We start from the raw sequence: 43,021 nt of genomic DNA, 5'->3' as shown, positions 1-43,021 counted from the left end.
CCCGCACGGGTCGACTCTGGGTCTACGTTCGTGATGACCGCCGTTCGGCTTGCATAGAACCGGCCGCCGTCTGGTTCGCTTACTCACCGGATCGCAAAGGCATTCATCCACAAACTCATCTTGCTAAATTTGAGGGCATCCTTCAGGCGGACGCGTATGCGGGCTATGCTGATTTGTACCTCGATGGGAAAATCCGTCCGGCCGCTTGTTGGGATCATGCTCGGCGGTATGTCTTTGACGTCCATGAGAAAACGCCGTCGGAAACCACCACGCAATTGCTTGACAGGATCGGCGAGCTATACGGTATTGAGGCTGAGATCCGCGGCAAGCCTTCGGATGAACGATTGCGCGTGCGCCAGGAAAAGAGCAAGCCGCTGCTCGTGGCTCTCGAAAAATTGATGCGAGAAAAACTTGCCACGCTTTGGCCGAAAGCACCGCTGGTCGAAGCGATTAACTACTCTTTGAACCGCTGGGATGCGCTCACGTTGTTCTGCGACGATGGACAGGCAGAAATCAGCAATGTACTTGCGGAAAATGCATTGCGTTGCGTGGCGCTCGGCAGGCGCAACTATATGTTCGCCGGCTCCGACAGTGGAGGAGAACGGGCCGCGGCGATGTATTCATTGCTCGGCTCGTGCAAGCTTAATGGCATCAATCCACGTGCTTATCTTGACTACGTGCTGACCCGCATCGCGGACCACAAAATCAACGTCATCGACGAACTACTGCCTTGGAACGTCGCCAGACTTCTGCCTCCGTTCCCACCGGCATCAAACTGATCCGCTCGTCTACGAAAATCTGAAGGGCCCGCACGAGACGCTTACTGATCGACCAAGATTGTGGGTCGTAAAGCAGATGTGCTCAAGCGATTACCCGACATAATTTGGAGGGACTAGAGACTGTTCAGAAAGTCGAGGAGCTCGTCTGTCGGCTTGAAGCGTCCAGGCTTGCCGGGTCGCGGAGTAGCCTTCTCAAGTGCCTGTTCGGGAGGCGCGCGAACGCGCAGAGGATCTCACCAAAAAACGCAATGCAGCGAAAGCCGCGAAGAAAAAACCATGACGCGACTCAATTTACCGTCCGGGATCACGCAAGGGCTCAACTTCCTGATCCCCGAGAACTGGTCCGCTGATCAGGCGCTCGCCGTCGTAGAACTACTGGATGACCTGCGCGAGCGTATCTGCATGCACTATCAGCTTGAGCTTCTTGAACTGCAACATCAACAACGCGCCAATCCCAAAAACGCTCACCCCAACGACGTAGACGACCCATTTTAAAGTTGCGGAAATAGTCGGTGGCAGGGGGTCTCATCCTTGCCGCCATCTATCCGCGCTTTTACACCGCCGCTAACAGGGCCGGGGCGACAACCGCAACATCAACGCCGACGTATGAACGCAACTGCCCTAGCAACGTGACAATGCCGGGCGGACTGTCTAGCGTCGCGGTTTCAATGCATTCCGGATTGTGAATGTATTGAAGCAAACATGTCATTTTAATTTGCAATCGGAGCGGCAGACAATTGCGGCACCGACAGCAGAGGCAGATAGCAATCTCTTGGTGTCGTCAAGTCGAAGGCAAAACTTATTTCCGTCGGGTTTTCTTCATAATCGAAAGACTATTGATAAATATCTAACGCGTCATATTATTAATTTATTGGCTACCATTTGTAACTCCAGTTAATCCGCGATAAATAAATCCTAAAAACAAATGGGGTGGGTTTGTAAATTAAAATATGAATTTTTTGCAAACATATGATGGGAATTGATTTCAATTTGCTTTACTAGCGTAGCAGATCCAAGTTGCAACCAGATGAATCATAAAAATAAATTATTAGGAGACGAATCATCATTAGCAAAATAAAACTTGCATGCGTGGCGTGCGCGTTCTGCGTATGTGCACTGAGAATTGACGATGCCTATGCACAATCGAGCGTCACTCTCTATGGGATCATCGACAACGGTATCGAATATCTTTCGAACGTGAAGGGCCATGCCGTTACGGAGCTTTATTCGGGAGTCGGCTCACTAAATATTTTGGGCTTCCTCGGTAGTGAGGACCTTGGAGGCGGTAACAAGGCCATTTTCAGATTAGAATCAGGCTTTGATTCTGGTACCGGCCTCTCGGTGCCGTCCGGAAGTCTATTCGGAAGCCAAGCGTACGTTGGTTTGTCCAGCGATAAATACGGTACTTTTACGCTGGGGAATCAATATGATCTTTTATACCCATTGGGCTTTAGCCCGGTTAAATGGATCACGACACTAGCGGCAGGAGCCAGCGGCGGCCTTGGTACATCCATGCTTGGGAACCACGCTGCCGGCTTTGAATATGGTAACAGTGCGAAATGGCAGGGTGTGTACGGACCGTTAGCGCTTGGAGCGATGTATGCCTTCGGCCCACAAACGTCGCAGCATATGATGTCATTCCACGCCGGTTATGCTTCCGGAAATTTTTCGGTCGGGGCATCGTATACACGGGACAACTACGTTACCTCGTTTCTTACTACAGGATACAATGTAATTGGAACGCGGATTTACCTTATTGGATCCAGCTATGTGTGGGGTAACTGGCGGCTGATGGGGTATTATTCTAACGCACAAAGCCTTCTAACCTCAGATTCGAATCACGTGGTCACTGGGGCTTTGATATATCAGCTACGCCCTGATATATATCTCGCCCTCGGCGCCGACTACGCCAACGCTCGCAACATACACAATGTCGCAGGAACTCAGAGGCAGATCGAAGCCGCTGCCTATTATAGTTTGAGCAAACGGACTCAAATATACTCGGCCGTGGTCGCCGCCCATGGGAACGGATTCGTTCAGACGTCCATCGGTATTCCCGCTGGGCAGACTGCACCCTCGACCGCGGGCGGCGAAGTAGGGGCTCGCTTTGGTATAACCACACGCTTTTAATTTTTTCATAGCAGCTGATGCCTCAACTTACGATATCGAGGTTGGGCGCTCTTCGTCTCCTTGAAGTAAATTCAATAGCCTTGAAAGGTGAATTGCACGCGGCCATGGAAGGAGGATTAACGGCTGAATCTTAAACGGCAAGTCACTCAGTGAGTGAGCAACCCATATTGGTGCAGACAATGGAGCGAGAGTTAGGGCAACGCCAAAGACGCGTTGAAAGCGGAGAAAGCGACGACGCACGGCTAGCTGGAAGTACATAGAGGCGGGTTCAGAACGACTGATTAGATCTCTAGAGGGTGCTCCAGCAGATGAGGCAAGCGGCGAACTTCAGGAAGGCTTCGTGGATCTTGGCAAGTCGCTCGTAGCGCACTCGAAGACGATGGAAATTATGGAACCAAGCATGAGTACGTTCGACTACGCATCGATATTTTCTAAGGCCCCTGCCATGCTCGGTGCGGCGCTTCGCAAGAACGGGTTTGATACCCCGATCGCGCAACTGCTGTTGGTGTGCTTCGGAGTCGTATCCGCGATCGGCGTAGACGACTTGAGGCTTTTGCAAAGGGCGCCCGCGGATACCACGGATGGGTGGAATCGCATCAATGAGCGGCAACAATTGTGTGACGTCATGGCGATTTGCACCGGTCAAGATGATCGAGAGCGGCACCCCATTTGCGTCGGTAGCGATATGGTGCTTGGAGCCTGGTCGCGCACGATCTACGGGGTTCGGCTCAGTTTTTGGCCCGTCCCGATAGCACGGACGGAAGACAAATCGAGAATCACACGTGAGAAGTCGATTTGGCCGGCTGCACGTAACTCGGCAAGCAGCAGTTCGTGCAATCGATCCCACGCGCCTGCTTCTTGCCGGTCGCGCAGGCGTCGCCAACAGGTCACGTCAGAGCCGCAATCCATCTCGGCGAGTAGATCGCGCCAACGCGGCACCGTGCGTAACAAACACAATGCCGCTCAATGCTGCGCGATCGGCGATCGGCGACCGGCCTGCAACCTAGGTATTTCTCGCGTCGAGGCTTCGACTGTGGCGGTAAGGGTTCGATTTGTTTCCTTAATTCGTCGTCAATGACTGGCTTATCCATCCCCTTGACCTCGTTGTCACGACGATCAAGGTTAAGGCATGTCCATGAATTAACAGCCCCATCACGTCTTGTTAAAGCCGCCTCTATGTCTGTGCAAAAACCGAAGACTTGCGAAGTCTGGCCATCTTCTGATGGGTTCGCCGTCGAAAACGAAGAAAGCCAAAAAATGAAACGCCTACTGCGATACGCAAAGTTAACTATCACCTCCATTGTGTACCTATGTGCCACGATAGACGCGGGAGCACATGTTCTTCGCACCGGTAACGATAGTTTAAATTTCGCGCCGCCATTTCATGCTAGTCAAGGGATAATTTACGAGGGCGCTCGGTACGATAATCCAACGGATCCGACGGCGATGTCAGGCCAAATGTCTGTTTATTACGAAATTCCAAAAAATTACAAATGGGGCCAACGAGGTCGCGGAGCGAAATATCCTATTATTATGATCCATGGCAGTCAGCAGACGGGCGCCAATTTTATTGGTACTCCTGATGGAAGGCCAGGTTGGGCACAGTACTTTTTTGAACATGGATGGCCAGTTTTCGTAGTCGACCAACCCGGTCATGGCGGATCGGGATATTTCCCGAATATTTATGGGCCGCAGGCCGCGAACCCTTCCGTTGCGACAGTGATAAAAATGTTCACTGCGCCGGAATTAGCGAGTCCGTCACTTTGGCCGCAAGCCAAGCTTCATACCCAATGGCCGGGCGGCTTCGGCGCTGGAGTGCCGGGGCAATACGCGTTTGATCAATTTTTCGCGTCGCAAGTCTCGAACATGCCGAATAGCGACCAAGCGCTTGCGCTAACGACCTCCGCGGTGAGTGCACTGATCAAAGACGTCGGGCCATCTATCCTGATCACTCATTCGATGGCCGGTCCGCTCAGCTGGTCCATCCCTCAGGCCAATCCCGGGAAAATAAAAGCCATAATTGCAATCGAGCCAATGGGCAATTCCAGCCTTAAAGGTGATACTGAACCTGGTAGCCGGTGCGGGCTTAGCAATGTCTGTCTGAATTTTTCCCCAGCGGTCAGCAACCCAGGCGATCTTCGTCTCGTCAAGGTACGATCGCCTGCCGCCGATATGAAGAGCTGCTGGTTGCAAGGGGGGCCCATCATTCACAAGCTAAACGGACTTAACCATGTCCCTATACTCATCGCAACCGGGGAAGCCTCTTATCACGCATCTTATGATTATTGCACGTCGAAGTTTCTTAGGCAGTCAGGTGTCGGAAATCTGTATGTGCCGCTGGCTTCGGTTGGCATTCACGGTAACGGACATATGGAGATGCTTGAAATGAATAATCTCAAGATCGCCGCTTTCTATGAACGTTGGCTCACAATTAATCTGCACGAAAAGGTGAGCGTCCGGGCTGGGAGCAAACCCGGCGTGCTGGTGATACCTGGCGCTCACCTTGAGCGGTGACTCATTGTCGTTTATAGCTGTTAAATGGTCTTGCCTTTCGAATGCGTTACCCGTTCCGCATTCTCTTGCGGTCGAAAGCATTTTGAATTGGAATTTCTATTCCTGAAAGAACACTTCAAAAAACCTGAGGGCGAACCGCCCCGGTAAGTTGGACAGTTTCCGGGCAGGGCCGAGAGGGCCGGGTTCAAAGTATCGCTATGCCAGGTTTGGATCGGCGTCGTTTTAGAGCGGCGTATTTTCAGGCGAGTAGCGGTACCTAGACTAAGTTAGTGACTTGCCTCTCTCGTGGCGTTGGGCGTGGATTAATCAAAGAGATATGGAGACACCGTAATGACGAACACCAGCTGGGATCTGTTCAGTCGGACGTTGAAAATCATCAACGGCTCGCATCGAGAGCCGGGTGGGCGCCGATTTTGGATCGCGACAAGTTTGCTGACTGCAATATTCGCGACCGGTAGCGTTGTTGCCGCACCGGACATGGGAGCGATCCAAGCGAAAGCGCAGACGTGCATTGCGTGCCACGCGTCGGGCATCAAGCTCGGCAATCCGCCGATCAGCGTGCCGACGTTGGAAGATCAGCATGCCGAGTTTATCGTCGCAGCACTTGAAGCATTCAAAAATGGTAAGCGTAGCAGCAGCACAATGAGTCCAATTGCTGCATCGTTGAGCAACGACGATATCCATGCGCTGGGAGATTATTTCAATGGAGCGGGGTTGACGCCACAGCGCCCCCCCGATAACGTGAAAATGCCAAAGGTCGTGCTCGAAGTGTGCGAATCCTGTCATGGGAGAACCGGCATGGGTGTAGTCCCGGAGGTTCCGGTTATCGGTGGTCAACATTCGGATTATCTGAGCAACGCGCTTCACGCTTTTCGTAGTGAAAAGCGTAAAAGTGCCGTGATGGGATCCTTGGCGGCCAGCTTGTCCGATGAGGACATCACCGCCGCCGCGAATTTCTTCTCTCAACAGGCGTATCTATCAAATGAAAAGTTTGTTGCGGGGCCCATATCGGAGGAGAACCGTACCGACACGGTTGCATCCACGACGCGTCAACCCGCTCCAGCGGCGGTTCAGCAGAAAGTAGCTCGGCAATTGGTTGTTGCAATGAGCATGGTCGATATAAAGGGTGGAATCTTCGAAATGGGTTCCAATATGGTTGACGAAGATGCGCCAGGATATCCGAAGCATGCGGTGACGGTGCAGGCATTTCGCCTCGCTGCATATCCGGTGACCTTTGCGGAGTACGATGTTTTTGCTATCGCGACAGGCCGCGCAAAGCCAGATGACGAAGGCTGGGGCCGGGATAAGTATCCGGTGATTAATGTGGATTGGAATGATACGATGGCCTTTATCATGTGGCTCAACAAGGAAACTGGTCGACGTTTCCGCTTGCCGAGCGAAGCCGAGTGGGAATATGCAGCGCATGCGGGTACGTCAACTAACTATTGGTGGGGCGATCAGACGGATTTCTCGATGTTCAACTCGCACAAGAACGTGGGGCGGGATCGATGGCTCTATACCTCGCCAGTCGGTTCGTTCCCGGCCAGCCCCTGGGGCCTATACGATATGACGGGAAATGTCTTCCAGAGGGTAGCCGACTGCCGGCATGCGAGCTACGTGGGTGCGCCGACCGATGGCAGCGCCTGGATCACAAGTCCATGCTTGCTGCGGATCATGCGCGGTGGGTCATGGCACACGCTCGGTGCCGCGGCACGCGCTCGAGCAAGAACAGCGGTATCAGATGTAATGACTAGCGATACTATCGGTTTCCGTTTGGCAGAAAAACGATGAGCTTGCTTTGCGGGCCGCACGCCGGTTTTCCGACGTGCGGCTCCGGCGTTAGCCGCATGCCCTTGTACAGAAGTCAGGCATCGTCTTCGCGAAGGGCCCGAATGGTCGAGGCGGCATCGATGGTTCGCTGCACGCCGATCCAGAGAGTCTTAGGATCGGGTTCACCATCACTCTTACGGCCCAGAAATCCGCCCAGTGAAGCAATCAGGCGAATGATTTGATTGAGCGTGATGGGCGTTTTCGGTCGGGTGGGATGTACAGATCGCTGAGGTTCGCCGATTCCGCTAGCCGTGCGAATGGTTGCGTTAAGAACTTGCCGAGCAGTCAGCACACCATGCTGCCTCACGGACTTCCCATTGTTCCCTCCAGCCGACGCTCAGCAGCGCAATACTTTGTGCTAGAAAGGCTAATTGCCCCTGCCAAGGTACCGGTGATCTGCCTTGATCGACACCTTCGGAGTTCTAATTTACTCATCCTTCCATGAAGCCGTTAGTATCGACCAACGTCTCGCAATCCTGAAAGACTGTTGCAAACGATCAGTTTCAGCGGCAAGCGTTACTACGCCATTGGCTACCAACTAATTACGCGGGCTGACATCGAACTTAAAATACTGCTTGTTAAGCCGTGTGAACGTTCCGTCCGCTTTAATTTCCACGATCGCCTGATCTATGGTTGCCCTCAATTGATCGTCTCCTTTACGATATCCCAACCCCGTGCCTTTGCCGAACAGCGACTTATCGTAGATTTCAGAACCATTCAGCTCAAAATCGGCACCTTGCGGCTTACTCAGGAAAGACGCGGTAGATGACGTCGCATCATCAAGGACTGCATCCAGTCTGCCTAGCGCTAAATCGACGTAGATTTGATCGGACGACGCATAGGCAACAATGCCAACACCTTTGTCGCGCCAATATTTATTGGCAAATGTCTCAAATACCGTTCCTTGCTGCACACCGACCCGCTTCCCCTCCAACTTATCTGCACTTGCTACCAGCCCTGAATTTTTATGCGTTATCAAATAAACAGGTGTGGTGTATAAAGCAGAGGAAAAATCGATGGATTTCTTTCTTTCGTCGTTAATAGAGAGCGATGAAAGAATGGCATCGAACTTTCTTGCTTCAAGAGCTGGAATTAATCCATCAAATGAGTTTTCAACAAATACACATTTTCTTTTTATTCTTTCACAAATCGACCGCCCTAAATCCACATCAAATCCCGCAAGATTTCCACTCGGATCTTTATATTCAAATGGTGGAAAAGTAGGATCAATGCCCAGCTTTAGCTCCGTTGACACAGGGGCAGAAAACGCTAAAGAACTGACTGCCATTAGAAAAACCGCTAACGATATTTTTTTCATTGCTCTACCTCTGGGCTGCTGCTTGGATATTAAGATTTGAATCTACCGGGCCGAAACGACGCCAGCATAGGGTGAGATTTACCGGTGGTCATCTCCCAGCTAACTAGTTCGCCGACGATTAACGACAGTGTCGCACCAGAGTGAGTAAATGCCACATAACAACCGGGCATTTCCTGGAGCTCTCCCAGAACAGGGAAACCGTCGGCAGGAACCGGTTTCCAGCCGGCTTTATAGCCCGCCAGGGTGATAGGGACATCTGATTTGAGTAAGCGATCCGCCTCAGATAAGAGCTGTTCAACGATGTGCTCAGGAACGGAACAAACACCATTTTCATCTTCTTTTATCTCATTGACATACCAGCTATGATCAATGACTAATGAGTTTCCCGGGTTAGGCCTCATGGCTACTTTTGGCGTGTTCAATACAACTGAGGGACGGTTGTCAAACGGTTCCGTGATGGCCACCATTGATAAAACTGAACCGTCAGGCAGGTCAACCCCCAATTCAGCTACTAGCTTCGAGGTCGAGGCGCCACAAGCCAGCAGGACTTTGTCGCATAAATATTCACCCTGTTTTTGTGATACAACCCCTTTCGTGGCGCCTTCTGCGTCGAAAATGGGCACGGTTTTTCCGGCATTCTCAATAACGGTTCCATTGAGAGTTAAAAATTCAGAAACCAGACACTCAATAAGTTCGGGCAAACTGACCCAGCCTTCTCCAGCATTGTAGATACCATAAGGACCTATAGCGGCGGGATTAATCTTGGCATCTATTGAATTGACGTCTTCAGGCTGAAAAAGATGTGAATCATAACCCCGCTCTTTCTCAATCGAATACCATTTCCGTACTTCATCCTGATCAGATAGAAATACGCCACCATTGAATTTCAACCAATCAACATGAGTATTTTTGCAATAAAGGGAGCGAAATCGATCAATACCGGCCATCCTTAAATTATAATAATCGGCAGGCCATGGTCCGGATGCGTTCAACCACGACAGGGAGCGACCTGAGGCGCCAGAGCCTAATTCCTTTCCTGTAAATAATCTAACCTTCACGCCAGCGCGAGCCAAATACAGCGCGCATGAAACCCCGATAACCCCACCGCCAATCACTGAAATATTCATTTAAACAATTCCCTCTCTGCTGCTTTAACTGAAATCAAAATAATGGTTCGCGGCACATCAACGTCATCAGCGCGTATCTCGCGCCACTTTGCGCAGCAAAGGTCGTCCATCGCTCGGACGACTTTAGCGTCCACTGCACATGCGGCAGGCAGCGACGACCCTTCCTCTTAACTCAGGCCATACCGAACATGCCGCGTGAGGCGCGAAACGCGACCCTGTGTGATCGCATGCCGATGAGCACGTCACTAACCACGTCAACATTGAACATGCGTGGTGGCAAACCGACAGCGTGATCAACCCGATGTTATATCCGCCCCCGATGCACCGATCCGTTGAAAATGCTGATATGCCAAAGCTTCAGGCTGGCAAAATGACACGTCAAATGCAATTTTTTTGGTCTTCTATTCCTGAATGTTATGGCCTCGTCCGATCTTAAAATTCGTCAGGTTGAAGCGTTCCGCGCGCTCATGCAACGCCATACCGTCACGCGCGCTGCGCAGACGCTACATGTGTCGCAGCCCGCTGTGAGCCGCCTGCTCGCCGATTTCGAAACCGGCGTAGGTTTCAGGCTATTCGAGCGGCAGCAAGGACGCCTCGTGCCGACCGCCGAAGCACGAGTGCTGTATGAAGAAGTGGAGCGGACCTTCGTCGGGCTGGACCACATCACGCACGCGGCACAGCAGATTCGCGCGATGCGACTCGGGTCGTTGCGCGTTGCCGGTTCGCCGGCCGTTGCGCTGGAATTGCTGCCCGCCGTAGTCGCGGCGTTCATCCGCGCGCATCCGGGTGTAGACGTGACACTGCTCACGCCCGGTGGTGCCGGCACAGTCGTGGATCTGGTCGCAGCGGGGCATTGCGATATCGGCTTCACAACCGAGGCAGTACCGCATCCGGCCGTCCGTCTTGAACGTCTGACGGATGCACCCATGCCCTGCATCATGCCGCTGGGCCATCGGCTGGCGAAGAACCGCATAGTACGTCCGGAGGACCTCCGCGATGAGCCGTTCGTTTCGTTTCCACGTTCATTCGATGCACGCAACGCCATCGACCGGGTGTTTGTAGAACATGACGTGCACCGCCAGTTGATTGTGGAGGCACAACTGTCTCAGATCATGATTTCGCTCGTGGCCAACGGCGCGGGCGTCGCATTGATCGACCCTGTCACGGCGGCATTCGCCAGGAAGCGCGTCGCGGTACGGCCATTTCACCCTGACATCAAGGATCAGATTTATCTCGCGAGCGCCACTTCAGGTTCAGCATCCGGCGTGGCTACGATATTCGCAGACAGCACGCGTGTGGCGCTTAAGGACGCGCTCAAATTCCAGGTTGACCGTTCATCCAGGCGGCGTTGCTGAACCATGCGCCCACGGGTTTTGACGCAGCGATGCGTTCATGCCAATGTGACCTCATTAGACGTTCCGCAGTCACACACAGCACTATCCGTCCCCCTGGAAAAACGGGCGATCTGACGACTTCATTGGTTGTCCAAAAAGCTTTGTCGCGTCAACTGAGTAGCTATTCGGGCGGCAGGTTTAACCCAGGCGACGTGCGCTACTCGCTTCACTCTATCGTGATGCGGGAAATCGAAGAAAGTTCGTTGGTGCATTTCGTTGAATTCCGCGCCAAACCATCGGCATCGACCGCGGTTCGCCGACCAGGGAAATCCCTACCCTTAAACGCCGACCGGGTGGCTTTTTGAATGCGCCGAACGAAAAAGACTGCAACTCAAACGTCGCTTCTTGTAGAGCCACATCGCAACCGACTCTATCCGAAGTAACGATTTGCATCGCTTGGCATTGACCCCTGGCCGCCTGCTGTTGTGATACGATCTAAACGATAAATACCACATTCGAAGAGTGAGAGTTGAAATGGCAGCCCGGCCGCCCAAACATGATTTCTAGCGGCTGGTCCTGGTTGAAAAACTGCTTCGAGGGACGGTCCGGGATTGGGCGAGTTAGCTGCCGTTTCTCAACAATTCGGCGTTCGATCTGGCAACGAAACGAGCGGCCGCAAAGAGTAACGCCGAGCCGCCCGGCCCTTGTGGTCTGAAGACGGTCAATCCGAGATATACATGCTTGTTCGAACGCGCATCAAGTTTCGCCACCTACAGTGCTTCCTAGAAATTGTTCGTCAAAAAAGTTTAACGAAGGCGGGTGACGTTCTTGCTTTGACGCAACCAACAGTATCTAAGACCCTAAGCGAATTGGAAGACGAACTCGGTGTCGTGCTGCTCGAGAGAAGCCGGGAGGGCGTCCTGTTGACAGCGCAGGGCCACGAGTTTTACCGCTACGCAGGCATTTGCGTTGCATCCCTGCGAAATGGTTTCGAAGCTGTGGCCAGAAGTAAGAATCCCGCAACCATGATCTTGCATATTGGCTCGCTCATCAGCGTCGCGGCGCGCATTATGCCGGACATCATCATCCGTTTTCGGGAGAGTTACCCACAGGCGCATATCCGCGTGATGACTGAATCTAACGTTACTCTCTTGCATAAACTTAGGCACGGCGAAATCGACGTTATGATCGGCCGGATACCGGAGCGCGAGCAAGCCGTCGGCTTTACCTTTGAGCCGCTCTATCATGAGTCTCAGTTGTTTGTCGTCAAAAAAAATCATCCAATATTGAATGGCGAGACTTTTTCTCTACATAACATAACAGACTATCCATTTGTGATTACCGGCTTTCAAGAGTCTATTCGTCAGGATGTCGAACGGTTTTTGGCTGCGCAGGGAATTCCACTTTTCGAACCCACCGTCGCGATTAACAATCCCGATTTGGGGAGAAACCTATTGTCCAAATCGGATGCGATTTGGTGCACTCCTCTAGGCGTTGTTGAACAAGACATCGTTGCGGGAACGCTGGTTGAATTGCCTATAGATACAAGTTATCTTCGTGCGACGATCGGCATGACGACCCGCGCGGATCAACCCTTGGAAGGATTGAATCTGGCGTTCGCCGAAACCATACGAGTAATCACGCAAAATCTCGCGGATACCTTCTGACTGTAGACGGGCGTGCCGTCCGCACCTGAAACGCCTCTTGCATGCCATTTCTTCAATCCGAAGCCGCAGCAATTTCATTGTTCATAACCTTCGAGATGTTGGATATTTGGGCTTCGGAGTCTTTTTAGCACTTTACGCCCAGCAATCTCTCTACAGGTTAAACATGGAAAACTGCATTGGACCCGACAGGCTTCTGCGTAAGCCACGATACACTGCGCCTCCGGGCGCTATTGACTGTCATGCGCATGTGTTCGGACCGCAGGCGCGCTACCCTTTCTCGTCCACGAGAAATTACACCCCTGAGGATTGCACGATCGAGGATTACCGTTCGCTGCTAGCATCGCTGGGATTTAGTCGTGGCGTAATAGTACAAGGCGGCGCACACGGTATTGACAATCGGGTGACGCTCGATGCCATCGCGACCGACCCAAAACATCTGCGAGGTGTCGCTGTGATCAATGCCGGTTCATCAAGGACGGAGCTTGAGACTTTAGATCGCGGCGGAATACGTGGTGTGCGTCTTTCCAGCATCGTTGGAGACAGCTTCGAGCAACTCGAGCCTCTCGCGCGGGACGTCCATGACCTTGGATGGCATCTGCTGTTTCATTTTCAAACCTCTTCGGAAATGATCGAACTGGAGAGCGTTTTGACCAGGATCCCAAATGCGTTTGTCCTCGATCATCTTGGCAGAATCCGTGCAGAAGAGTCGTTGAATTCCAGTCCCTATCAATGCCTGCTACGCCTGCTTGACACTGACCGCTGCTGGATCAAACTCGCCAGCCTCTACCGACTGTCACGCGAAAGCTATCCATTTCTTGACATGCTGCCGATGATTCGCGATGTCGTTGCGCGACGCCCTGACCGAATCATTTGGGGCAGTAATTGGCCCCATCCCATATGCCCGACTCCAATGCCGAATGATGCCGATTTGGTGGATTTGATTCCGATATGGCTCCCCGACGGCGACCTGCAAAAGCAGGTACTCGTGAAAAACCCCGAAACCCTCTACGGGTTTCCAGAATGGCCAAAACTATAATTGAATGAGGTCGCGGTCGCGCTGACAAGGTTCAGTGCGACCGGCTAACCTGCTGACCGACTATAGGACGCGATAATCAAGTCGCCATCTATAAGTCATCTAGTTAGCAGCTCAACATCGATTGTGGCAGCGCCGGCTGCACTGACGTCGCGGGCGTGGTGCGGTCGAGCGTGGTCATCGAGAAAACCGTCATTGTGATTCGACCGCGACAGTTCTCAACGACTTGCTGGCGACCCGTGGCGTCGGGACATTGACGGGATAAGAAGGTGAATCCGCGCTAAGAGCGTCGAAATCGACAGCCTTGCAATACCTCGACGTTTGCAAGCACGCGTTTATCGCACATTGCGGTAAGCAGTGCGCCAATTACTTGCAGACACGTTGTCCACCACGTAATCACCACCCAGCACAACTTTTGGCCCCGACGCGCCTACTTCTAACGCTCATCTTGAGCATCTGTGCCGCAGACTGTTTTTAGGTTTGAAATATGCAAATCGCTTTTTTAGCACCGTGTGCTTTCCGAGCTATTCAAGTTGTTGTTATTGCTTGGGCGCGCGGAGATCAGAGGACCGTCACAGTCAGCGTAATTTGCGAGACACAAACATTCGATCATTCGGAATCTGCCTTTTGATGGTGGCCAAAAACACCATTGATACTAAGGCGCTCGCTGCAATGAACACAAAGAAAGCGGTGCTACCTATCGCTAGTACCGCGATTGCAGAATAGGAGCTTGCTATGGCGCCGATCCGGCCGATGGCGCCGGCACTGCCCAACCCGGCGCCTTTCACCAGCGGTGGATAGACAGAAGCGCACAATGAGTACGCAAGACAAGTCATCGAATTGAGCGACATCCCGAGGACGCCGATGGCTAGAAGCACGTGCAGTGAGTTGCGCGCAGGATCAAGTGGGATGATGACCAATGCCGACACACTCAATATGGCGGCCAAGGTGGGGAAGAACAACGCAATGCGAGACCCAAAGAGTTCGACCAACTTTGACATAACGATGGATGCCAGAATCCCACCGGCGCCGGAGGCTGAAAGCGCCAAGCTTGAGAAGCCTAAACCGTAACCGTGGCTCGAAAGCATCGCAGGCATCCAGTTCAGCGAGGTGTATGACGCCATGAAGCAGAAGAAAAAGCCGCCCCACAGTCCTAGAGTCATACGCAGGGAATTACGACCAAAAAGTGCGTGAAGCGAACCGCTATTGCGCGATATATCGGCTTCGACCCATCTGGCGTCGGCTGCAACCTCAACTTTCAGCCGTTTAAGACTGCGCCGCAATTCATCGCGCCGGTTCGGCTTCAGCGCCAGAAATCTTGGCGATTCGGGCATAAATACTTGCAGGACGATACAAACCAGGATCGCCAATGCCCCATTGATAGCAAACAGCGAGCGCCAACCAAAGTTTGGCAGGATGATCGAGCCGATAATGCCGCCGAGAAAAACTCCGAGCGGTATGCATATCATTCCGGCAATGACAGCCCGACTGCGCCTGCGTGCTGGAGTGAATTCTGCAAGTAGTGTTGTTGCAATTGGAATTGCCCCTCCAATTCCGACACCGTCAATGACTCTAAGGATCAGCAGCTGATGAATGTCGTTAATCAATGCGCCGAATGCCGTTGCAAGACTAAATGTCAGGATGCTAGCCACGAGGACCGGTTTTCGGCCAAATTTGTCTGCGAGCCAACCCGCGAGTATCGTACCCACTGCTACAGCCACCCAGCCTAACGCGACGACCTTAGAGAAGTCTGCTCGGCTGGCATGCCAGTCGCGAATCATTGCAGGAATGGCAACCGACAAGACGTTGTTTGCCAATGAGTCCACGATGAAAGCAAGAGAGACCAAAACCAAGAGTGCTTTCTGAAAAATGGTCCATTGCCCTTCGTCGATGATGAGACCGACATCAACCGGCAGTGCGCTATCGACTTTCATTGTCTGCGTCTCCATAATTTTTTGCATAAGTCGCGATGTGCTCCAGTCTCTTTCTTGCCTGACTGCGCGCGAATCTTCCAGCCGTTCACTGCGGCACGAGTTTTTCGTCGAGGAGCTTCACCATTTCTGCTTGTTAGCGATGCGATCATCAACAACATCCGCACGAGCCTCTGTGCCGCATACCATAAGAACCAGGCAATTCGCCCTTTGCACTGATGGAGTTGATCGATAGTGATGGTGCGCCGGTCACGACGCGACCGGCGGACATACCGCATCGCAGACAAGTTGCGTCGTCATCGCGTTCGGAAATCCTGCGCACCACTTCGAACGTGCCGCATTCGGTGCACTCGTAATCATAAACGGGCATGGCGTTTGATCGAGGTTAGTTAATCATTTGCGCCATCATTTGTCGCGGTGCAACCAACCCACATCACGACGACAGTGACGCACGGAGCTTCTTCGGATCGCCTGAATCTGAAATCTTCTACTGAAGAATTTCGCATGAACACCAAGCTGCAATCGCGATTGCCAAACTATAGCTACTACCACCGCACCTTTTAGATCAGGCCGGGGTCCGAAGCGTGGCCGGTTAAGAGCAGAAACATATAAGCATCGCTAAAGTCAACACATCCAAAATATCCAGGTTGGTTAGAAAACAACCTCCGCTCGTCCGGATAAGCGATTCAAGGCGCGAGAGTCGCGCCGCTCTCACCGCTTCGCGCAAGGTATTCGACGACACTACCATCCGCCTTTTTTGCTTCGATGAAATGGTTTAGGAACGCAGCAGAAGCCGTTCGCTCCTTGGGTACCGCGAGGGCCTGGCTGATGGACATAAAGCGACCACGCAGCACGCGCAATCCACTTTGACGCTTCGCAAACGTCTCGACAACTTGACGTACCCCCGCCACGGCGTCCAGTTCCTGCTCAAGGAAGCTTTGAAAGGCGGCGGCGGCTGTAGGCTGGCGGACGATTTGAGCCCGCTTTAGATTCCGAGTCAGAAAAAGCTCGTAGGCGGCGCCAGCTCCAACTGCTATACGAACACCGTCGGCATCAAGCTCATCAGTTTCCTGGAAACGAGAATCCGATTTCACGAGATAAGTTCCTTCGATCGTTAGATAGGGCGTAGTAAACGCCATATCCTCCCCTCGCCTTGGATCGATGGCGAGAAAGGCAATGTCCCACTGACCAGCCGACATCGCTTCGACAACTTTGCCCGCGGCATCAAATCCCACGAGTTCAACCGGCACTTGAAGCTGCTCTCCCAACGCGTAGGCCAGGTCCACAGAAATGCCCTTCGGCTTGCCCGAATCTGGAGCGAGCTGCGCGAGAACCGAGTTGCCGAAGTTGATCGCAGCGCGCAACTTACCTGAGGGAGCAAGCTCCCGCACGATGTCGGGCGTCGGAGCGGGCGGGAAGGTCCTTTCGTTGGTCATAACATTCGATCCTTGATTAATTTTGCCGCTTTTTATAGTCAATACTATTCGGGCTAAGACCTAGCAACGCCCGCCCGTAGCTGACGGCTGCGCTGTCCCAGTTGAATGCGAAATGTGAGGCGGCGGCATTGACATCGCGCCAGATGCGTTGCAGATCGGAAGTCTCATAGATCCCGCTGCCGCCACTGACTTCAAAAAGATTGGTAATCGCGTTACGACACTTCTGAGCAGCGAATGCGACATCACGCTGGAAGCGAACGCGTTGCAGAGTCGCGATGCTACCGGCATCGTCGGCATTGTCGATAACGGCGGCGTCCTCCATCACCAGTGCATAGGCAGTATCCACATCGACAGATGCTTGCGCGATTCTGGCGAACATCACCGACTGCTCTGCCAGTTGCAACTCACCCAACGACGCCATCCTCTTTTTGAGGTTCTCTGAAAGGCTGCGTATTGCGCCGCGCGCCATTCCCAAGGGAGCGCCAATTATCGAGAATGGCGGCAACCCCATCATCGGCATGCGATAGAGGGGCCCGCTGTGAAATCTGCCGCCTTCAGTTTCTCCATTTTGTAATTCAGCCACCGACACCGATCGATGCTCGGGAATAAACGCTTCGCTGATTTTTATCGAACGGCTCCCCGTGCCTCGCATACCTGCGGTGTACCAATCATCAACAATTTCGACCTCACTGCGGGGGACGACGAAAAAGCGTGGCTCGGGAGGTTCATTTTCGCTGAGCACCGCACTACCTACAATCACCCACTGAACATGGTCGATGCCGCTGCAAAATCGACCCTCACCGCTGACCAAGCGGTAGCCGCCCTCAACGCGGGTGACCGTTCCTGCTAGCCTATAGACCGTCGCCGAAAGAGCGCCGGGGACGCCGTTGACTTCCTTTTGAACTTCAACCGGAAAAAGATTGAGCATCCAACTGTGGCCGGTGAGCACGCCAAATACCCAACCCGTCGAACCACAGGCCGAGGAGATTTCGGCGGTCACTTCTACGAGAGAAGACATCCCCAATTCTGACCCACCGAATATCCGTGGCGTCACAATGCCGGTCAGTCCACTAGCGATCAGTTCGTCAATGGTGTCCGTCGGAACCATGCGATCCGCTTCTGTGCGCGCCCCTCTTGCGCAAATGCGAGACGTCAATTCCCTGGCTGCAGCCAACGCCTCCGCTCTATTGGCGAATTTCGGCAAGTTACTTTTGAGTGCTTCGCTGCCGTGAGTCGTTGGGTAAATCATCTATTCCACCTTAATGACGGGCTTTGGGCTCGACAGAGTTACTCAGAAGGCACATTAAGCATTTCTAGACATCGCCTCTTTCATCTTCAAGCGCCTTATGCGCGCCCCAGCTGCGCATCTGGTCTTCGATGTGTTCGCGCTGCTCGGGCGTGAGAAACCAGCGGTAGTGACCGGCCTTCGAAATCGGTGGCAAATCCTTGGCAAGCAAGGACCAGGAGGCGCCCGAATCTTCACTTATGTGCACTTCGCCAGTCGCGGTGCCGCCAAAAAATGCCACCTGGTCGTCCCAAAAGTGCATGGTCATGGCTTCGATGTTGCCGACGACGGGGTTAGGGAGCCCGTGCGTTAGTTCGGTCCAACTCTTGCCATTGTCGCTGCTTCGGATAAGGCCGGCGTTGGAATACGGTGGAGACATCTTCCGCCATTCGCGTGGCGCTTTGCCGGCTCCACCCAAATAAATCACTTCTTCATCGCGGGGGTCGAGGTAGAGAATGTCGGGATACCCGATTCGATCGGAGCGGAACGTCAGATGGTCCCAAGTGGTGCCGGCGTCCACGCTGCGATACAGGCCTTCTCCTGTCGCAATAAAGATGTCATCCGGATTGGAGGCGCGGATAACCACACGATGAGTGTCATTGCGAAAGAAGTCGTCGTCGGCCTCAAAGTTCGATGATTCGATCCACGTCGCGCCGTCATCTATTGTTTTGAGTAACGCACCCTGTTCGATGCAGACATAGTAGGTCGCCGGATCGGCCGGATGAAAGGCGATGTGCTTGACATGCGCGATGTGGGGCGGTGGCGGGAAATTCCATTTTTCCGTACCAGCGACATCCATGATGCTCGGGACATCATGCCAATTTTGGCCGAGGTCCTCGCTACGATATAGTCCGTGAGGCTCGACGCCTGCAAAAAGCACAGTCTTGTCACCACGATATTGCACTGCGATCGTATATACGTGCGGCCGATCAAGGCCGTTCATCCGAGGCGTCCAAGTCATGCCGCTGTCGCTACTCATCCACAGGCCGCCATTTCCATGCACACCAGCGAACAGTAAGCCCGAACGTTCCTCGTAGAGCAATGAACTGATTTGTTTGTCATTTATGGCCGAGTATTCGACCGTCCATGCATCACCGACCTGCTCCCGTCCGAGCATATAGACGCCACAAATTGTCCCAACAAGCAGCTTTAGCGCGGGGCCGACCGCGCGAGTCTGGTCGCCGCCGTTCGGAGATAAACAGGTCACCATAGTGGCACTCCTTGTTGTTGATAGCTGTTAGTTTGATGTACCGACAATTCGCATTTGCGCAATAGTCGATCTCGACATTTTGGAAAGATCGCAAACATGTCTGCTCATGTCTTAATTCATATTTCAATAGCGCAATTACACTTTTTGCGGCCAGTCACTCGCCGTTGGGAACAGGCCGAAAGAGGCTATCTCGGGTTAGCTCTTTAAAAAATTTGTTTATTTAAAGACCTGGATTGCGGTCTCTGCAAAGATAAAACTCGTGGATTGGTGAGGCAAATGGGCACACGCTTCCCGTGAAGCCAGCAACGCGTTGCCGTATCCTTCTCGGCTGGAGACGACCGGAAAATCACTTCCCCACATCAAGCGCTCTGCACCAAATGCGTCAATTGCGGCATCTATCAACACCCGTGCACCTGGTTTAACCGGTGAGCCGTCCTCAGATGGCGGGGTCGCGCGAGGCAGCAGTTCCCCCAAGCCAGGAAGTTTAAGAAAGACATTGGGAAATCGGCTCAACAAGAGGCCCTGACGTCGAGCCGCTCGCGCGTCCTCGGTGTCATCAGGACGGGCCTGCCCGGCGAAATGTTCCAACACCACGGGAAGTGCGGGCATCTCCGTTAGGACATCGGCGAATTCAGGGGAGTTGAACGTCTCGACACTTCCAACACAGCTGACCGCGAGCTGGCATTCTTGAGCTACCCGCCAGATCGCCAAAGGATCATCACCGGGTGAGCGTGAACCCGGGCGCAGCCGAACGCCGGTCGCCCCCAAGTCCGCCGCGCGACGTAATTGGTCGAGCGCCAGAGGATCTGCCCAGTCAACACCAACAACGCTGCGCAAACGGTCGGGATGCATCTTAGTACAAGCCATCTGATAGTGATTTTCATATTGCCCAAGCATCTGTATTAAAACAGCGCGCTCGACGCCGTACCGATCCATCTGGAAGAGCAACAATTCCACCGGCTCGAACCAGATTGGCGATACGTGACATTGACTGTCTACGATGGTCATGTCAGCAAACCCGGAACGCCGAAAACAGCGGTACTCAATTCAATTAACTTTATCGACGATGGCATGACGCAACCCTGTGGATATGCGCTTGATTCGACACTCGATTCAAGCTTTCATGGCACCTATTGGACTCCTCCTACGCGCTCGGAACAAATGAAGATGCGTACGGTTTGCATATCGTTTTTCGAATGCATACGTGTGAATCCTTATCTCACCAACAGTTGAGAGCCATCGCCCCTGTGGATTAGTGTTAACCCCTGCCTTGGCCTTCCGCGCGGGTCGGCGGGTAAAACACTATTTTTTTAGCGCCCGCGCAAACGCTCACGCGGTGGCGAGTCCTGTCCAGCCGATACCGCCAATCATAGGTGCCTTCCAAAGCTTCGGCCTTTCAGGCATATCGCTTTTTGCATGTATCGAAGCCAATTTTCAATTTCCATTTGCTTCGGATGCGGCAGACAATTTTGAACAGAGGGGACATGCCAAGTGTTTGCGGCTTGCTACGAAACAATCGCGTTGCACGATAGATCATTGAATTTCTTTTAGGAACACCCATGCCAGCGAGCGCCGTCTTGAAAGAGTCTAGTCCCGTCCTTGACCTCCCCGTCCTAGCAAGCCGCAGCGAGGCGGTCGCTTGCGCAAGGGAGCTTGTACCGAAGCTGCGTGAGCGGGCGGCTCATGCGGAAGACCTCAGACGCATTCCCGACGAGACGATTTCGGAGCTGCGGGCGTCTGGCCTGACAGGCCTGCTGACACCCAAGCGGTTCGGCGGTTCCGAACTCGGCATTGCGACACTGGTTGAGACGACTGCGGAGCTTGCTCAAGGTTGTGTTTCTTCCGGTTGGGTTTTTGGCAACCTCGTAGGCCATTTCTGGCTGCTATCTCAATTTGCGCTCGACGCACAGCAGTCGGTGTATGAGCGGCCGGGCGCTCTTGTCTCGACCATTTTTCGCTTCGGTGGAAATGCACCGGTGCGCGAAGATGGAGGCTATCGAATCAAGGCCGGCGAAGGTAAGTGGGCCAGCGGTATCGACCATGCCGACTGGGTCATCCTTGGCGCAACACCATCTGGAGAAGAGCCCAAGTTCATGTTAGTGCCGCGCAAGGACTTCACAATCGTTGATGACTGGCATACCAGCGGCATGCGTGGCACCGGTAGCAAGTCGATACATGTGGCGGATGCGTTTGTTCCCGATGCCTACGTCGTTCGTTTTGCAGATGTCGTTGCCGGCTCAACGCCGGGGGGTGCCGCACTGGATATTTCGCTTTACGGCCTCCCAATGAGCATAGCATTGCCGCTTTCGCTCGTCGGCGCGCCTGTCGGCGCCGCCCTTGGCGCAATTCACGTATTTAGCAAGAGCAATCATGCGCGCCTCTCGGCGCTCGTCGAACCGGAGTTGTCGGCTCAGTCCGCTACGTTCGCCCGGGTAGGCGAAGCCGCAGCCATGGTCGACGCCGCCTTTGCCCTGATTCTGCGTGATGCCGAGCGCGTCGATGCCATGCAAGGAGTCGGTGATGTGTCCGCCCGCTATCGCTTTCAAGCACCGCGGGACCTCGCCTATGTTGCTCAGACGTGTCGTCGCGCCGTCAATAGCCTCATCGAGGCAAGCGGCGGAAGCACGATCTACAACACGTCCGAGATCCAGCGCATCTGGCGCGATATCAACGGGGTGTGTGGGCATGTTGGTTTCAACTGGGACGCAACCATGACAGGTGCCGGGAGGTTTGAACTGGGCCTGCCTGCGACTACGTTCAACAGATTTTCAAAGTAGAGCCCGCGGGATTCGGGAGACAAGCCGCAAGACTGCCTACGTCGACCCATTCGCAAAGTAAAGAAGATCCATACCTTAACTAAGTACCGACGTAAGTATCTGAAACACGCAACCTAAAAAACAATTTCAAGGAGCATTATGATCATCGATTGTCACGCACATGTGAGCGCGCCTGCTGAGCTCTGGGCCTACAAGGCGCTGATTATGGCTCACCGAGGCGCTCATGGAAGAGGCGGTCCGGTCATCTCGGACGAAGAGCTGCGCTACGCTGTCGAGGAAGAAAAATTCCTCGGTCGTCACGACAGTCACATGCACTATATCGATCGGCTCGGTACCGACATGCAACTGATCTCGCCGCGTCCGTTCATGGCAATGCACAGCGAAAAGCCCGGATTCCTCGTGCAATGGTGGACCGAAGAGGTCAACAACATTATCTACCGCCAGACCAAGCTTTGGCCGAACCGATTTGTTGGAATCGCTGGTCTGCCGCAAGCCTCGGGCGAACCTTTGACCGCATCAATCAAAGAGTTGGAACGCTGCGTCAATGAACTCGGATTCAAGGGTTGTCTACTCAACCCAGATCCATTCGAAAACGGTCCGGAGGATCCGCCCCCACTCGGTGACCGCTACTGGTATCCGCTTTACGAAAAGCTTTGTGAGCTGGATGTTCCTGCGCACATTCATGGCACGGGATCCCGTTCCATCCGTGAGCCTTACACCCTGCGTTTCATCAACGAAGAAACCACGGCCATTGTCGGGCTGCTGAATTCGAATGTTTTTAAAGATTTTCCCAAGCTGAAGATCGTTATCTCTCACGGCGGCGGGGCAATCCCGTATCAGTTGGGACGATTCGAAGCTGGCAGCCTCCGCCGTGCAAAAGGTGGTGGAGAACTGTTCAGCGAACAGCTGAAAAAACTCTACTTCGACACAGTGCTTTACACCCCGAAGGCCGTTGAATTTTTACTCGATGTCGTGGGCCCGGACCGGTGCCTATTCGGCGCCGAATGTCCTGGCGTCGGCTCAGAAATTCATCCCCATACGCATCGCGAAATGGACGATGTAGCGCCATCCATTCAGAACATCAGCTGGCTAACGGAAACGCAAAAAGAAGACGTTCTGTTCCGAAACACCATGAACTTGTACAAGCTAGATCTGAATTTGTAATTTCGAATGCAATTTCCAGCCGCCGGCAATCGACAGGGTGAAGAACATTCACTTGCAATCTGAGCCGACGCGAATATCCAGCAGGAGCGATCATGATTTCCAAACAAGACAACGAGACCTTGACCCGTGTCGGCCCAGGTACAGAGATGGGCGACTTCATGCGTAGCTATTGGTTGCCCGTCGCGCTGTCCGCCGAACTCCCTGAGCCAGACGGTGCACCGATTCGCGTCAGGATCCTTGGCGAGGATCTGGTGGCCTTTCGGAATACAGATGGAAAAGTCGGTTTGCTTGATGAATTTTGCCCTCATCGAGCTGCGTCGCTGGTCTTAGCGGTCAATGAAGAAAATGGATTGCGCTGCATCTACCATGGCTGGAAATATGCTGTCGATGGATCATGTGTGGACATTCCGACCGAACCAAAGGGCTCCGCGTTTTGCTCACGCGTTAAGGCCAAGGCATATCCGACTCGCGAGGCTGGCGGAATGGTCTGGGCGTACCTTGGAAAGACCGAGCTTGAGCCACCATTTCCTGAATACGAGTGGTTCAAGTTGCCGACCGAACATTGTTTCGCAAGCAAAGTGCTCGGTGAATGCAATTACGCGCAGCTGGTCGAAGGTACGATTGATTCGGCCCATGCCGGCGTATTGCATCGTCGCAGTCCATGGACCAAGAAATTCGACGCAGTTGTTTTTGAAGAAATACTGAAGGTCGATCTCGAGCTCGAATACACGGCCTACGGCATTCGTTACGCTGGCTTACGCGAGACCGAGCCAGGAAAATTCAATGCCCGCGTCACGGCACTCGCGATGCCCGTAACAACGCTCATCCCGCCGTTCGAAACCGGCGCGACGCCCAATCGACGCCTTGTAAACGTATTCGTTCCGCGGGACGACGAGAATACGTGGGTGATGCAGTTTGTTTTCGACCCGGTTAAACCGGTGGACGCCGAACAGCGCATCCGCGAAGGTGGACTCTACGTCGATAAGGATTTTCGCAAGCTGTCAAATCGCGATAATTTGTACAATCAAGATCGCCAAATGATGAAGGAATCCAACTTCTCGGGAATCACCGGCATTTTGGTCCAGGATCATGCGGTAGGAGAATCACAGGGCCGAATCCTTGACCGAAGCAAAGAGTTCCTGGGGACTTCGGATCTGTGCGTCACCGCTTGGCGGCGGCAAATGATTAAAGGTGCGAAAGCACTACGCCAAAATGCCGTTCAGCCAGTAGGCACGGCGCCAGGCATTCCATATCAACTCGTTAGCGCGTGTACGGTGACCGTCGATAAGAATAACGGGGAGTCCTGGAAAACGAAAGCGTCACTCCCCCCTGAGTTGGTGAATGCTAGCTAAGGAGAGGCGGGCGAATTAACGAATCTAAAAAATATAGGACCGGAACCTGAGAGAAGCCAGCTTGGATCGTTACACCGAGCTCGCATAGGTCGCACCTATTTGCCTAGTCAAGCGCTGACATTAAAACGTGCAAGATACCCCCGTCAAAATGGAGAATACAAGGTGAGCGCCGAGGACTTCCCCGTACAAACGCACGAATTGATCGAGGTTCGTCTGGTGTCAGTTCGTTATGCGGCCCGTGACACGAATCTATACGAGTTCCAGCGTCCTGATGGAAAGCTATTGCCGCCTACTAGCGCCGGTGCTCATATCGATCTCTATTTAAATGAAACTCTGGTACGCCAATATTCATTGGTCAACGATGGCGACAGCCCATCAACCTACCTTATCGGTGTAAAGCGCGATCCCGCGAGTCGAGGTGGATCGACTTATATGCACGATCAGCTACGTGTTGGTGCTTTGATAAAAATCAGTCCTCCTAGAAATAATTTTCCTCTCGACGAAACTGTCGAGCATACCGTATTAATCGCCGGCGGCATTGGGATTACCCCGATCTTGTGTATGCTGCAAAGGCTGCAAACCCTGGGAAAATCTTGGACACTTCATTACTCGAGCCGCTCAAGAGTTGATGCTCCTTTCTTGGATAAGTTGTCAAATATGCCTGCTGTCAATCTTCATTTCGACCAGGAAAATCCTGGGAAATTTCTCAATTTGGCAAGTATTGTTGCGAACGCGCCCGTGGGGTCGCATTTTTACTGCTGCGGCCCTCTTCCCATGCTGAAAGCTTACGAAGGAGCCACGTCAGAGCTCCCCCGCGAGCAAGTTCATGTTGAATATTTCAGCTCCGTACATGGTTTAGCCACAGATGGTGGCTACACAGTGGAAATCGCCTCTAGCGGTAAGGCATTCGATATCCCACCGGGCAAAACAATACTTAGCGTCTTGCGCGATGCTGGGTTTGTTGTTCCTTCTTCGTGCGAACAAGGCGTATGTGGTGCATGCGAAACTCGACTCATATCGGGCGAGGCAGATCATCGAGACGTAATCCTTACGCAATCCGAAAGGAATGCCAACGAGTCAATCATGATTTGCTGCTCCGGCGCGAAGAGTCCTCGGCTGGTTCTCGACCTCTGAGAAAGCATTAAAAACTCTCATTGGGTGACCGGTTTGGGAGCCTCGAGTAGTAGACCAAGCTAAAGGGCGGAAAACAGTATATGGCGACGATTGTTTTGGGTATGGGAACCTCGCATGGTCCTATGCTGTCGACCCCTCCGGATAAATGGGACTTGCGCGTTCCAGACGATCGGAACAATCGACATCATTTTCGAAACCGGACGTGGACATTTGATGAATTGGTGCAGTTGCGCAGAGGCGAGAACCTCGACCAGCAAATCACGCTCGAGATCTGGAAAGCTCGTCATGCGGCCTGCCGTACTGCCATCTCCAAAATGGCAGACATGTTTGAAAAGGTAAAGCCGGATATTGCGGTCATAGTGGGCAATGACCAGATGGAAATTTTTAATGACACGCTGATCCCGGCGTTTAGCGTCTTGTGGGGTGAGCAGATAATCAACAGCGCTCGGTCGGAAGAACGTCTAGCGAGACTGCCACCTGGTGTCGCGATCGCAACCCCGGGTCATATTCCACCCGGAGGAGCTACTTACCCTGCGGTCAAGGACCTCGGCAAACATATTATCGAACGCGCTGTTTTAGATAACTTTGACGTTGCAGCAATGACTAAGTTACCCAAGGACGAAACTCCGCACGCCTTTGGGTTTGTCTATAGACAAATCATGAACGACCGAGTGGTGCCCAGCGTGCCGGTTGTGCTGAACACGTTTTATCCGCCCAATCAGCCGACGGCCGCGCGTTGCTATGATTTTGGCAAGTCGATAGCCAAAGCCATCGAGTCTTGGGACAGCGACGCGCGTGTGGCCCTGATAGCTTCCGGCGGCATGACTCATTTCGTCATTGATGAGGAGATCGATCACGCCATTCTCGCCGATATGCGCGAAGGCAGTATGGAAAAAACTGCCGGACTTGGCGAAAGTATCTTCCAGTCTGGAACATCCGAAATAAAAAACTGGATACCAGTGGCGGGCGCCATGGCAGAACTCAAATTCCAGATGCATTTGGTCGACTACGTTCCGTGTTACCGAAGTGAAGCCGGAACTGGGAATGCGATGGGATTTGTGTACTGGCTTCCCACTGCATAACTCAACGCCGACAAAAGATTCAAGCCCAACCGCTTTTCATTAAACAGGGATCGTAAGTGACTACCGACACGGAAGTTGAAAATAACCTGGCACGCTTGAAGAAGCTGGACTGTTGCGCCCTGTCGGACGCCTTGGACAAGCTCGGGTTGAAAGGCGTGGTATCGGGCTTCCCCCAGCAGTCGGGAGAGGGTCGCATTGCGGGACGAGCCATCACGGTCAAACTCGGTACAGGTGAACCGCCTCCTGGACCGCCAACTCATCTTTGCAGCACCGCCATCAATCAGGGGGGGCCGCACAGCGTCATTGTGGTCGAACAGCGCACTGGCATCGAGGCCGGAAGTTGGGGCGGCCTATTGACCTTGGGCGCGAAGCTGCGCGGCATTGCTGGTGTCATTGCAGACGGTCCAGTGCGCGATATCGACGAAGCCAAGCAGTACGGATTTCCTGTGTTCACCCATTCGTTGACCGCCTTGACCGCGCGCGGACGCATCGTCGAGAAAGCGACCAATGTGTCGGTGACGATCGGTAGCGTGACCGTTAGCCCGGGCGACTACGTCGCTGCGGATCGCAGCGGAGTCATCTTCATCGCGGAATCCAGCATTGATGCGGTTTTAAACGCAGCCGAATTGATCGTTGCAAGAGAGGCCGCCATCGCTAGAGCTCTGTTGAGTGGAGCGTCGATCTCCGTGGCGATGGGCGCTGACTACGAACATATGCTGAGCAAAGGCTGACTTAATCCTAATTATCGTTAATCGAGAGCCGAATGAACCCCGAAACCAACGATGTAAATGTCGAGCGCGCTTCAAAACTTGACACGGCCACACTCAGCGATGCCCTGGACCGATTGGGCATCGTGGGTCAATGTTACAAAATCAAACCTTGCGACAAAGGGTTCCGACTGACGGGCCGCGCTCATACCCTTTTATATGGGCCAGCCGCAAATCCGCCAGGAAATGTGGGCGATTTTATTGACGACGTCCCACCGGGCCACGTTGTCGCCATCGACGCGGGTGGGCGCGATGACACAACGATCTGGGGGGATATCCTCACAGAGATCGCCCATCGCCGTGGCATCGCAGGAACAGTAATCGACGGCATCAATCGCGATGTCGCGTTGTGCCTCGAACTGAAGTATCCGGTGTATAGCAGGGAGTCTTGGATGCGAACTGGCAAAGATCGTATCCAGATCGAGGCTCAAAACGTACCTATTACTCTCGGTGAAGTACGTGTACAGCCTGGCGACATTTTGCGCGGCGACGCCGATGGGGTGGTAGCCCTTCCCAGGCAGCACGAAGAGGCGATCCTCCGCGCAGCCGAGGAAATCGAAGAAGCCGAAAGCCACATCCGAAAGGCGATACGTGGCGGCATGCGACTCGACGAGGCGCGCAAGCAATATAAATATCACCAGCTGCAGACGCGCCAGAAATAAACTTGCCTCGACCACGATAATGCCCGCCATGACAATCGCCAAACTTGATCCCAGCACGACGACCTTCCCTGCCCCAGATCGGCTCGATCCCAAGTTGCTGGCAGCCGCACGTGAACTCGATGCGGCGACGCTGCATGAGGCTGCCGGCAAGATCGGAGTGCTTCCGCCAGCAATCAAGCCGGTCGGGCAGGGTTTCAAAATTTGCGGCACGGCAGTGCCGGTCCAGTGTCCGGGCGGCGATAACCTCTGGCTTCATCGGGCGCTCTCCGACGCGCAAGCGGGCGACGTACTAGTCGTCCACGTCTCGGGTCAATACGAGCACGGCTATTGGGGGGAAATCATGAGTACCGCGGCCAAGGCGCGCGGGCTTGCTGGACTGGTCATCGACGGTTGCGTACGCGATGTGACGCTGCTTGAGAACATCGGCTTCCCGGTATTTGCGCGAGGACTTTGCATACGCGGCACCAGCAAGGACTTCTCGGCGCGAGGATGGATTAACGCACCAACCTTATTTGATGATGTCACGGTGCACGCCGGCGATCTCATCGTCGGCGATGCCGATGGACTGGTCTGCATTCCGCGTGCACATATTCCAGCGGCGATCGATGCGGCGCGGCAGCGTGCTACTCGGGAAGCCGCTGAATGCTTGCAACTCGCGAACGGCGCGATGTCCACGCTCCAACTCTACGGATGGGAGTAAAACAATGGCCATTGATGTCAACGCCTTTCGCACCGGCATGCGCCGACTCGCCGGACACGTGTGTCTGGTGACGACCGTCCATCCCAATGGCGAGCGCGCCGGACTTACCGCCACAGCGGTCTGCTCGGTGTCGGCCGAACCTCCAACAATCCTGATCTGCGTTAATCGTCAGAACAGCTCCCATGCCGTCATTCGGGAGTCCAAGATTTTCGCGGTAAACGTCCTCGCTCTCGAAGATCAGGAACTGGCCAACCGATTCGCCAGCCGAATCGTTGGCGAAGAGCGTTTCAATGAGGGCTTGTGGACAACACTTGAGACCGGCGCGCCTGTATTAGAAAGTGCGCTAGTCAGTTTCGACTGCCGCATTGCCCAAGCGATTGAGGTCGGCACACACGGCATCGTCTTCGGTGCGATCGAAGCGATTCGGGTTCGACAGGCTGAGGCGAAACCATTGCTCTATGTCCATGGCTCGTACGGAGGTTTCGCCTCCGCAGGCGCATCCATGAGCCCGGAAGTACTGGGCATGCCGACTTGGGGACAAATTGAGAATTGAGTTCGGCAACGCGGTGCCACGAATTGCGCTCGCGGATTCAATTTTCAAACCGGAGGATCAATCAAAACATTTCGACACCAGCGCAACTGATTGGATGCGCAGACCACCTTTTGTCTCCGACTTGGATTATCAACGCCGCTTGGCACAGGGTCATGAATGATTAGTATCCAGACCGTCGAGGGGCAACTTAATGTACGCGCATTATCGAGGACCGATGAAAAATGCTGTTTAAGGAGCATGCGATGCGTAAAATGGTAAAAGCCTCCGTAAAAGTCGATGTCGAAAAAGTCGAGATTCGCGAGTTTGAGCGTCCATCAATTCCGTCCGCCGCGGCTTTGTTGCGGGTAGAGTCGGCCGGCGTCGGCGGCAGCGATCCCGAGCTGTATCGTAAGCCTAACCATGCACCCATCATCATGGGCCACGAGAACGTCGGCACTATCGACGAAATAGGTGCAGAGGCACAAGCACGATGGAAGGTGAAAGTAGGCGACCGTGTTGCACTACATGAATACTTACCATGCTGGAATTGCGAGTGGTGCTTGAAGGGAGATTTTCGTCTATGTATGGAGGTCGATTTCTTTAACGTCAAGGACCGTCTTAACACCTTGCGTTTCGGCATGAGCTCTTGCAATATTGCACCGCATCTGTGGGGAGGCTATGCGGAATACATGTACATGCCGATCAATACGGTTATGCACAAAATCCCCGCAGATATGCCGGCGAGTCACGCTACGCTCGCTGTACCGTTCGGCAACGGAGTTCAGTGGGCGGTAAGAGATGGTGGCGCGGGCCCGGGTAAAACTGTGCTCGTATTTGGTCCTGGCCAACAGGGGCTTGGGTGTGTGCTTGCGGCTAAAGAAGCCGGCTCAAAGACGGTTATTCTTGCCGGGCTGACGCGAGACCGCAGCAGACTCGATTTGGCATTGAGGTTAGGCGCCGACTTCGCGATAAACGTCGAAGAAGACGACCTCAAAAAACGCGTCATGGAAATTACCCTCGGTCGAGGGGTCGATGTTGTCGTCGATACCACCAGCGATCCATCCGGAGAGATCGCACAGTCCTCCATTGCGATGTCAGCCAAAGGCGCAACATTGAGTTTGAATGGATTGGGGCAAAGCGTCTCGATTGGAGAAATCAAAAGGCGGTACCTGACGATACGCGCACCACGTGGTCGCAGTTATCAGGCTGCTGAAACCGCCTTGGGGTACATCGGTTCGGGTAAGTATCCAATAGACGAAGTTTGCTCGCATAACTATGGCCTCCACCAGGTAGACACCGCGATAAAAGCTTCTGCGGGAAAACTAATTGCAGACGCCGTACACGTGACTGTCGATCCTTGGCTGCAAGAATAAATACCCTATGTTTCTCTATGTAGAATTGACTACTCGGCGATCGCTTCCGGCATTCGCAGCGGGAAGACTTATTGCGCCGCTGAGAGGATCGCATGGGTGGCATGGTCGATGCCTTACTGGAAAGCTCACGCACACGACCTCGGCGGGGAGAGTTCCCTCGCGATGACCGCGGACGCAGCGTTGTAGATGCTGACGCAACACCTATGAGTGTTTGACATCCGATCGTTAGCTTTACGCTCAATCACATCGTTGCGAAGCAGCGTTTTCGCTAACACTGACGCAGACTCTTGGTTCAATACTCCGATTGTTGCAACGGCGGTCTTAAGGTCGATGCAAAACCTCAAATGCCACGAGGACGAAACGATCTTCAACCCAGCCCGCTGTGGGCGTTGCAAACGCAGCGTTTCCCTGGGCGGCGCCGAAACCGCAGCGCGAACACCCGCCACGCACGTCGGGTTCGCCCGGCGTCTGCATCAGGCCTCAATCTATCAAGGTGAGCGCAGTCCAACCATTGGCGACGCATGCACGCGGTTGCCCCGCGTGCATGCGCAGTCTTGGAATGCAAGCACAGGGGGGAGAAGATTCGCCTGCATGACAACTCGTTCCAGCAATCAAAGCGCGACGGTTCCCGGCGTCTGTCAGTGAACAGGGGTCAGCGAAAGCTTGTTCGATACTGAGGTTACGCCGGACACCCCCTTCGCCACTTCTCCCGCCTTGGAGATCTGACCATCATTTGGAACTGTGCCCAGCAACGTGACAGTACCACCCCGTGTGCGCACAAAAATGTTAGTCGAGTCAACGCCTTTAGTCTTTCCTAACGCACGTCGAACATCACGATCCAGTTTGTGATCTGCGGCCTTGCTAGACGTTGCGGCGGCCTGCGGAGGGACGGAACTAGACGGAACCATGCTACTTGCCTGGCCATATGCGCTGAACGCGACGATGAGGCAAAGCCCAGCGCCTAGCGATTTCAAAAGAATGACTGCTTTCATGATGTTTTCCTTTGTCTTAAACGAACTTAAATGGCACGGTTAAATCACTTGCGATATGAGCCAAGTTGCCATCCGTTTCGCACGGTGCCCAATCCATATCGTTATCATGCATTCCGACCCGCATCTTTCGCTTTTGCCAGTGGGGAGCTGAGATAGGACCGAAACACGTCCAGCATATGAGTGCCCGTATTTTCCGCGCTTTGCCCCTCCTGAAACCGATGCCCGGATCCATGCGCCTCCAGTTGCCGCCTATGTCGGCCAGATCCCGTCGAGGCTCGTGCCATGGAGGCGCCCCCCTCGTTGAAAGCATCTTGCGATCAAAAGATGGATTTTGCGTTAGAAGCGATGCATTAACCCCACGGCTACCACCGACGCCACGTTCCCTGACGAAATGGTATTGGCAATGTCGGCCTGATACGCCCCGTTAGTTCGTTGCCAGACGCCCGTCAAATACACTGCCGTTCGCGTAGATAGCTCATCGGTAATCTGGAAAGCCGCCTGGTTAACGGCAACGTTCTTTAGCAGCGCGTTGCCATTTTCATAGGTGTAGGCAAGCCCGATTTTCCAGGTAGTAAAAACAACACGCGTCACCCCGCCTGAGAGCGAATACACCATTGCGCCGGTATAAGTATTTCTGGCATTACTGTACATTCCACCAACGTTAAATCCGGCAATCTCTGTACGACCACCGATGAGAACGTTGCTTAGGCCGTCTTTACCGTTATTGAGAACCTGATAGTTTTGCTCCGTATAAACAGCTGCGAGGTGGGTCTTGGCGTAGTCGAACTTGAGCGAAAAGCTCTTGCCGCTATCTTGTGAAAAGCCACCGGCGACACCACCGAAACTATACATTGCCCCTACCGATACGCCATATAAGCCATCGCTCACGAACTTGACGGCGTTCGGCATGCGGGTCCCGCCGGCGCGGTCCCAATTGATTGCAGAATATCCAGTCGTCGCACCTGTCGGTCCAATAATCGGGGCAAAATTACCCGGCACACTGCTAGCGTTTGCGGCAGCGAACTGAGCAGGTGTGGATAGTCCAGACAAGGCCGCGCCAAAACTTCCAGTGCGCTGATTGAATGTGCCGCCAGCAAAGCCGGTCGCAGTGTCAATGCCGCCCAAAAGGAAATCGTCAAAAGCAAAGTCGTTTTGTTCTCCAAGGCGGACTTGACCAAACCCGTTTTGCTTTAAGCCCACCCAGGCGGAGTCCTCAAAAAGCGCTCCGTGAGATTGTGCGTTGATTGCACCGGTCGCCAGCGTGATCAAAGAATCCAAGCTAAATATCGCGCTGGTCCCCCCACCCAAATCTTCGACGCCCCGGAAGTAAATCTTGGTTGGAAAGACTCCGGCGTTCTGAAATTTGTAGAGCGTATTGCCCCCGCTGTTGGCATATTCAGCTAGCCCTGCGTCAAGGAATCCACCTAGTGTGACGCTACTTTGCGCGTTGGCATCCGGCACAGCGGCCATTGCAAGTCCGCACAGGAGCAGCCCGGAAGCGGCGTGCTTTCGACGAATTTCCATTTTTGTCTCCTCTTTTGTCAACTTGTTCTGAAAGAATATGATTCATGACATGTGAAAAATAAACCCAGCGACCTCCTTAATACGTACGACTTATTATATTATTTTGGTTCAGACAGGTATCTTCGATGCATTTCGGCGGTTGAGGCCACGCCTACCCCCCGCAGCGCGCGCTCATCTTGATCTGTCAAAACTGCGCATGTTTCATCGGCTCCGTAGGAGGGGCTCGACTTCTTCTGACCTTTGACCTCCGACATAGACCTTGACGTGCCGTCGCATTGAGCGCCGCCTAGCCTCGTTTTCACCTTGCTACGACGTGGCGCAACTGAAGCTGGACACGGAGTTTATGTCGCCACTACCGTTGTACTTGGGCCATGCGGGATAGACACATAGGGGACGAGACCGAGTTGCACCTTTATTTCCGTCACTTGCGGTAAGCGTTCCAGGCGTGTTGCCTTGTGTCACCCAGGAATCAATCACAGTGAGTGGGTCCCATTGCGCGTTGAAGATTCCACTTCCGTGCCCAAAACCGGGAACAATATAGAAGCGCACAAATTGATCGAGCGATGCTTGACCTAACGTGCTGATCATCTGGTTGTAATAGTTAATCGTGTTGTACGGCGAGACCGCCTCATCGGCAGTACCGTGAAGCAGGATCAGCTTTCCCCCGCGGGCCTTGAAAGCAGATATGTCCGGGTTAGTCGTTTCGAGGACCGTCGACACAGCAACAATCTGCGGCTGATAATCATCGGGATTAAAACCGTTGATCGAATCGATATTAGGGTTGTTCGTGAAATAGTAACGCACCGATGGATCGGAGATCAGGTACTGGAAGGCATCCGTAGCGGCTGGAGGATGCGACGGTGTCCGGGATGCGCCGAACCCGGTTAGAAACTTTGCGCCTTCGAGAATGGACCAGTGAGGAAAGGTCTGCTGTCCATCGGCAAGCGGGAAATCGAGTTTGAATGGAGAGTCGAGTGTATTTACAGCAGCAATCTGAGTGTCGGACAAGCAAGTATCACCGGCGTCGGTGCCCCCTGGGCAGCGCAATGTCTGTTGCACTGTCTGGATCGTGAACTCCGCTTGGCACGCAGCAACATTGCTGATAATCCCGTCCTTGACGCCATCCAGACCATCGCAGGTATTGTAGACAGCATTCTGAAGCAAGGCGATCTTGTTCGGGTCCAGCCAGCCTGCGCCGGCATTTCCATATATTGTTTTTGCGAACGCATTTGAGGCTAGTTGGAGCAACGCCGAGTTGTACGTCGGGTACATGGCAACAGCCCCATCATAATCTTGGGGATATCGCTGAACGGCGATGAACGCCTCATGGCCGCCTTGGGAGCCACCAATAAAATACGTGTACTGCGACTTCTTGCCGTAACGAATCTGCGCCAGTGCCAATGCGGAGTCGTGCGTCTTCTTGATCTGGTCGCCGCCGAAGTTGTGGAAAGACTCTTGATTTGAAATGAAAGATTTATCGGACGTGCCCTGATGGCCGGAGTCGCTCCCGAAGGTCACATAACCTTGTGCTACAGGGGTCGCAGCAGTCGCAGTAGCACCCGGGTAGATACCAAGGCCGGTGACCAGAACGCCATCAGAGGCGGCGCCGCCAAGTTGTAACGCTTTGCCGTTCCAGGTCGACGGGAGATTGACTTCGAAATTGATGTTAAGAGCGCTCGGATCGACTGGGGAGATCACACCCAATACCTTACAATATTCACCGTCGGCATTCCCCGCCGTATCCGCAGTGAAGAATGTTGCCGACACGACTTTGGCACCCGTAGTTGGAAGTCCGATTGAAGCGGCGGGAACTGCGGTGTTGGTCAAAGCACTACAGGCGGCACGAGCCACCGCTTGCGGAGACGAATCCTCGTGCGAATCGCCGCATGCTGAGAGCAAAAAAAATGAAGTAATCAAGATTACTACACGGGCGCAGTTCGACGCGTCACGCCTCAAGGACAGTTTCATTGAAAGTCTCCGTAGTCGGGATCAGGGAGATGTCCCGACAATCGTTAGTTTGTGGAAGCTAGTAAGACCTACCGTGGGTAATACACGCGAGCTGCGGTGTCGTAAAGCACTGCTCGCCGCTCCGCATCGCCTAGTTGAGCAGTTGCGCGCCGCGCGGCGCGCACCATGTCGCCATAGCTGCCCGCCGTTTGTCCAATGTCGGACCCCCACATGATCCGCTCCGCACCGAAAACATCGACTATGCGGCGTACCACTAAAGCGGGGTCAAGACCTGCAGCATCAATGCGGTTGAGGTTGATGGTGCTGAGCTTCATCGTGACGTTCTTGAATGCAGAGAGCGCTTGCAAGGATGCATCGATCCCATATTCTGGCGCACCCTCATCGACGGCGAGATTCGAGATGTGATCTACGACAACCAGGGCATCCGGGTACCGCTCAAGCACGCTTAGCAATGCCACCAAACCTGCTTGTCGATTGAACTTCAGAAAGAACAGGCAGATCGATATCTCGTTCTCAATGGCTTCATCCCAGATCCGTAACGAAGCGTCTGATGCGAACCAGTCGGTTTCCGGCAGACGTTTGGCAGGATCGACTCCAGCGCCCAACGATGCCGGCATCAGGCGAATACCGATGGCGCCTCGTTCGATTGTCCAATAGCGAAATGTAGCAAGTGCATCGGGAGCAAGCGCATCGAGGCAACAGACAGCGGAAAAGCGATCGGGATGGGCGGCCGCAGAGTCGACAATGTAACTATTGTCGTACCCGTAAACGGTCCCGCGCTGTACAAGGACCGTACGTTCGACGTCATTTTCGTCCATCAACGTCAGCAAACGTTCGGCGGGCATCGGATTGTCAAGCGCGCCTTTGCTCAGCGTGCCAGTCAAAGGCGCGGGTGGATAGCTTCCTGTGTCTGCGGTTACGATATGCGAATGGCTGTCGAACATGAAATCTCCAAATGTGAACATCTGGTAGTGCTTTATTTAGGCTATCGAGGCACGCATTCCGCTCCTCGACATGCGCCTGATAAAAGCGCCCCATTGCGCGTGCCGATATATCGGGTGGCAATCTTAACGACGTCAGACAGATCGTGACCGGTTGCCCAAAGACCGAGACGGTCGTCCCGCGCCTCCGTCCAATAAAGAAGCTTGTAAACGAATACGAGCAAAAGCAGCACTGAGCGGCTTGACGCGCAATCTGGGCGTCGCCGCGATTAATCAGTTGAAGTCTAGTAAGGCTTTCTGAAAATTTGCGCCGTCGGAACCGGCGCAATCGCGAATGCAGAGGGACTATGCGAGCCATACGCTAGGGATGACGGCCGTGCTCGCCCAAACCCGGCGCATTTCGCGCATTGTGCACTCGCGCTGGTCGTCCTCCGGGATCTTGTAAGTACCAAGCGACGGGGATCGACGATATACGATCCCGGCACCTTCGCTAGCGCCGAAGGTAGGAACTGCGATGCCAATTTGACCCATCTCATATCGCTTGTCTCCAGATTCTTTTTCAAGTTCGGAACTAGATCTTATCTTTGACGCGTAGCTTATTCACCCCTTAACGACGCATCCACTATCACCTAGTTGGCTGCTTTGTTGAAATGAAAATATGGAAGACATACATGCCAAAACTTACATGTCACGCTGCCATCCAACTTTGGCAAATTAGGCGCCGGCACACCTCGAAGCCCGGAAAAGCACCATCGATGAAGCGGCTTAAAAACTCAAGCGCAAGTAGCACGGCGAGCGCGACGACACCGGGCCCGAGTGACCGTCACTCGAGGCCGGTTCGCAAATTCACCTCTGTCATCCGGTCAAGGGATTCATTGCTATGCTCACAGGAGGGGCGCTGCGGTGCCCGCAGCGTCATTTCGATGGCAGGGACATCCAGTCCTGACGCTGCGCCGCCGTGCTGTGGTCTCGCGCAGCATTAGCGAGCCAAGGACACCCGGTTACTGCTTATCGCCGACTCACAATGGGGCAGGCTCGCCACGTCGATCAGCACGTCAGGATTGACAGATTGCAGGTGAGCGGCCCGGAGACTGCCGTCGCTCAGTCCCGCTTATTACTCTCCAATCATCGTCGGCAGGTCATGGCTCTGCTCGTGCGGAACCTGCTTGAGCAAATCCAGCGCGACATCGACGATCATATCCTCCTGGCCACCGACCATCTTGCGCTTGCCGAGTTCGACGAGGATGTCTACCGTCTTCAGGTCGTATCGTTTCGCCGCCACTTCAGCGTGACGCAGGAAGCTCGAATACACACCAGCGTAACCCAACGCAAGCGTCTCCCGGTCCACCCGAACCGGCCGGTCCTGGAGTGGACGAACGAGGTCGTCGGCGGCATCCATCAGTTTGTACAGGTCGCAGCCGTGGTGCCAGCCCTGCCGCTCCGCGGCTGCGATAAATACTTCGAGCGGCGCATTGCCCGCACCTGCGCCCATGCCCGCCAGACTTGCATCGACACGGTCGCAACCCTCTTCTATCGCCACCAGCGAGTTGGCTACTCCAAGGCTCAGGTTGTGATGGGCGTGCATGCCAGTTTCCGTCCCGGCCTTAAGCGCGTCCTTGAACGCGCGAAAACGGTCTCGCACATCGTTCATGCCCAACGCACCGCCCGAGTCCACCACATACACGCAGGACGCGCCGTAGCTCTCCATCAGCTTCGCTTGCTCAGCAAGTTTTTGCGGCGTCGTCATGTGACTCATCATCAGGAAGCCGACCGGGTCCATCCCCAGCTCGCGAGCGAATTCCAGATGCTGACGCGATACATCCGCCTCGGTGCAGTGCGTTGCAACCCTGACGATGCGCGCGCCCGCATCGAATGCATTGCGTAGGTCGTGGATGGTGCCAATACCAGGAATCAGCAGCGTTGCGATCTTCGCTGTCTTCACGCTTTCAGCGGCAGCGGCAATCCATTCCACGTCGCTATGCGCGCCGAACCCGTAGTTGAAACTCGAGCCTTCGATACCATCGCCATGTGCCACTTCGATGCTGTCGACGCCCGCTACATCCAGCGCCTGCGCAATCGCCTTGACGTTCGCGATGCTGTATTGATGGCGAATCGCGTGACTGCCGTCGCGCAGCGTGACGTCGGAGATATAAAGTTTTTTTGTCGTCATTGCACAGTCTCCTGATTTTTCCGATCGCCACGGGCCACACCGGCTTCCATGCGGCGACGCGCCATCATGTCACCGCAAGCGAGCGCGGCGGAAGTCATGATGTCAAGATTGCCCGCGTACGACGGCAAGTAGTGCGCCGCGCCCTCCACTTCGAGAAACACCGATGTCTTGAGTCCATGCATGGGTCCCAGACCCGGCACGTTCAGCGGCTTCGACGGATCGATCACATCGAACTGGACTTCCTGCTTCAGACGGTAACCCGGCACATAGGCCTGTACGCTCGCGACCATTGCCTCGATGCTCGCAAGCAGCGCCGCCTGATCCACGAGGTCCGACAGAACGAACACTGTGTCGCGCATGATGAGCGGCGGCTCTGCGGGATTCAGCACAATGATCGCCTTGCCGCGCGTGGCGCCGCCCAGCTTCTCAATTGCACTGCGCGTCGTCTCAGTGAACTCGTCGATATTTGCACGCGTGCCGGGGCCCGCGGACTTGCTAGATATCGACGCCACGATTTCTGCATAATGCACCTTGGCCACCCGCGACACCGCCGCGACGATAGGAATGGTCGCCTGACCGCCGCACGTGACCATGTTCATGTTGGCCGCGTTCTCGGCTTCAAGGTTGATCGCGGGAATCACATACGGGCCGATAGCCGCGGGCGTCAGGTCGATCACCTGGACGCCATGCGCCTGGAGGACATCGTTGTGACGCTTGTGGGCGCCGGCTGATGTTGCGTCAAAGACGATGTCAATGTCCTTGAAAACGTCGAGCTCAAGCAAGCCGTCCAGGCCCTCGGCCGTGGTCGCCACGCCCAGCCGCTGAGCTCTTGCGAGGCCGTCGGATGCGGGGTCCACGCCCACCATCGCGCCCATCTCCAGATGCTTGCTGTTACGCATCACCTTGATCATCAGATCGGTGCCAATATTGCCCGGTCCGATGATTGCCACTTTCACTTTTCTGTTCATGCTGTTTCCCATCTCCGCAGCTAAAGGTTTCGGGGTTGCCGTCTTCGTTAATTCTTCACATGAAAGCCGGCGCTCCCGAGGCGTTCCATTTCGACTGCGATGTACTGGCCCGGCTTGATCCATTCGGCGGGCGTGGCGCCCCCTGCCATAACAATCCAGCCCGCCTGCAAGGGCTCGCCCGCAAGCGCGGATAGCCGCGCGGCTGCGACCAGCGAGCGCAATGGATGGCCAAGCAAGGCCGCGGTCGAGCCGACCTGCACCACGCGTCCATCGATGGTCAGCGTCAACCCGAGGTTGCCGAAATCAATTTGCGGACTGCACCATGGCCCGATCACGAACCCGCTCGACGAAGCGTTGTCTGCGATCACTTCCGGCAGCGTGAACTTGAAGTCCTTGTAGCGCGAATCGATAATCTCCAGCGCCGGCGCAATGGCTTCCACTGCTGCGAGCGCTTCGGGACCGGTCACATTGCCGGACAGCGGACGCTTGAGCACGAACGCGATCTCCGGTTCAACACGCGGATGCACGAAACGCGAGAAGTCGACAGCCGTCCCCTCTTCGATCTGCATGCCCGCCGTCAGGCGTCCCCAGATCACATCAGACAGTCCCATCTGGATCATCTTCGCGCGGCTCGTGAAACCCATCTTTACGCCGACACGATGCTCGCCGCGCGTCACCCGGCGTTCAATGGATGCCGCTTGAATTGCGTACGCTTCGTCGAGCGACAAGTGGCCTTCAGTGTCGAACTGGGAGACTTCGTTGGCGTTGCGGGCGGCGTCGTCGAGGAGCGTTGCGTAGTCGAGAATGTTGCTCATCATCGTGCCTCGCCCGAGTCGTGTTCAAACACCGCCCGCACGGAACCGAGTCCGTTGATGCGGGTTTCAAAGATGTCGCCGAGTGTGACCGGGACCATTGGACCCAACGCGCCGGACAACACAAGGTCGCCTGCCTTGAGCGGCGTGCCCAAGCCGGCCATCGTGCGCGCAAGCCAGACGACTGCGTTGATTGGATTACCCAGGCAGGCCGCGCCCGCGCCGACCGAGACCGGCTCGCCGCGCCGCTCAATCACCATGCCGCACAAACGCAAGTCGAACTCCGAAAGTCTGCGCGGACTGTTGCCGATCACGAATGCTGACGACGATGCGTTGTCCGCGATGGTGTCGCTGATGCGGATGTCCCATTTCGCAATCCGGCTTCCCACGATTTCAAGCGCGGGCAGCGCGTACTCGATCGCGTTGAGCACGTCGAGCGGGCCTGGATTCGGCATAGTAATATCTCGGCCGATCACGAACGCCACCTCGGCTTCAATCTTCGGTTGCGTGAGGATTGATGTAGGGATCGGTTCGCCGTCGCCATAGGCCATGTCGTCGAAGAGCATGCCGAAATCGGGACGATCCACGCCGAGTTGTTTTTGCACCGCGACCGATGTCAGCCCGATCTTGCAACCCACCAAGCGGTGTCCTTCTTTCAACCGCCGGTCAGTGTTGAAGCGTTGCACGGCGTACGCAGATTCGATGCTGAGTTGCTCATACGTCTCTCTCAACGGCGCGATGAATTGACCGGTGCGCGCGGCATCGAATAACGCGTTCGCAGCTTGCTCAATAAGCTTAGGCGTCATCTCTCCTCCTGCTGTTGAGCAGCTGCAGCGGTCTCATCCTTGGTCTGGTCGCCTACGGCCCAGTGCGTTGCAGGCACGACCGTCGCAATGACCCGGATGGATGCGAGCGGCGCGCCGAGCGTTTCGTGGATCGTGCGTGCGACTGCTTTGATGCACGCTTTCACGGTGGCATCGTCACGTCCTTCAATGAGCGAAATGTGCACGATTGGCATGGCTGTCCCTATATGACTTCCGACGGATTCGATGGAGTGGCCGGTGCCACGATTGCGCCGCCCGGGTACTTCCTGAGCTACCGTCATCAATGATGGGCACGCAGAAGATTATTCATATTGCTCAAGCGTCTGTATCAAAACTGCATGGCCGACACCGTACCAATTCACCTGGAAGAGCAGCAATTCGATCGGCTCGAACCAGATCGGTGATATGTGACGTTTGGCTGTCCGCGGCAGCCATGCCAGTAACGCCAAAACACAAGAACAGCAACATCCGGTTTTATTGGAATCAGAAACGTCGTGATGATAAAACGCGTCATTAGTGAGCTCGGTTCAATCGTTCGAGATACCAATTGAACTACTCTCGAGCCCTATTAGCAAATGAAGATCTGTGCGACTTGCATACCAACTTTTGAATGGGCGGTTTCAAACCGAAGCGCAACAGGAGGGTCTAGTGTTTAGAGCCTTGAGTTTGGCTGGCTGAGGCAAGTGTCGCAGCGAAGACCTCGAATGGCGAATGGAACGCGTGAGTTGCTCGGGGCCGACTGTTCAGACTGTCGGCAATGGCATCGAGTTCGTCCTGACTGCAGACAGAGAGGTCGGTGCCTTTGGGCAGATATTGGCGAAGCAACCCGTTGGTGTTCTCGCAGGTTCCGCGTTGCCAGGGGCTATGTGGGTCACAGAAGTAGATGTTCACGCCAGTGGCGGCGGCAAGCTCCTTATGCCGCGACATCTCTTTGCCCTGGTCGTAGGTAAAGCTTTGCCGCAGCGGTGCGACAATCGAATTTAGTTTGGCGGAGAAGCCTGCTAACGCGGACTCGGCGGTAGCGTCTTCCATCTTGGCGAGTAGCACCAGGCGGCTGGTCCGTTCGACCAGAACGCCGACAGAAGATTGGTTGCCCGCGCCCTTGATGAAGTCACCTTCCCAGTGACCCGGCAGCAACCGGTCTTCAATTTCAGGCGGCCGTACGTGGATACTGACCATATCGGGAATCTGCCCGCGCCGGTCTGTGCCGCGCGTGCGGGGCATGCGGGTGCTGTGACCGTGGCGCAAGCAGGCAATGAGCTGACGGCGCAGCTCGCCACGCGGTTGAGCGTAGATGGCCGTGTAGATCGTTTCGTGTGAAACGTGCTGGGTGGAGTCTGTAGGATAATTGGGTAGCCACGTCTCCTCTCGGAAACGCGGCCCCCGAAGAACTGTACGTGCGAGTTTCCCCGCATACAGCTCGAGCACAGCATTAAACGTCATACTGACGCCGGTCATACCAGCTTTCATACGACCTTCGCAAACGTCACATCGTTGATTCGCCTCATTGCTGAGGCGAGAGGCGCTGAACCGTAGCCCCACCGGTTACTCACAAGCTGCCCCTCGTTGAATCTAAAACGCTGATCTGCGACAACTGCACCACGCGGAAGTCTGCACCCTTTCAGGTCGGGGCAAAGCTCGAACCCCTGTGCGACCCATTACAGGCCGCCGTTCGCTTTCTCCGC

Annotated in this window: 37 protein-coding genes and 1 pseudogene; 18 read left to right on the top strand and 20 right to left on the bottom strand. The window is 54.4% G+C overall.

The features are described from left to right. The 3 genes from tnpC to BSU04_RS19465 all read left to right on the top strand — a co-directional run. The coding region (gene tnpC / locus BSU04_RS19475) for an IS66 family transposase (RefSeq protein ID WP_144021280.1) at positions 1-779 on the top strand (779 nt) is incomplete at its 5' end. Positions 780-1,055: 276 nt separating this feature from the next. After that, positions 1,056-1,274, top strand: a complete 219-nt coding sequence (locus BSU04_RS19470; protein WP_089162168.1) for a hypothetical protein — start codon at positions 1,056-1,058, stop codon at positions 1,272-1,274. 594 nt (positions 1,275-1,868) lie between these two features. Beyond that, positions 1,869-2,909 (top strand): porin, encoded by a 1,041-nt coding sequence (locus BSU04_RS19465; RefSeq protein WP_179258367.1) that lies wholly within the window; start codon positions 1,869-1,871, stop codon positions 2,907-2,909. A gap of 289 nt (positions 2,910-3,198) precedes the next feature. Here the strand turns inward: BSU04_RS19465 and BSU04_RS19460 are convergent, their stop codons facing one another. After that, entirely contained in the window at positions 3,199-3,756 is a 558-nt protein-coding gene (locus BSU04_RS19460; RefSeq protein WP_256983059.1) for an IS5 family transposase, read from the bottom strand. Positions 3,757-4,355: 599 nt separating this feature from the next. Here BSU04_RS19460 and BSU04_RS19455 point away from each other — a divergent pair. Both BSU04_RS19455 and BSU04_RS19450 read left to right on the top strand, forming a co-directional pair. Beyond that, the gene (locus BSU04_RS19455) at positions 4,356-5,423 is read left to right on the top strand and encodes an alpha/beta hydrolase (RefSeq protein WP_144021279.1); all 1,068 of its coding nucleotides are present in this window, start codon (positions 4,356-4,358) and stop codon (positions 5,421-5,423) included. A gap of 330 nt (positions 5,424-5,753) precedes the next feature. Next, positions 5,754-7,214, top strand: coding sequence for an SUMF1/EgtB/PvdO family nonheme iron enzyme (locus BSU04_RS19450; protein WP_089162165.1), 1,461 nt, complete (start codon positions 5,754-5,756; stop codon positions 7,212-7,214). Between the two features lie 73 nt (positions 7,215-7,287). On the opposite strand, the gene BSU04_RS19445 is transcribed toward BSU04_RS19450, so the two are convergent. The 3 genes from BSU04_RS19445 to BSU04_RS19435 form a co-directional block, all read right to left on the bottom strand. After that, positions 7,288-7,545 carry an IS4 family transposase gene (locus tag BSU04_RS19445; RefSeq protein ID WP_373452846.1) on the bottom strand — a complete coding sequence of 86 codons (258 nt, stop codon included), beginning with the start codon at positions 7,543-7,545 and terminating at the stop codon, positions 7,288-7,290. 246 nt (positions 7,546-7,791) lie between these two features. Next, a complete protein-coding gene (locus BSU04_RS19440; protein WP_089162164.1) occupies positions 7,792-8,571 on the bottom strand; it encodes a transporter substrate-binding domain-containing protein in 780 nt (259 codons plus the stop codon). A 29-nt stretch (positions 8,572-8,600) separates the two neighbouring features. Beyond that, positions 8,601-9,698 carry an NAD(P)/FAD-dependent oxidoreductase gene (locus BSU04_RS19435; protein WP_089162163.1) on the bottom strand — a complete coding sequence of 366 codons (1,098 nt, stop codon included), beginning with the start codon at positions 9,696-9,698 and terminating at the stop codon, positions 8,601-8,603. Positions 9,699-10,114: 416 nt separating this feature from the next. On the opposite strand from BSU04_RS19435, the gene BSU04_RS19430 reads away from it, so the two are divergent. The 3 genes from BSU04_RS19430 to BSU04_RS19420 all read left to right on the top strand — a co-directional run bounded on the left by BSU04_RS19430 (position 10,115) and on the right by BSU04_RS19420 (position 13,735). Then, positions 10,115-11,053: a LysR substrate-binding domain-containing protein gene (locus tag BSU04_RS19430; RefSeq protein ID WP_089162162.1), complete on the top strand. Its 939-nt coding sequence runs from the start codon at positions 10,115-10,117 to the stop codon at positions 11,051-11,053. A gap of 716 nt (positions 11,054-11,769) precedes the next feature. Next, on the top strand, positions 11,770-12,699 hold the full coding sequence (gene pcaQ / locus BSU04_RS19425; RefSeq protein WP_089162161.1) for a pca operon transcription factor PcaQ: 930 nt from the start codon (positions 11,770-11,772) through the stop codon (positions 12,697-12,699). Between the two features lie 37 nt (positions 12,700-12,736). Continuing rightward, on the top strand, positions 12,737-13,735 hold the full coding sequence (locus tag BSU04_RS19420; RefSeq protein ID WP_144021278.1) for an amidohydrolase family protein: 999 nt from the start codon (positions 12,737-12,739) through the stop codon (positions 13,733-13,735). A gap of 575 nt (positions 13,736-14,310) precedes the next feature. On the opposite strand, the gene BSU04_RS19415 is transcribed toward BSU04_RS19420, so the two are convergent. From BSU04_RS19415 to BSU04_RS19390, 6 genes are all read right to left on the bottom strand, one after another. Continuing rightward, positions 14,311-15,666 carry an MFS transporter gene (locus BSU04_RS19415; protein ID WP_179258366.1) on the bottom strand — a complete coding sequence of 452 codons (1,356 nt, stop codon included), beginning with the start codon at positions 15,664-15,666 and terminating at the stop codon, positions 14,311-14,313. 148 nt (positions 15,667-15,814) lie between these two features. Continuing rightward, complete coding sequence (locus BSU04_RS19410) at positions 15,815-16,033, bottom strand: FmdB family zinc ribbon protein (RefSeq protein ID WP_089162158.1); 219 nt, start codon at positions 16,031-16,033, stop codon at positions 15,815-15,817. Between the two features lie 316 nt (positions 16,034-16,349). Beyond that, on the bottom strand, positions 16,350-17,099 hold the full coding sequence (locus BSU04_RS19405; RefSeq protein ID WP_089162157.1) for a transporter substrate-binding domain-containing protein: 750 nt from the start codon (positions 17,097-17,099) through the stop codon (positions 16,350-16,352). 16 nt (positions 17,100-17,115) lie between these two features. Further along, entirely contained in the window at positions 17,116-18,348 is a 1,233-nt protein-coding gene (locus tag BSU04_RS19400) for an acyl-CoA dehydrogenase family protein (RefSeq protein WP_089162156.1), read from the bottom strand. Between the two features lie 64 nt (positions 18,349-18,412). Continuing rightward, complete coding sequence (locus BSU04_RS19395; RefSeq protein WP_089162155.1) at positions 18,413-19,594, bottom strand: WD40/YVTN/BNR-like repeat-containing protein; 1,182 nt, start codon at positions 19,592-19,594, stop codon at positions 18,413-18,415. A 216-nt stretch (positions 19,595-19,810) separates the two neighbouring features. Next, positions 19,811-20,602: an amidohydrolase family protein gene (locus BSU04_RS19390; RefSeq protein WP_089162154.1), complete on the bottom strand. Its 792-nt coding sequence runs from the start codon at positions 20,600-20,602 to the stop codon at positions 19,811-19,813. A 551-nt stretch (positions 20,603-21,153) separates the two neighbouring features. On the opposite strand from BSU04_RS19390, the gene BSU04_RS19385 reads away from it, so the two are divergent. The 10 genes from BSU04_RS19385 to BSU04_RS19340 all read left to right on the top strand — a co-directional run bounded on the left by BSU04_RS19385 (position 21,154) and on the right by BSU04_RS19340 (position 31,137). Then, on the top strand, positions 21,154-22,371 hold the full coding sequence (locus tag BSU04_RS19385) for an acyl-CoA dehydrogenase family protein (protein WP_089162153.1): 1,218 nt from the start codon (positions 21,154-21,156) through the stop codon (positions 22,369-22,371). A gap of 138 nt (positions 22,372-22,509) precedes the next feature. Beyond that, entirely contained in the window at positions 22,510-23,535 is a 1,026-nt protein-coding gene (locus BSU04_RS19380; RefSeq protein WP_089162152.1) for an amidohydrolase family protein, read from the top strand. A 92-nt stretch (positions 23,536-23,627) separates the two neighbouring features. Further along, positions 23,628-24,887: a Rieske 2Fe-2S domain-containing protein gene (locus tag BSU04_RS19375; RefSeq protein WP_089162151.1), complete on the top strand. Its 1,260-nt coding sequence runs from the start codon at positions 23,628-23,630 to the stop codon at positions 24,885-24,887. Between the two features lie 162 nt (positions 24,888-25,049). After that, positions 25,050-26,021, top strand: coding sequence for a PDR/VanB family oxidoreductase (locus tag BSU04_RS19370; protein WP_089162150.1), 972 nt, complete (start codon positions 25,050-25,052; stop codon positions 26,019-26,021). An 80-nt stretch (positions 26,022-26,101) separates the two neighbouring features. Then, on the top strand, positions 26,102-27,103 hold the full coding sequence (locus tag BSU04_RS19365; protein WP_089162149.1) for a protocatechuate 3,4-dioxygenase: 1,002 nt from the start codon (positions 26,102-26,104) through the stop codon (positions 27,101-27,103). Positions 27,104-27,159: 56 nt separating this feature from the next. Then, positions 27,160-27,834, top strand: a complete 675-nt coding sequence (locus BSU04_RS19360) for an RraA family protein (RefSeq protein WP_089162148.1) — start codon at positions 27,160-27,162, stop codon at positions 27,832-27,834. A gap of 32 nt (positions 27,835-27,866) precedes the next feature. Then, complete coding sequence (locus tag BSU04_RS19355) at positions 27,867-28,532, top strand: RraA family protein (RefSeq protein WP_089162147.1); 666 nt, start codon at positions 27,867-27,869, stop codon at positions 28,530-28,532. Positions 28,533-28,560: 28 nt separating this feature from the next. Continuing rightward, a complete protein-coding gene (locus BSU04_RS19350) occupies positions 28,561-29,232 on the top strand; it encodes a 4-carboxy-4-hydroxy-2-oxoadipate aldolase/oxaloacetate decarboxylase (protein WP_089162172.1) in 672 nt (223 codons plus the stop codon). A gap of 4 nt (positions 29,233-29,236) precedes the next feature. Next, the gene (locus BSU04_RS19345; protein ID WP_089162146.1) at positions 29,237-29,785 is read left to right on the top strand and encodes a flavin reductase family protein; all 549 of its coding nucleotides are present in this window, start codon (positions 29,237-29,239) and stop codon (positions 29,783-29,785) included. 242 nt (positions 29,786-30,027) lie between these two features. Beyond that, complete coding sequence (locus BSU04_RS19340) at positions 30,028-31,137, top strand: zinc-dependent alcohol dehydrogenase (RefSeq protein ID WP_089162171.1); 1,110 nt, start codon at positions 30,028-30,030, stop codon at positions 31,135-31,137. Between the two features lie 638 nt (positions 31,138-31,775). Here the strand turns inward: BSU04_RS19340 and BSU04_RS19335 are convergent. The 10 genes and pseudogenes from BSU04_RS19335 to BSU04_RS19290 all read right to left on the bottom strand — a co-directional run. Further along, positions 31,776-32,129 carry a BON domain-containing protein gene (locus BSU04_RS19335; RefSeq protein ID WP_089162145.1) on the bottom strand — a complete coding sequence of 118 codons (354 nt, stop codon included), beginning with the start codon at positions 32,127-32,129 and terminating at the stop codon, positions 31,776-31,778. A 336-nt stretch (positions 32,130-32,465) separates the two neighbouring features. Further along, on the bottom strand, positions 32,466-33,653 hold the full coding sequence (locus BSU04_RS19330) for a porin (protein WP_089162144.1): 1,188 nt from the start codon (positions 33,651-33,653) through the stop codon (positions 32,466-32,468). 306 nt (positions 33,654-33,959) lie between these two features. Further along, entirely contained in the window at positions 33,960-35,621 is a 1,662-nt protein-coding gene (locus BSU04_RS19325) for a tannase/feruloyl esterase family alpha/beta hydrolase (protein WP_089162143.1), read from the bottom strand. A gap of 68 nt (positions 35,622-35,689) precedes the next feature. Beyond that, positions 35,690-36,565, bottom strand: coding sequence for an amidohydrolase family protein (locus tag BSU04_RS19320; RefSeq protein ID WP_179258365.1), 876 nt, complete (start codon positions 36,563-36,565; stop codon positions 35,690-35,692). A 1,111-nt stretch (positions 36,566-37,676) separates the two neighbouring features. Continuing rightward, positions 37,677-38,732 carry a 4-hydroxy-2-oxovalerate aldolase gene (dmpG, locus tag BSU04_RS19315; RefSeq protein ID WP_089162141.1) on the bottom strand — a complete coding sequence of 352 codons (1,056 nt, stop codon included), beginning with the start codon at positions 38,730-38,732 and terminating at the stop codon, positions 37,677-37,679. Continuing rightward, positions 38,729-39,700, bottom strand: coding sequence for an acetaldehyde dehydrogenase (acetylating) (locus BSU04_RS19310; RefSeq protein WP_089162170.1), 972 nt, complete (start codon positions 39,698-39,700; stop codon positions 38,729-38,731). Before BSU04_RS19310 ends, dmpG begins: the two co-directional genes overlap by 4 nt. A 47-nt stretch (positions 39,701-39,747) precedes the next feature. Beyond that, on the bottom strand, positions 39,748-40,515 hold the full coding sequence (locus tag BSU04_RS19305) for a 2-keto-4-pentenoate hydratase (protein WP_089162169.1): 768 nt from the start codon (positions 40,513-40,515) through the stop codon (positions 39,748-39,750). After that, positions 40,515-41,318, bottom strand: a complete 804-nt coding sequence (locus BSU04_RS19300; protein WP_089162140.1) for a 2-keto-4-pentenoate hydratase — start codon at positions 41,316-41,318, stop codon at positions 40,515-40,517. Before BSU04_RS19300 ends, BSU04_RS19305 begins: the two co-directional genes overlap by 1 nt. After that, a complete protein-coding gene (locus BSU04_RS19295) occupies positions 41,315-41,530 on the bottom strand; it encodes a tautomerase family protein (protein ID WP_089162139.1) in 216 nt (71 codons plus the stop codon). Before BSU04_RS19295 ends, BSU04_RS19300 begins: the two co-directional genes overlap by 4 nt. A gap of 451 nt (positions 41,531-41,981) precedes the next feature. Then, a pseudogene (locus BSU04_RS19290) lies at positions 41,982-42,686 on the bottom strand (IS30 family transposase); the annotation flags it as partial. Between the last annotated feature and the right edge of the window lie 335 nt (positions 42,687-43,021).

The sequence above is a fragment of the Caballeronia sordidicola genome (assembly GCF_002220365.1).
Classification (GTDB): Bacteria; Pseudomonadota; Gammaproteobacteria; order Burkholderiales; family Burkholderiaceae; genus Caballeronia; species Caballeronia sordidicola_C.
This window is presented reverse-complemented; position numbering and strand designations above follow the sequence as displayed.

Bases quoted from the DNA above. Each gene is read 5' to 3' on its own strand.
- BSU04_RS19450 (WP_089162165.1), top strand. From the start codon at position 5,754: ATGACGAACACCAGCTGGGATCTGTTCAGTCGGACGTTGAAAATCATC.
- BSU04_RS19335 (WP_089162145.1), bottom strand. From the start codon at position 32,129: ATGAAAGCAGTCATTCTTTTGAAATCGCTAGGCGCTGGGCTTTGCCTC.
- BSU04_RS19355 (WP_089162147.1), top strand. From the start codon at position 27,867: ATGAACCCCGAAACCAACGATGTAAATGTCGAGCGCGCTTCAAAACTT.
- BSU04_RS19410 (WP_089162158.1), bottom strand. From the start codon at position 16,033: ATGCCCGTTTATGATTACGAGTGCACCGAATGCGGCACGTTCGAAGTG.
- BSU04_RS19470 (WP_089162168.1), top strand. From the start codon at position 1,056: ATGACGCGACTCAATTTACCGTCCGGGATCACGCAAGGGCTCAACTTC.
- BSU04_RS19330 (WP_089162144.1), bottom strand. From the start codon at position 33,653: ATGGAAATTCGTCGAAAGCACGCCGCTTCCGGGCTGCTCCTGTGCGGA.
- BSU04_RS19415 (WP_179258366.1), bottom strand. From the start codon at position 15,666: ATGAAAGTCGATAGCGCACTGCCGGTTGATGTCGGTCTCATCATCGAC.
- BSU04_RS19405 (WP_089162157.1), bottom strand. From the start codon at position 17,099: ATGACCAACGAAAGGACCTTCCCGCCCGCTCCGACGCCCGACATCGTG.
- dmpG (WP_089162141.1), bottom strand. From the start codon at position 38,732: ATGACGACAAAAAAACTTTATATCTCCGACGTCACGCTGCGCGACGGC.
- BSU04_RS19390 (WP_089162154.1), bottom strand. From the start codon at position 20,602: ATGACCATCGTAGACAGTCAATGTCACGTATCGCCAATCTGGTTCGAG.
- BSU04_RS19430 (WP_089162162.1), top strand. From the start codon at position 10,115: ATGGCCTCGTCCGATCTTAAAATTCGTCAGGTTGAAGCGTTCCGCGCG.
- BSU04_RS19320 (WP_179258365.1), bottom strand. From the start codon at position 36,565: ATGTTCGACAGCCATTCGCATATCGTAACCGCAGACACAGGAAGCTAT.
- BSU04_RS19395 (WP_089162155.1), bottom strand. From the start codon at position 19,594: ATGGTGACCTGTTTATCTCCGAACGGCGGCGACCAGACTCGCGCGGTC.
- BSU04_RS19455 (WP_144021279.1), top strand. From the start codon at position 4,356: ATGTCAGGCCAAATGTCTGTTTATTACGAAATTCCAAAAAATTACAAA.
- BSU04_RS19385 (WP_089162153.1), top strand. From the start codon at position 21,154: ATGCCAGCGAGCGCCGTCTTGAAAGAGTCTAGTCCCGTCCTTGACCTC.
- BSU04_RS19365 (WP_089162149.1), top strand. From the start codon at position 26,102: ATGGCGACGATTGTTTTGGGTATGGGAACCTCGCATGGTCCTATGCTG.
- BSU04_RS19345 (WP_089162146.1), top strand. From the start codon at position 29,237: ATGGCCATTGATGTCAACGCCTTTCGCACCGGCATGCGCCGACTCGCC.
- BSU04_RS19325 (WP_089162143.1), bottom strand. From the start codon at position 35,621: ATGAAACTGTCCTTGAGGCGTGACGCGTCGAACTGCGCCCGTGTAGTA.
- BSU04_RS19305 (WP_089162169.1), bottom strand. From the start codon at position 40,515: ATGAGCAACATTCTCGACTACGCAACGCTCCTCGACGACGCCGCCCGC.
- BSU04_RS19340 (WP_089162171.1), top strand. From the start codon at position 30,028: ATGCGTAAAATGGTAAAAGCCTCCGTAAAAGTCGATGTCGAAAAAGTC.
- pcaQ (WP_089162161.1), top strand. From the start codon at position 11,770: ATGCTTGTTCGAACGCGCATCAAGTTTCGCCACCTACAGTGCTTCCTA.
- BSU04_RS19380 (WP_089162152.1), top strand. From the start codon at position 22,510: ATGATCATCGATTGTCACGCACATGTGAGCGCGCCTGCTGAGCTCTGG.
- BSU04_RS19440 (WP_089162164.1), bottom strand. From the start codon at position 8,571: ATGAAAAAAATATCGTTAGCGGTTTTTCTAATGGCAGTCAGTTCTTTA.
- BSU04_RS19350 (WP_089162172.1), top strand. From the start codon at position 28,561: ATGACAATCGCCAAACTTGATCCCAGCACGACGACCTTCCCTGCCCCA.
- BSU04_RS19300 (WP_089162140.1), bottom strand. From the start codon at position 41,318: ATGACGCCTAAGCTTATTGAGCAAGCTGCGAACGCGTTATTCGATGCC.
- BSU04_RS19400 (WP_089162156.1), bottom strand. From the start codon at position 18,348: ATGATTTACCCAACGACTCACGGCAGCGAAGCACTCAAAAGTAACTTG.
- BSU04_RS19375 (WP_089162151.1), top strand. From the start codon at position 23,628: ATGATTTCCAAACAAGACAACGAGACCTTGACCCGTGTCGGCCCAGGT.
- BSU04_RS19435 (WP_089162163.1), bottom strand. From the start codon at position 9,698: ATGAATATTTCAGTGATTGGCGGTGGGGTTATCGGGGTTTCATGCGCG.
- BSU04_RS19310 (WP_089162170.1), bottom strand. From the start codon at position 39,700: ATGAACAGAAAAGTGAAAGTGGCAATCATCGGACCGGGCAATATTGGC.
- BSU04_RS19295 (WP_089162139.1), bottom strand. From the start codon at position 41,530: ATGCCAATCGTGCACATTTCGCTCATTGAAGGACGTGACGATGCCACC.